The following is a 55160-nucleotide window of genomic DNA, read 5'->3' on the forward strand; positions in this document are numbered from 1 at the left end:
GCAAGAATCAAATCTTTACCAGTTGTTCCGGCTGGCATATCGCCATTTACACGAACTTCCATGGTCTTGGATTTTGCTTGTTGCAAACATTGGGTGGCTAGTACATGCTCGACCTCGCTGGTGCCAATACCGAAAGCTAAAGCTCCAAAAGCACCATGTGTAGACGTGTGGCTGTCTCCGCACACGATGGTTTTTCCCGGTTGGGTAAGACCAAGATCCGGACCAATGATGTGCACGATACCTTGATCAGGGCTATGAAGATCGGCTAAAGGAATACCGAATTCCTTACAGTTCTCAACAAGTGTTTCAATTTGTTGCTTGGAAATCGGATCAACCACGTTGAATCGGTCCTCTGTGGTAGTAGGGACGTTGTGATCCATCGTTCCAAAGGTCAGGTCAGGCCGGCGGACTTTTCTCCCAGCTAGTCGAAGACCTTCAAAAGCCTGAGGCGTCGTTACTTCGTGGATAAGATGAAGATCGATAAAGATAAGAGCGGGTTTGCCAGGTTCTAGGTGAATGACGTGTTTTTCCCAGATTTTTTCGTACAGCGTTTTTGGTGTCATCTTTTTATTCCCCTTTCTGATGTCGAACTAATTAATTTATTTTTAACATTTTAATCGCCTTAGGTCTAAGATATAATATCTATAAATACTATAGGTTTTACCTATAACTAGGGAGTGGAACAGGAGTGGAACTACGGCAACTTGAATATGCCCTGATGTTGGCAGAGGAGCGTAATTTCTCCAGAGCCGCGGAGAAGCTGCATCTTGCCCAGCCCTCGCTTAGTCAGCAAATGATCAAATTGGAAAAAGAGCTGGGAGTTCAGCTTTTTGAACGCCGACCAGGCGATATCCAATTAACCTATGCGGGAAAAAGATTTGTAGATCAAGCATCTCGAATCTTAGACCAAGTAGAGCAGCTCAAGCAGGAAATGGAGGATCTGACGGATAATGCCCGTGGTGAAATTGTCATTGGTACGCTACCCATAACAGGTTCTCATTTGCTTCCTGCGGCTCTCCCTTTATTTCAAAAGGAATTTCCAGGGATAGAACTGGTCCTTGTCGAGGAGCCGACCAATCAATTGGAGCAATTAACGCTTAAAGGACAGACTGATATTAGTTTACTGTCTTTGCCGCTAAGTGAAAAGGGTTTGGAAATCATTCCCTTGTTAGATGAGCCTATTTTACTAGCGGTTCCTCCGCATCATCCCTTTTCTCTGAAAAAAGAGATTGCCTTGCGGGATTGCAAGGAAGAGTCTTTTATTTTGCTGAAAAAAGGACAAGGCTTCCGAGAAATTTCCCTGCGTTTATGCCAGGAGGCAGGCTTTGAGCCCCATGTGGTGTTTGAGAGCACGAACATTGAAACCGTTCAATCTTTGGTTGCATCCGGATTAGGGGTGGGGTTCATCCCTAAGATGGTGACGAGAACAAGACGCTCCGCGCATGTCCCCATTTTCTTGCCGATCAGCGACCTCAACCCTACTCGGACTCTTGTAATCGGTTATAAGAAGGGAAGGTACCTGTCCAAAGCTGCAGAATCCTTTATTCATATCATGCGCAAGGTTGTAGAGTCAGGGAACTATTAGCACATCGTATGTTTTTTTCAGGCGTTATTCTATGCTATAAATGGAGAGAAGACAAACTGTTAAGGAGGATGCTGTATGAAGATGAAGGTGCAAATCGAATATTGCAACATGTGAAACTTCTTACCGAAAGCCATCAGGTTGATGGAGGAGCTTATGGACGATAGTAACTTCAGATACGATATAGAAGAAATCAACCTCTTGCCTAAAGGCGGGGGGATCTTTGAGGTAACAGTCAACAACCAATTAATCTATTCCAAAAAGGAAAAGGGACGTTTTCCGGAAAATGAGGAAGTTCCGACACTGATTCGTCAGCTGGGTTAAAAGAAAGGGTGTGCTCCAAGAGCCACCCTTTATGAATTTACATATTCCGATTGAAATGAATTAGCCCCTGCATGAACGGAGAGAAGTGTATCCGCATAGCCCACGAGTCGATTAACGAGTTCATCTGCCAAGGCATAGACGAGGGGGTAAGCTTCCGGTTGATGAAGGGCAGGATCATCTAAGATGACTGTTGTATGAATAAAGATTTCTTTGTTACCATATAAGTCATAATGAACAATGGCTTTTCCCGCTGCACCCTGGGTTTGGGGATCATGGTAGTTGGGAAGAAAAACATACCATTCCTCTGCGGAAGCAGAACGGAAGTTTTTGGTAAAGCTCATATGCTGGAGTTCGGCTTCAATCTTTTGTTTGATTTCAGGGGTCATCAGCTCGACGACTTTATCGTTCATTGTCATCCCTCCTAGGAGGAATTTTGTCCAAAAGGAGCGATTATGAAACCAGTTAAACCTTTTGAGGCTTTCATCTTTGATATGGATAATACCTTACTGCAATCCAAGATTGATTTCTTTAAGATGAAGAAAGTAGTCTATGATTTTCTTGTGCGTGAGAAGCTTCTACCGAGTGAATTTTCCTGGATGGATAAAACGCCCTCACAAATTATCGAATGTGGTAGAACCCATGATGGATTTCAGCAGGTGGAGAAAGAGGTTTGGCAGCTAGTGGCAGAAGTAGAGGCCGAAGGGATGAAGAATGTGGTTCTCGAGCCTTATGCCATGGAGTTACTGGCTCATTTAAAGGAGCGAAATAAAGTAATCGCCCTTCTCACTAATAACGCCTATGGTGCTGCTGCAAAAGCCCTAACGGACTTGTCTGTTCTCCATTTGTTTGATTTTGTCGCTGGCCGGGAGCAGATGGAGGAACTCAAGCCCTCCCCATCCGGCATTTTTCATATTCTTGCACATGACCCGACTAGACCTAAAGAGGAATGGGTCATGATTGGAGATTCCTGGATAGACGGGATGGCAGCCTCTCAAGCAGGAATTCCATTTATCGCTTACCAGGCTAGTGTCTCTGAGCTTGAAAAAAAAGGGGTTAGCCCGCTCAGAGCAATTGACAGCCTGAAAGAGTTGCATCATTGGATCTGATAGTACATAAGCGAGGCTAGGGTTGCTCATAATACCACCAAGAATCGGGTTATCCCTGAGAAAAGAAAGGAAAACGAGCGATGGATGTGGAAAAAGAATTAGAGCGTTTATTAATAGAAGGAGAACTCCCTCCGCAAGACGAGCAAAAAGAGGCCATTAAAAAATTGCCTCCTAGGTGGGTCGCTATATCTCCGAGCAGCTTTAATCAAGTCGAAGAAGAAACCAAAATCATTCGCAAGTATGTCCCAAAAGAAGAGGACGAAGCGAGACGAAAGGTGAAAAAGAATGATCGAAGTTACAAGTCTAGAACAGTGGAATGAACAAATTCATAAATCAGAAATAACGGTAGCCAAGTTTTATACGACTTGGTGCCCAGATTGTCATCGTATCGATCCTTTCATGCCAGAAGTGGAAGAACAATTTTCGAATCAGATCCAGTTCGTTTCATTGGATCGCGATAGATTTCCAGAGTTGGCGCAAGAACTCGATATTTTTGGTATTCCGAGCTTCGTTGCTTTTCGCGAGGGTAAGGAGCTTATTCGCTTTGTCAGTCGGTTAGGCAAGTCTCGGGAAGAAATTGAGCAATTCTTAAATCGCGTAGTTCAGGTCAGCCAGGCCTTGGAAACATAAGAGGTGTTTGTATGTCTAAACTTACTTTGGGGATCGATATTGATGGAACGCTAACGGAATTCGATTCATTCCTTCCCTATTTGAATCAGCTTTTGAATACTCAGGTCAAACCAGAGCAAATCATTCAGTATGACTTGCACGAGATTTTTGGGATGGAGTATCAAGCGTTTTCGGACTTGTTTGATAAGCACAGTATTCCCATGTATGAGAAATCGGTACCAAGACCCTGTGCAAAGGATCAATTGCGCTGGATGGATCAGCGGTTTGACATCGTGTATATTACGGCCAGGTATAAAGAGTTTGAAAAGCTAACACAGGAATGGCTGCGTGAGCATGGGTTTCCAAGCCGTCATATCGTGTGCACAGGTTCACATGATAAGGTGGAAGCCATTCGGAATCACCAAGTCAAACTGATGGTTGAGGACCGTCTGGAAAATGCCCTGCAGATCTGGGATGATCTTCGTGTTCCGGTATATCTGCTGGATACGCCTTACAATCAGGCAAAACTTCCTTCTGGAGTCATTCGGGTCAACAACTGGCATGATATCCAGAAGGACCTCCTTCAAAAAGGGTATTAATATGTAACAATTTCTTAAAACTCTTGAACTAGCATAATATGGTATAGTCAACATAGCTGTGAGTTCAAGGGGGTAGTTGAAATGGAGATGCAAAAAGAATTAACCTATGATGAGATTCAGATCGGCAATCGGACTCATTTTACAAAGACGATTGCCGATTATGATATTTACCAGTTCGCTGGCATTACGGGAGACTTTAATCCTATGCATATTGATGCGGAGTTTGCCCAAAAAACGTTTTTCAAGGGTAGAATCGCCCATGGAATGCTCAGCGCCAGCTTTATATCAACTGTGTTGGGGATGAAGCTTCCTGGACCTAACACGATCTATCTTGCCCAGAATCTCCGTTTTCTGGCTCCGGTCTATATCGGAGACACGATTAAGGCTGAGGTTGAGGTTATTGAGAAAATCGATGAAAAAAAGCAGATCAAGTTAAGAACAACCGTCTACAAACAAGATGGAACAAAGGTGGTTGACGGCGAAGCCTTAGTCATGAAAAAATCGCTAACGTAAGTAAAATCCGAACATTTTATCAGTTTGGAATAAAGTAAGCCTTTTTTAGTTGATAAATGTTCGGATTCCGCATAAAATGGTTATGGGAAACCACATATGTCATGTAAAGGTAGGGGTACGCCCATGGCCGATTTATCTGGACTTCGACAGTTAACACAATTGATTCGACATTTTGAGAAAAAAGTAGAGGGTGCCCAGTTAAGAATCCTGACTCATGAGCATCGTGAAGAGATCGCGCGCTTCATGGCAGAGGGGCTTCTCGCAGCAGACCAGACTCAAAAAATCAGAATTGAAACCAGCTCGGGTGAATATTTGAATCATCTCGCCATTCTTGAAGTGGGCGGGAACAAATATACGTTTTCTAAGGATCATCAGGGAGTGTTCATAAGTGAGATTAACTACTACACCTGCAGGATCACACCCGATTCACATGGTATTCTTGTTTACCATCAAGATTATCCCGGAGTGATTCATGATGTTTCTCGGGTACTTGCTGAAAACAAGATCAACATATTCAGCATGAACGTGTCGCGGGAGCAGAAAGGAAAGTCTGCCCTTCTCGTATCGCTTACGGATGAGGAAATTTCATCTGCTATCATCAGCAGACTGCAGCAATTGCCACAAGTCCATCAGGTCTTATCTTTGCAATAATCCTAAAAGTTGGGTGTACGCCTGGCGACCGCCAAGCGTACACCTTTGTTTTTTTATGTTATGATTAGAGAAAAATCAATGATGCAGGTGTTAATGATGAATATTTTATCGATGGAGTCCGTATCCAAATCATATGGCATAAAGCCTCTTCTAGAGGATATTACTTTCGGTATTGAAGCGGGACAAAAGATTGGGCTGATTGGGGTAAACGGAACAGGAAAGTCTACGTTCCTCAAAATCGTAGCAGGTATCCTTCCGCCTGACCAAGGAAGAGTCGCTGTCGGGAACCAAGTGCGGATTCAGTATTTGTCCCAGGAACCTGTTTTTGAGCAAGATATGACCGTGTTGGATTATGTATTTAAAGGGGATTCCCCGATCATGAAGCTTGTCCACCGATACGAGCAGGTGCTAGAAAGTCTGAATCAAAGCCCGGAAGACTTGCGCCTGCAAAAACAGCTTCATGATTTGATTCCGCAGATGGATACGCTTGACGCTTGGGAGCTTGAAACCCATGCCAAGTCCATCTTAACCCAATTAGGCATAATGCAGTTCTCTCAGCAAGTCCAGGCGCTATCCGGCGGCCAGAAAAAAAGAGTAGCGATGGCTCGGGCTCTTATTCACCCAGCTGACCTCCTCATTTTAGATGAGCCTACCAACCATATCGACCATGAAACGGTGGAGTGGCTAGAAGACTATTTGGCTAAATATCGAGGAGCCTTGATGCTGATTACCCATGATCGTTATTTCCTAGATCGTGTCGTCGGCCAGATCATTGAACTCGAACAAGGGAAGCTCTACCGATATGAAGGGAATTATTCGGCATTTCTGGAACAGAAAGCGCTGCGGCTCGAGCAGCTGGCAGCATCTGAAGCCAAGCGGCAAAATATCCTTCGACGGGAAGTGGCTTGGCTCCGACGCGGGGCCAAGGCTCGAACCACGAAACAAAAAGCGAGAATTGATCGCATAGAGGATTTACAACAAGCGGGTTATGAACAAAAAAACGAATCGATCGATCTGGCTGCGTTAAGCACGAGTCGTCTGGGGAAGAAGGTGTTAGAGCTTGAGCATGTCACGAAACGCATAGATGGACGAACCCTGATCCAAGATTTTAGCTATATCGTCCTACCTGGTGACCGAGTAGGGATCATTGGCAAGAATGGCTCTGGAAAATCTACCTTGCTCAACATGATTGCGGGCCGTATTTCTCCGGATGAGGGACAGATTGAACAGGGAGAAACCGTGCGACTTTCCTACTACGATCAGGAAAGCATGAACCTAGATCCTTCCATGAAGGTGATCGATTATATTAAGGAAGCTGCTGAAGTGATCTATGCGACGGATGGATCCGTGCTTACCGCATCGCAAATGCTCGAACGTTTTCTGTTTCCGCCTAGCATCCAGTGGAATCCGATTGCTCGTCTCTCGGGAGGAGAGAAGAGACGCTTGTATCTCCTGCGCACGCTAATGGAACAACCGAATGTTCTTTTGCTCGATGAGCCGACGAACGATCTAGACATACAGACGCTTACCATCTTGGAAGACTACCTTGACCAGTTCCCAGGAGCCGTTGTGATTGTGTCCCATGATCGGTTTTTCTTGGATCGCACAATCGACCATCTATTCTACTTCGATGACCATGGCATCTTGCAGCCTTTCTTCGGAAACTACAGCGACTATTTAGAAAAGAAAAAATCAGAAGAAGTAGTTCAAAAGCAAGAAAAGAAAGAAGTGAAGCAGCAAGAAATGTTGGCTGCCGCCGCTCCTTCAGCCAAGCCTAAAAAGATGACGTTTAAAGAACAAAAGGAATTCGAACAGATTGAAGGGAAAATTGCGGAGCTTGAAGAACGTAATGCCCAGCTGCTTGCTCAGATCAACGAAGTTGGAGGAGACTATCAGGCACTAGCCGCCCTATCTTCTGAACAGGAAGCTGTTTCGATTGCTCTGGATGAAGCGATGGAACGCTGGGCTGAGCTTTCCGAGCTGGCGGAGGGAACTTCCTAGATGCATGAAGTAGGCTCCAAAAGGAAAGGGTAAAGAGAACAGGAAGCGATAAGGAGGAGGCGTGAAGGTGGACATTCAAGAGAAGCTGCAGTTGATGTTAGATCAACAAATCTTCGGTGCCATTGAACTCAAGGATCAAAGGCAAATTATTGGTACGGTCGATGCCATCGATCTAAGTCAAATTACCTTTTTAGATCACTCCCCCAATGAAATCCAGCCGTTAATTACGGCTGCAATGGAGGACATTGCGGCTGTTCATATCCCAGAGATGAGCTGTCAAGAAGAGGCTGACCCAAAAGTTTAGGCCGGGGGGCGCAATAAGCGGATAGTATTCTGGTTATTTTACTGAGCTCCTGCTAAATGGCCAAATAACCGGAGTCCTATCCGGTAATTTGGATTTAGAGCCCCCAGATGACCATCCAAATGTCAAAATAGTCGGAGTCACGTCCGACTATTTTGGCATTTTTAAACACTTTTCCCCAACATAATCGGAATCTGCTTCGATTAATTGCCTGAGGGCTTCAGTTGGAGAAACCAAATCCTATCGAAAGTTTTCACGTAGAACTCAAGGCTTTTAAACGCTTATGGAGGTAAGGGTGATCGAGCAGGGCTTCCCGTAATCTCCCTTTTTCCTTTTTTACTAACCAGTAGTAATAAAATTGCTTAACCTGAGGGAGGAACGGAAGATTTTCAAAAACTTCTTGTTTGGCTCTCAGATCAATTTTGGATAGCGCGCGTTTCATGATGTCAGGCGAGGTCGCCTGTGCACCGTACTGATCAGCTGTATACTCATCCTTACGGGTAAAGTAGTTTTCGATAGCGAGATGAGCAATCCGGTAGAGGAGAGTTAAGGAGAGCAGCTTTAAATAGGAGATATTGTGGGAGATCAGAGACATAAGCAGAAGGAAGTATCCGGCTTTGTGGACCGGCAGCATGGTATAAAGCAGCTCATCCCCCATCCGGTTGACGAGACGCAAGGGAACCCAGGCATCCGTTCCCATCTTCTGATGCCCTAATTCATGGCCGATGATGGCTCGAAGCTCTTCTTCCTCTAAGAAATCTCGCCATTGAGCGGGAAGATAGATTCTTCGGAAAACATAACCCGCATTCATTCGGTTCCACATGAGGACGCGAACTTCCCCTAGCTTAAAGTCTACGCATACTTCTTTCACCAGGCGATGAGCATCCTCGTCTGGACCTAATTCCTTTTGGATGTGTTGGACGACTTGCTGGGATTTAAGTTGATTAAGCTGTTGGTGCTTCACTTGTCGAAGCCACTGAAAAACTGGGTCGGCAAAAATAAGAACATTGTACCATCCTGCATAAGCGAATCCCTGGGCTGCTAATATGACGTCTTCAATAATCAATTTGGCATAGGTCGCTGACAACACATAGCGAAATGGTAGCTGCAGCATCACATGACACCCCCTATGCCTTCATTTTATGATTGCTTATGTAAACAAAGAAGTGTTTTTGAATAAGATGAAAGCAGCACGAAGTGCAAGGAATAGGGGATGGTGTGGTGAATTTCATTTATGTTTTTCGCTACAAAACATTTTTCCGAAAAATGGAGCTTGCTCTTACAGTGGAAGAGCTAAAAAAAGGTCTGCTGGGGAGAACGACAGCAGGGCAGGGAATGTTTTTGATGGGGGCGGATGCAATCCATACCTTCAACATGAAATTCCCCATTGACGTCGTTTATCTGAATGCAACAGGTCTAGTCATCGGACTCGAGGAAAAGCTCGGACCCAATCGGCAAGGACGGCGGATACAAGATGCTCGGCATGTAGCAGAATTTAATCCGGGGACCATTCGCCAGTACCAAATTAAAGTGGGAGAACAATGGTATTGGCAAATAGCTTCAACGAGTAACGAATAGAGAGGAGTTGTCCCTCTCTATTTTTGCATGACAAGTGTGGCTTCATTGCCAAACAGGGTGAGATGGTTTCCTTCGAACAAAGCAACGACATCTTCACCATCCATTGGAAAATCCATTAGAATTTCCATGGTTTCTTCATCGTTAGGGGATTGAAAGGTGAAGCTGCCATCGAGGCCTTGCACGTCATTTTTGGACATGCTACTTCGAAGCAGTATGGCTTCAAACTCGGTTTGGCTTTCATCCGCGTCCAGGTCCTCATCCTCCCATTGAGTATATTTTACTTTTAGCAAGGCTCCAGTCCATTCTGCCTGGAGCTTAGCAGGCAATTCACTCGGTTTTGTCCATTCCATTGCATTCATTCCTCCATTTCCTAGAGTAAATTATACCATGAATTGCTAGAATAAAAGGGATATGAGAAAATAAAGTGTGTTAATGATATCTTAATCAGGGGGATCCGCAATGAATCCTAATCCAAGAGAAACCAAATGGGTGATTTGGACCTTTATCGGTTTTATTCTAGTTAGTGTGGTTTCAATAGCCTTATTTATGTACTTTTATCTTAGTAAGTTGTAAAAACAAAATGTTCTTACCCTAGAAAATGACATACAAATAGTGTAAAGTCTAAAGTAAATTCCCATTTTTGAAATGGAGCAATCGAATGGAATCGACGGGAAGAATACTGGGATTGCTATTGGCTATAGCTTTATCCATTGGTGTGAACGGGTATTTCTATCTACGATTGAATCACTTTGATTTAGGATTGTTTTTTATGTTGCCAATACTCCTGTTTCTCGGTTGGTTTTTAGGGAGACAATATGATCGTGTGCGATACTTATCGGAAAAAGATGTCCTCACGGAGACTTATAATCGAAGGTTTATTCACGAGATGTTTCCCAAGCTGATCGCACTGACCGAGCGGAAGAATGAGACGATGGCGGTAACCCTTATCGATGTCGATAATTTTAAATGCATTAACGATACCTACGGTCACCAGACTGGAGACCTTGTATTGCAAAGGATATCACAGCTGTTAAGCAAACAAGTCAGGTCAAGTGATACGATAGCCCGATGGGGAGGAGACGAATTTCTCGTCATTGCCCCTTTCACGGATCGTACGGGAAGCGCTTCTCTTCTTCAACGCATTAGTGAGAGTATAGGAGAACTCTCTTCTGAACTCAAGGTTCCCATCACGCTGTCAATGGGAACATCGATCTTCCCCCTCGAAGGAAAAGAGCTAACAGACTTGATTGAAGTTGCAGATCAGAGAATGTATAAGCATAAGCAAAAAGGAGTCGAACAAGATGAGTGAAGAAAAAGGCTGGAAAGAAGTTTCACCACAAGAAGTGGAAAAATGGATCAAAGAAAAGAAAGATATACAATTTGTCGATGTTAGAGAAGTAGAGGAATTTGAGGCAGGTCATATCGAAGGGGTTACTTTAATTCCCTTAAGCGAATTCGGAGAAAGAATGAAGGAGATTGATCTTGATAAGGAGACAGTTTTTATCTGCAGGAGCGGAGCGCGAAGCGGAAGGGTTTGTGAATACCTTTCTTCGCTGGGAAACGATAAGACGTACAATATGGTTGGCGGCATGCTAAACTGGACAGGCGACGTGAAGAGAGGATTATAATCTCATGTGGCAGCCTATACTAAGGTCATCGATACCGTAAAGGAGGATATTCCATGGTTATGGGCCCCCAAGATTTTGGAGGGGTGTATCAGACTCTCTGGGATCAGATCCAGGAAGGTGATCTAGAAGGCAGCCGCAGCCTGATCCGGACGCTTAAGGCTTTAGCGCAGTCGGAGACGGAAACGGATCAGCTTGGTGCCAAAGAAGTTCTGACTCAGTTGTCAGAGCAAATGCATGATATGGTGAAAACACAGGATTTAGAACCTTTGCAGTACCTTGAACGACATGAATATGAAGAACTTCTCCATATGCTTGATCCTTATGAAGAATAAAGAGTCCAATAGAAGGACTCTTTGTTTGTCGTTCACCAAATCGTAAAGACTTTCTATCGTTTCTTCTGATACGAGCGTATAAATTATGCTAAAGTAGATTTGTAGAAGAAATCGTGTAGAAAGAGGTAGATATCCATGGCTAATTTGCAGACCAATCAGACAGAGAACAACTACTTCAACGGACTGCCGACAATGGTATTCATTCTATTTGCTGTTGTTACTTCACCGATCCTTTATTTTGTCCTTCAGATGATACTGGGTAACGACGCTTTATTCAGTGTGAATGGAGCAAAGTAACAAATACGAAAAACCTCCCCGAATTGCAGGGAGGTTTTTTCTTTTGATTTTCAAATAAGGGAAGCATGCAGTATTTTTAGGTCTGAAGGCCATGGGATGTCCACTGAGAGGGCTTCCCGGGTGAAAGGGTGTACGAGCTCAATTCGGCCGGCATGGAGAGCTTGCCTGTCAAACCGGCGCGTTTGTCCGCCATAAAGGGAATCGCCTACTATGGGATGGCCAATATGACTCAGATGAACACGTATTTGATGGGTTCGACCCGTTTCTAATTGAAGCTCAAGCAAGGACAAGTCATGCTTAGGAAACGTTTCGATTACCTTATAATGGGTGATGGCATGATCGCCGCGATCTGATACTCGCCGTCTCGTAGGATGATGGCGATCTCGACCGATAGGCTCATGGATTGTCCCTTTTTTTTGCTTCGGTAGACCCTGTACAAAAGCGTGGTAGGTCCGTTTAATTTCACGTGCAGCAAGCATTCGATCAAGGATCGCTCCGCTTAAAGCATGTTTGGCAAAAACGACGCCTCCCGTTGTATCCCGATCTAATCGATGGATATGTCGGACTTTAGTACTTAGTCCATGGACTTGCCAGTGAAAAGCAACTCCATTGGCTAATGTGCCCCCTTGACCCGGCTGGTTAGGATGGGTATCCATGGCAAAGGGCTTATTTACAATCAAGAGATGCTCATCTTCAAAAATCGGTTCAATAGAAAGAAATTCAGGCTCCACTCCATACTCTTCATGACGAAACAGATGCAACTGAAGCTTTTGGCCCTCTTGAAACTCTGTATTCCAGGGCACAGACTCGTTTTGCAGCTTAACCCCTTTGTCCATTCTCCATTGATGAAGCAAGCCTTTAGGAGCTTGCCAAACCTCTTGCAAGAGCTTCTGGATGGTTAGCCCTGTCCATATCGCAGGGATCATGAGCTCCATCCATTCTCCTTTTTTTTGCGTTATCATACCGGTCACCTGCATTCTTTCAGCTTAGTTGTCGTATGTTTATCATATACACAACAAGCTAATCATGCAAAACGGCACCTAAATGAACTATAAACTTTTATAGGTATGCTGAATCAGTTTGATGTCAACGGAGCGCTCAATGGACTCATCGAAGATTAGATCTTCTAGCTTCTTTTTAAGACGAGCCTGTTTTTCTTTATGCTCTACCAGCAATTCATCGAATTTTTCTTTCATCTCGGCTAAGCTGACCTGCTTGTATCGCTTCCCGCCTGCGACTAGAAATTCACTTACTCGAGCATGCCCACGACGAAGCGTTTCGTAATATTCGCCCATGCGCTTCACCACATCTTCTTGGATTAGGTATGCTTCTAAAGCTTCTTTTTCATCTTCCGTTCCAAAAAGCTGGATCCCATCTATAAAAAATTGCTTTTCTTTTTCTTGTTGTTTTAAGTTAGACATCTCTGAAATCCTCCTCTGGTAGGTAGATAGATTTTTAATTTTAGTATATTGTATACCAAAAACAAAGATTAAGCCACCACAAAATAAAAGCCTAAGAGCATGAGCTCTTAGGCCATATTCTTGGTACGCTTGAACCAAACCAAAAGGGGTAAAAAAGAAACGGACATCCAGAGAAATAACAAGTTCTCTAAGGTAGGGCTCATCTTGGTCTGGGTTAATCCGTGGAAAAGCGAAAAAAGCAAAGCTGAACCTAACAGGATACTGTGCAATAAAATGAATTTATCTTTTCTTCCTAATTTGAACGTTAAAAGTAGAGTGGCAAATAAACCGGTAACTAGATAAATAGGATCAATCATCATCTTTTCTCCTTTGCTTCGCATACATAATTGTCCTTAATCATATCTTTGTCTAGAGGAAAAAGAAACCAACTAAGGATAATGTTCAGACAATGGTCAAATCTTTCCAACACTTCTGTGAGTTTGCCAATGATTCATTGACCAATTCCTGCAAAAATTGATACGTAGACGCAGGCTACCATATAACGGGCGTGGATTTACCGAAGGAGATGATCGGCGAATAACCCTAAGCGGGTTACTCGCCGATGTTATTTTCATACCATTCTTGCAGCTCATCGAGGGACAAGAAGCTAAAAATTTCCTCCCCATTCTGACCATTGTCTAGGCCCTCTGCGTGTTCTCGAAGAGTCACTTGCCCGTCTTCCCCTGAAGCAAGGATCACGTAGGGGTGATGGGGATGAATAAACCTCCAATCGTGATCATGATCAAGCCAGTGCTTGCTTATTAGGAATTCACGTACTTGTCTTGAATCCACCTTGATCAACTCCATTCCTGATCTTGTTTTTACCGCATATGAAAAGCTTCCTCCAAAGATGGATACTACACCTCCGAGAGGGCTTCAATATAAGCTTTTCTTATACTTACCTATACTGCGAAAAAAATGACTTGACCTTCATGAAGTTAGATGATATATTTATAAACATCTCTTCATTGCGCTCGTAGCTCAGCTGGATAGAGCGGTGGTTTCCGGTACCACGTCTGCCGGGGGTTCGAATCCCTCCGAGCGCGCCATCAGAGTATTCCAATATCCAATCAATGTGGCGGTGTAGCTCAGCTGGCTAGAGCGTACGGTTCATACCCGTAAGGTCGGGGGTTCGATTCCCTCCGCCGCTACCATCGTACATATCATTCAGGCCCTCTCGGTATAGAGAGGGCCTTTTGTTTGCCGATAAATGTGTCTTTTCTCTATAACCTCTCAGCAGCACGAGCATATGCTATACCATTACTAGATTCATAGGGAGTGGTCAATGGTGGATGCTCGCACATTGCTTGCGTTTTTTAATAATATCCAGAGTCTTGGTGCAAAGATAGATGATAAAAAGTTAAGAAAGCTGATCAAGAAGGCAGGTAAGGAAGTAGGAAAGAAGCTAACGGACGACGAACTGGATCGAGCCGTTCATGAAACTCGAAAAGTACTCAAGGGTGGATCACCCATGAAGATCATTTCTAAGATGATGGAATACGGGGTGACTGAGAAGCACTTAAGAGACATTAAGAAAAAGTTTGAAAAAGAAATGGATTAAGTGGGGGGAGGAAATAGGCATCTGTGGAATTTAGTGCCTTATAGGCGTCCGCTTATACAACTAAAGGATCTCAGCCATAAAGTATTATTAGATTATAAACAAAAGGAGGAATCATGATGAGTGCAGTAGTTGGTGGATACGGAACAGGGATTGGGTTCATTTTGGTATTGTTCATTCTGTTGGTGATTGTTGCACAACCTGGGTTCATCTACTAAGTGAATGAAGGTCCCGCGGGAGCGGGACCTTTTATTTTTTATTCCAGGTCATTAGCCCATACATAGACATAGGCAAACGCATAGGATACAAAGAGATGTTGATGGGGGGATCTGTGTGAGCACAAGTGCAAAAGGGGCAAAATACGCCAGCACGATAGAAGGATTAGGATTAATCTTGGTGTTATTTATTTTATTTGTGGTCCTCATGAAAGGAGGAAGGATTCGTTACTGGTAAAGTGCATAAATCCATCCAATCCTGGTCATGATAATGGGCAAGGATGGCCCGTAGCCAAGTGGTAAGGCAACGGACTTTGACTCCGTCATGCCCTGGTTCGAATCCAGGCGGGCCAGCCACCCCCTCCATAATTTTTCACTTCTTCTTCTTTTTGATAATTAAATCCTTAGCCAATTGATCCGCTAAATTGTTGAAGGGATTTTCTCGATGTCCTTTCACTTTTATAAAGTGGATATCTATATGTTTTTGCATGTCTTGTATGCTGCGCTGATACTCACGGTAAATCGGTGTATGAATATGAACTTGTCCATAGGCGGCCAAGCCTAAAGTAGATAAGTCATGAAAGATCATGATTTTTTTATACTGATGTTTGATTCCATACATAATGGATGCTTCCACCGCATGGATCTCAGCCTGCAAGGACATACATTTTTGAGGGTAGATTTTTTTTATTCCAGATAGCTGCTCTAGGACCTGATTATGTTGAACGAACACAACACCATAGGCTGCATAATCTCTGTAAGCTGACCCATCGGTATAGGCAACAAGGATGTCCGGTTCTTTAGAATATTTTTCGGTGTATTCTAACTCTTCGGTAAGGGAAAGCTCTTCGGAGGACACTTTATCTTTATAGAACTTCTTGTTTTTCTCCCGAATGAGCCAGTCATAGTCAATGTTACATACGGAGTCCCTTAGATAGCGCTCAGCTTCCTCTAACGTAACAAACCGAACCCACTCGCCTCTCGAGAAATCCCTAATCTGTTCTAGTGCCTGTTTCTGTCTCCGGTAAATGCCAGGTTCTCGCCCGACCTTCACTGCATAAAATAATTTGCCCATCGTTAACCTCACTAACGGAAGTATAGTGCCCTTCATATTATACCATTCTCATGACCTATCTTAATCCTAAAGTTTTTTCCTAAGGGAGGAGATGCCCGCAACCACTTGGTGCTTGACTCCTTCTCCTTACTTAGTCAATACTAAGTATGACAACGATAAAAAGAGGAGATCATCATGATTGGATTAATCGGTGCCGTGGCACTCGGGGCAGGAGTTTTGCATGTGATAAAAAAGTATGTCCTGCGGGTCAAGGATCCAACTTTAGAAGAGGTTTGGGGAGAGCTTGACCAGCAAGAGTGGTATCAGGAATTCGTTCAAGATGATCGGATGGCTCGTGCCATTGTCTTCCAGAAAGAACAGGGCCTACTTACCGACTGGTATTATGTCAAAAAGATCATCAAGGATAAGGGAGCTAGAGATGGTTTTATCGAGTTTGTAAGGAAGAACGCTTAAAGCACTCCGCTTCATGATCATCAACCATGCCTGCGGCTTGCATGAAGGCATAGCAGGTAGTAGCACCTACAAATTTGAATCCTTTCTTCTTTAAGGCTTTGCTCATGGCGGCTGCTGGTTCATCCACTCCATTGAAGGACCAAAGAAACTCCGAAAAGTCCTCACCCTCATCATGCATTTGAAGATAAGCCTTGGCATTGGCAATGAAGGCTTCAATTTTCCCTCGATGCCTAATGATGCCGTCATTTTCAAGAAGCTCGGTGATTATTGTTTCATCAAAATCAGCCATCTGCCAAGGATCGAAACCACGAAAAGCAACACGGTAGTTTTCTCGCTTTTTAAGTACGGTAATCCAGGAGAGTCCCGCTTGAGCCCCCTCCAAACATAGCATCTCAAAAAGCTTCCGGTTGTCATGAACCGGAATTCCCCATTCTTGGTCATGATATTGCTGATAGAGTGGATCCGAGGTGACCCAGCTGCATCGTTTTGGTTCCATGATATCACCCTTTCTGTTATTCCTTCTATTTTATAGGAAAAAGTAAGGAAGGTAACGGATTTCGTTTAGAGTCGCAAGCAAGGGCATTCACACCTGATTTTAACATCAAACTTCGCAGTTAAAATCACAAAAACAGAACCCCTCCCAACTGGTATGTTGGTCGAATTCCAATAGTGTAATAATATCCAAGCTAAACATACCCCCTACAGGGTATATTTAAAGACAAAATCAGCAAAAGTCCACTGATAACAAACAACAAAAATGGAAGCAAGAATAAATAGACGGCAATTTTCCACCTACTGATGAAAATAGAGTAGGATTTGATTTTGTAGGTGGAAAAAATCCATCTATTTGCTCTGGAAGCCAAATTTACAAGCTGTATTCAAGATTTAGTTGTCGATTCTCCACTTATTTTTCTCTTTTTCCACTAATTTTTTCAGATAAATGGATTTTTACCACTTATATTTACAACCCTACTCGAGGCCCTCTGTTTCTTTGGGAATTACCATATGAAATACAAGCAATGGAAGACGGATGTACATCGTAGTTTTAGCCGTTTCTCCCTCAGAGGCCTTTGCTTTGCCGATAATCTCCTCAAGTGGGATACACACACCAAAAAGAGAAAGAGGGTATTCCCATGGTGTCGGTTTTACCGACTTTTGGGACACCCTCTGACTTTGTTTTAGCATTTGACCTCAGCGCCTTTTCTAGAATACCAGTACCAGCAAACCACAAGGCTGGACACGTAGTACCCAATAAAGAGATAAAGAGCAAGGTTTGCAGAACCTGTTGTTTCAATAGACCACCCAAAGATTTTAGGAATAAAGAAAGCTCCATAGGCACCAAATGCTGCGGTAAAGCCTAGTACAGGACCGGCTTGCTTTCCATCGAAGATGAAAGGAACCATACGGAAGGTGGAGCCGTTGGCGACACCCGTTCCAGCGAATAAGATAAGGAACATGATGAGGAAGCCCATGAAGTTATGCATGTTTAAGAAGTAAACGACGCCACCGGTAGCCAAGATCATGACAATTATTGTCCAATGTGTAACCATTGCTCCACTATTCACTTTATCCGAGATCCATCCACCGAGCGGGCGCAGGGTGGCTCCCACAAACGGTCCAAGAAAAGCGAGCTGAACAGCGTTAATCTCAGGGAACTCCGAACGAATCAAAAGCGGGAATGCAGCGGAATATCCGATAAAAGAGCCAAAGCACATTACATACAGCCAGGTCATAATCCACATATGCTTATGCTTGAGGACGACAATCTGTTCTTTAAAGCTTTGCTTGGCATTCGGTAAGTTATCCATACCGAATGCAGCTAGTAAGATGGCCGCTACGATAGGAACCACCCAAATAAAGGCTGCATTTTGAATGAAAACTTCAGACCCGTTTGCCAATACCTGCGGACCGCCGGTCATCATCCCGATAAATCCAATCCCAATAGCGATAGGGGTTACGAATTGAACCACACTGACGCCAAGGTTTCCGATTCCTACGTTAATGCCATTAGCGGTTCCTTTGGCGTGTTTAGGGAAAAAAGCGTTGATATTAGCGGTAGAGGAAGAGAGATTACCTCCGCCAAGTCCACACAGCGCTGCGAGTATCACAAGTACGTAATAAGGAGTTTCTGGGTTTTGAACTGCGAATCCAATTCCGATCGTAGGGATCAAAAGGACAGTGGTACTGATGACGGTCCAGTTCTTTCCCCCGATTAAGCCAGGCATGAACGTGTAAACTAGGCGCAGCGTAGCCCCAGTCAAACCAGGCAGCGCAGCCAGGGTAAATAGCTCGTTTTTAGAAAGATTAAATCCTACATCATTTAAACGAACGGCGACAACAGACCAGATCTGCCATACGATGAAGGCTAATATGAGTGCAAATACAGAGATTAATAGATTTTTCCTAGCAATTTTTTTTCCTGTGGCTTCCCAAAACTGAGGAACCTCTGGAGTCCATTCAGCGATCTTGCTCATGGTACTTCCTCCTAATTAATCAATATCATCGATGTAAGTCCATTTTAGCAAGGAGAAGTTGCAGTGTAAGTGTAAAAAGTCACAAGAGAATGGAATTGGGGACACGTCTTCCTGATTCTATGAATATAGTAATTAGTAACGAGGTGATAATAAAAATGAGTAGAAGAATAAAAACAAAGAAGGTGAGATACCACTATCCCCATAGGAACTTTAATGACTTCCGACCGGGAGATATACTTGTTGCAAGTGACAATAACTCGGCTCTTCCGCCGGGATTAATGGGACATGCGGCTATTGTTATCAATGAAACCACCATCATTGAATCCGTCATGTTTAAACCCTATATCCGAACCTATCCGATTGCATCCTTTTTGAGGGAACATCCGCTTCATGCTCATTTTCGGCCGAGAAGTGAAAAGGTAGGGATGAAGGCGAAGGAAATAGCGGAGCGTTATTTGCAGGATTATAATCGGAATGCGCGCACGGGGAATCACAAACCCTCATTCTCCTTTGCTCCCAATATTCCTCTCGATGATCCTTGGAAGTCCGTCTACTGTTCAAAGCTTGTATGGCTCTGCTATAAATATGGTCCGAAAATTAAAATGAAGAATGATCACTTTCTGTTTACCCCGCAAGATCTCGACCAGGTACTATCCAAGGATAAGCGGTTTGAGCTCCTTTATAAGCATCCTAACTTCATCTTCTATATCGATACCTAATAAGAAATAGCGGGGTCTTAATTAAGACGCCCGCTATTAGCTAATCTGCTGGTGCCGCTTCCACTGCAATTTCATAAGCGCTTAGAATAGCATCCTTTTCTTCTTCATCCGTAATTCCTACAAGATAACGATCTTCATCGTCGCCTTCTACACGCATAAGAATGGTCTCCTCTTCGGAAGACAATAGCGCATAAGATTGATCCTCCATGTCAAAAAGAGCTTCAACAGCGTATTGTCTTTCGTGTCCCTCTTGGTCTTCGATGGTAATGTAGTCACGGAAGTCTGCATCTGACATTTATTTTCACCTCTTTCTCCTTTTCTTCCAATAATGTGTCCTGGATAAACACCAGGCATTCGAGTAATATCATTCTTAATAGTGAACGGATTGTTCTGTTTATGTTACAATAAGAATTAGGAAAAGGGAGGTGAAGGATGCACGCACATATTCAAAAATGGATTGAAGCCAAACAAAAAGTCCCCAGTCACATTTATCGAAATGCTTGGAGGGAAATCTTCCCATCCTTTCTGCACTATCAGAATGTGGTGTTCCTCTGTATTGGCACAAACCGATGCACAGGAGACGCTTACGCTCCATTAGTTGGCACCTATCTCAAAGATAGGGGGTACAAAAATATTTTTGGAACCATCGATCAGCCGGTGCATCATCTTAACCTGCAAGAAACGGTAGAGCAAATCCCCTCCGACAAAACCATAATTGCCCTTGATGCTGCCTTAGGACGGATCCATCACGTGGGCTATTTATTCTTGGAAGAAGGTCCGATTAGCCCAGGAAGCGGAGTCGGAAAAAACATTCCTCCTGTAGGGAATTACCATATCAAGGGTATTGTAAACATTAACGCAGGGATGCAAAATCAGCTGCTGCTGATGTCCACCCAATTGGATCTCGTGATGGACATGGCGAAGCAAACGGCCTTTCTCCTTGGTTGGCTGTTTCCGAAGCGAATATATTCTACTCCCACTTAAATCACCTCGATAGAGGTGATTTTTTTGTTGGTTTATATTGGAATGCATGTTATACTTTTCATATTGTTAACCAATTAGAAAATTTTAGTTTACATATAGGAGGGGACCATGAAGACTGCTGTAACCAGCCAAGGGCTAACCTATGAAGAGCTAGCACAAAAAAACAAACAATATCTCTGGCATCCATTTACCCAGATGAAAGATTACCTAGAGGATGAACCCGTTATTATTGCGAGTGGAAATGGCAGAAAGTTAACCGATGTAAGAGGCAAGGAATATTGGGATGGCGTTTCTTCCATCTGGTTGAATGTCCATGGTCACCGCGTTCCAGAACTTGATCAAGCTATAAGAGACCAACTGGACCAGATTGCGCATTCCACGCTTCTAGGGATGGCTAATGTGCCTGCCATTCTATTGGCCGAGAAGCTAATCGGCCTAATGCCGCCGGGGCTTACGAAAGTGTTCTACTCCGATTCGGGAGCGACCTCGGTTGAGATAGCTATCAAAATGGCTTTCCAGTATTGGCAGCACAAGGGACAGCCGCAGAAAGCCCGCTTCATTACCATGAAAGAGGCTTACCACGGTGACACGATCGGTGCCGTATCCGTAGGTGCTATTGATATTTATCACAAGGCTTACTCTAGTCTTCTTTTTGAATCTTATAAGGTTCCTTACCCTCATCGCTATCGATCTCCCATCGGTGGAAATGATCGGGAACAGACGCAGTATTTCCTTGCACAGCTAGAAGAAACTCTTGAGGCTTATCATAAGGAAGTGGCTGCGCTTATCGTGGAGCCCATGGTGCAAGGGGCAAGCGGGATTGTGGTTATGCCAGAGGGGTATCTCAAAGGGGTACGAGATCTTTGCACCAAATACGATGTGCTGCTGATTGCCGATGAAGTGGCAACAGGCTTCGGGCGTACGGGGCAATGGTTTGCTTGTAACCATGAAGACGTAACCCCCGATATCCTCACTGCTGGTAAGGGGTTAACAGGGGGTTATCTACCCGTTGCTATTACGGTAGCAACAGAGGAAATCTACCAAGCGTTTCTGGGAGATTACGTAGAGATGAAAACCTTCTTTCATGGACATAGCTACACCGGAAACCAGCTTGGTTGTGCGGTAGCGATTGCGAATCTAGAGCTAATGGAGAGAGAAAACCTAGTTTCCCAAGTAGAAGAAAAGTCCCGTTGGTTAGCTGGTCAGCTAGAAATATTCCAATCCCTTAGCCATGTGGGGGATATCCGACAGAAAGGATTCATGATTGGTCTCGAGCTCGTCCTGGATCCAGAGACGAAGGAGCCTTATCGATGGGAAGAGCGTATGGGTGTTCAAGTATGCAGGCGCGCACGCGAATTAGGGATGCTGATTCGTCCTCTGGGGAATGTGGTGGTCTTCATGCCTCCTCTTGCCTCTACCAGGGATGAGTTGGAAGCGATGCTTGGTATCCTCTATCAATCCATTGAAGAGGTAACCGGAGAATGATCTGGAAGCAAAAGCTAGAACTAATGAAAGAGAAGGGTCTGTATCGGCAACTGCGAACCGTGGAATCCTTTCACGAAGGTGGGTTGGCTTTAGTTAATGGACAAAAGATGCGGATGTTTGCCTCCAATAACTATCTTGGATTGGCTCATGATCAACGGCTTATACAAGCCTCGATAGAAGCGACTGAGCGCTTAGGCACGGGGTCTACTGGTTCTAGATTAACCACAGGCAATACTTCTCTCCATGAGCAGCTTGAAGCAGAGCTGGCAGCGTTCAAGAAAACGGAAGCGGCTCTTGTGTTTAATACAGGGTATATGGCGAATGTAGCGGCTTTGACCACCCTAGTAGATAAAGAAGATGTAATCTTGTCCGATGCCATGAATCACGCGAGCATTATTGATGGCTGCCGACTCTCTCGTGCCAAAACACTAGTATACCAGCATCGGAATTTAGAAGATTTAGAAGCTAAGCTTCGTGAGAGCGCCTCTTTCCAGAGACGGCTGATTGTCACGGATGGCGTATTTTCGATGGATGGTGTTATCGCACCCTTGCCTGGCATTGTGGAGCTGGCTAAACGGTACGATGCACAAGTGATGGTTGATGATGCCCATGCAGTCGGAGTGTTAGGGAAAAACGGCCGCGGGACAGCAGAGCATTTTGGCTTGAAGGGACAGATTGACATTCAAATGGGCACCCTTTCCAAAGCGGTGGGAGCGGAGGGGGGCTATATTGCTGGCAGCTTTACATTGATTGACTACTTGCTTAACCATGCCAGACCTTTTATTTTTTCTACTTCGCTGCCTCCAGGGGTCATCGCTAGTGCAAGAGCCGCTCTAAGCGTTATTCCGGATGCTGAGGAACGTAGATCGCACCTCAGGAAGATGACTCGGCTCTTATATCAAGAGTTAACCCAGATGGGCTATGAGGTATGGGGTGGGGAAACTCCGATATTGGCTGTGGTATGTGGGGAAGTAGATGAGGCGATGAGATGCTCGCAGGCCCTGCAAGCTCAAGGAATCTTCGCGCCGGCCATTCGCCCGCCCACCGTTCCTTCCGGCACCTCACGAATCCGTTTGACTGTCATGGCTGCACACCAAGAGGAGGATATTGCGGAGGTTATTCAGGCTTTCAGAAAGCTAAAAGAGGGGGAGGTACACTCCATATGAAAGGCTTCTTTATCACGGCAACAGATACAGGAGTAGGCAAGACCATGGTTACGGGTGGTATGGCGGGTGCCTTACGAAGGATGGGATGTAATGTAGGAGTTTACAAACCGGTGCAAAGCGGTCATCTTGCCGATCATCCGGATGGGGATGCTGCCAGACTAAAGAATCTCTCCGGCGTCGATGATCCTGTGGAAGAGATTTGCCCCTATGCACTAGAAGAGCCCCTGGCCCCCTTACTTGCTTTAAGAAGAGCAGGGAAACGGGTAACGTTAGATGATCTTGAGCGAGGGTACCTTCAATTGCAAAGCAAGCATGATTTTCTTTTGGTAGAGGGAGCTGGCGGGATTGCTGTCCCTTATGTAGAAGATGGGATGGTCGTGGATGCGGCACGAAGATTTGCTCTTCCCATCCTCATCGTAGCCAGACCGAATCTGGGAACCATTAATCATACCTTGCTGACGATCGAGTATGTGCGGAGTTATGGGCTTGAGGTGGCAGGTGTTGTGATCTCTGGACTTCAAGTACGAGAAGCAGGTGTAGTCGAAGAGACCAACCCAAGCTTCATAGAGTCCTATAGCGGTGTCCCGATCTTAGGAGTCATCCCATGGGTGGAAGATTGGAAATCCTCGCAACATGTGGTTCGTGCAATGGTAGAGACGATGAAATGGGATCTGCTGAAAAAACATATTGATATTTAAGGGAGAGGGATCATGATGGAATTGGTTGTAAAGAAAAGCTGGAAAGCCTTAGCGGAGGAAGTGATTCAAGGTCACGCGCTTACGGCCGAAGAGGCCCTATCCATTGTACAAGCGCCAGACTGTGAGCTTCTAGAGATTCTTAATGGCTCCTATTTAATACGTCATCATTATTATGGAAACAAGGTCAAGCTGAACATGATCATTAATACCAAGTCAGGATTATGTCCCGAGGATTGCGGCTATTGCTCTCAATCCATTGTTTCGGAGGCCCCTATCGAAAAGTATGCGTGGCTGACCAAAGAAAAGATTGTAGAAGGAGCGCAGGAATCCATCCGCCGAAAAGCAGGAACTTATTGCATTGTAGCCTCTGGCCGAAGACCTACTGACAAGGAGATTGACCATGTTATTGAAGCAGTTAAAGAAATTCGCTCCACAACGGATCTTAAGATCTGCTGCTGTTTAGGCTTCCTCAATGAAACTCATGCAGGAAAGCTTGCAGAGGCTGGAGTTCATCGTTATAACCATAACTTAAATACCTCCCAAGAAAACTATAAAAATATTACCACGACACATACCTATGAAGACCGTGAAGATACCGTGATGAAAGTCAAAGAATCGGGAATGTCTCCCTGTTCCGGTGCGATTTTCGGAATGGGTGAAAGTGATGCAGAAGCGGTTGAGATTGCCATGTCGCTTCGTCGATTAGATGCAGACTCCATCCCATGCAACTTCTTAAACTCTATAGATGGGACGCCATTGGAGGGACGTCAGGATTTAGACCCTCGCAAATGCTTGAAACTGATTGCTATGATGAGATTTGTTAATCCATCGAAGGAAATTCGCATTGCAGGGGGACGCGAAATCAATCTTCGCTCTTTACAGCCAATGAGTCTGTACGCCGCCAACTCTATTTTTGTGGGGGATTATCTCACGACAGCCGGGCAAGAGCCGAAAGCGGATTGGGGCATAATTGAAGATCTTGGCTTTGAAATTGAAGAGTGTGCGTTATAAATGGATGAAATCTATAGCGTTCGAATGAGGGCCGCTGAGGGAGGGCCCCACGAAAAAGGAGGATTTCATATTTCCGGCGGTGAAACCCTGGTTCTAAAACAGTCACTGGAAGAAGCAGCTAGGCAACTTTTGAAGAAGGCCATTTCTCATAGCCGGGGGGAAGCTGATTATATCCAATTAGTCGTAGAGAAAATAGAGGTGAAGAAGCTTGTACGGCTTACTCCGCTTTCCGTATCCACGGATGTAGTCCAAAGTGTGGAGGAAGGGCGACAACAGGCAGTCATACATCTTCGTTCATTAGGCGTCTCCGAATCAGCGATAAGGAATGGTCTAGAATTGCTACTAAGCTCTACCAATCTGCGTGGAGCCGCTGTTCTAAGCGCATCGACTGGCCAGCGTTTGGACCTTTATAAGGACAGGGGAATACGAGCGACTCGCATGGGATGGGATGAGGATCGCTTCATACAGTGGTCCGCACAGCATCCAGGTTTAGGTACTCCACGCATAGCAGAAGCGATAGCCTTAGCTACGAAGGTTGCTCATGCTCCTTTTATGGTAGCAGAGCTTTGCTGGTCGGATGATCCTGAGTATATTACAGGATATATTGCATCACGTAAAACTGGGTACGTAAGAATTACCCAACTGAAGGAAAAGGGCAGCTTATGTGGAGGGCGCATCTTCTATGTGATGGATCAGGTCGACTTGGCTAGCTTACAAACCTATTTAGAGGAAATTCCAGTATGGATTGGATGAAGGAGCCCTGTATGGGCTCTTTTTGCATATTCAAGGAAAATGTGGATAATGGAATGTGTTATCATGGTAGATAGGTGAAAGGAGTGGAATCGATTGCTAGATTTCATATTAAACATGCCAACCAAAATTCACTTTGGAAAGGGTGAAGTTCAAAAGACGGGGGATATCGTCAAAGGCTATGCGAAGAAGGTGCTTGTGGTAACGGGGCGCAGCTCGGCCCAAAAGACAGGAACGTTAGAGAAAGTCTTGACATCATTAAAGAAGGCAGATGTGGATGCCCTTGTCTTTGACCGGATTGAACCAAACCCGCGCGCGACTACAATCGATGAAGCGGCTAGGCTGGCTAGAGAAGAACAATGTGAGCTGATTATAGGCCTTGGCGGAGGCTCAGCGATGGATGCAGCAAAAGCAATCGCAACCGTTGCTCTATCTAAGAGGCCAATTCATGAATATATTCGCGGAAACCATACTGGATTATGGAAGTCTTTGTTGCCAATTCAGGAAGCTCTTCCGATTATCGCTATTCCTACTCTTGCAGCAACGGGTTCAGAAGCCAATTCCGGAGCCGTAATCACCAATTGGGAGACGAAGGAAAAATCGAGCATCTCAGGGCCAGGCCTTTTCCCTAAGGCGGCTATTCTAGATCCTGAGCTGACTTTCTCCGTTCCGGCCAACTATACGGCTGACGGAGCTGTAGACATCTTTACGCATTTGTATGAAGGGTATCTTACTGGAGATGAAGAGGCGCATGTTCAAGACGAAATTACAGAGGGGTTAATGAGAACGGTTATCAAATATGCTCGCCAAGCCATTGATTCTCCTCAGGATTATGAGGCTCGTGCACAATTGCTCTGGACCAGTACACTAGCCCTTATAGGCGTAGCGGGTGCAGGCCGTGGGGGTCCTTTCCCCGTTCATCAGATTGAACATACGATATCTGCTCATTTTGATATTTCTCATGGGCGAGGGTTAGCCATTTTGACGCCTGCGTATTTCAAGCATATTGTTAAGCCAGACCGGCCGCAGCGACTTGCTCGATTAGGCCGACAGGTGTTTGGTCTGACTCACAAGAACCTTGATGAAGCTGCTGAAGCGGCTATTGCCGCTGTTGAGGATTGGATGAAGTCGATTGGAGCTTATGATACGCTTCAGAATGTAGGTATACCTAAGGAATCCTTCCAACAGATGGCGGAAGACACAGTACGAGTAAGTGGAATGGGCCAAGGGTTTGTTGCAGCCACACGCCCGTTGCAGGCTAATGATATTGTAAAGATCTTGAATGCCGCTTATACTGGAGAGTAATGATGAAAAGTGTCCCAAGAGCCATACCGGGACACTTTTTCTATTTTTTGCATGAAACTTAGTTATAAATAGTATTTTTTGGTATAATGAATTGTACAATACTTTCAGTGAGTATAAATTCGCCTAATCTTGCTAAAATGAAAGGATACGGCGTCCTTTCTTCTTATTGATCCTCCCCCGCAGTGCCCTCATCGTCTTTTGAACTTCGAATGGGAACGTGAAGCAACTTATAAGGAGATGATGAAACTTGTCTAATTATAAACTTGTCCTTCGTGTACAGGGTGAGCCTTATCATATTTTCTCTCATTATTTAGAGGAAGAACAGTTTGTATACAGCGATTTTATGGTGACCAAAGAAACTACCCCGTTTTTTCTGTACCAGCTTGGGGTGACAAAAATGGCCTTGCAGATCTACAACTATCGCAAGACATTCAATCCTTCGGAATGGCTCTTTGAACGCGGAGTCCATATCGTTCGGGAAATGATTGAACAAGGAGAATCTCGCCCTTCTGGCATCATCACAAGCTGGGAGATGAGCCAGCAGCAATATGACTGGAGAAAGTTAGAAAACATTGATCTTACAAAGTCCTATACACAATAGATGAGGTGATCTTGTTGTCAGAGTCCGTTATCTCAATTTTTGCCCTAGGTGGTTTGGGGGAGATTGGGAAAAATATGTATGTCATTCAGTACGGGGATGAAATTGTCGTCGTTGACAGCGGCGGTAAGTTCCCAGATGAGGAGTTGCCGGGAGTCGATCTTGTGATTCCTGATATCTCTTATCTTGAAGACAACCAAGAAAAGATTAAAGGCATTTTCCTTACTCACGGTCATGAAGACCATATCGGGGCCCTGCCCTATGTGCTTAAAAAGCTAAAAGTCCCAGTTTACGGAGCCCCTCTTACGATTGGCTTAGTAGAGGCTAAATTGAAGGAGCATCATCTGCTGCGCGATAGTGTCCTGCATGTGATCAACCCAAACGATACCCTCGAATTTGGACTTATCAAGCTAAGCTTTTTCACAACTAATCATACGATCCCAGACTCTCTAGGGATAGCCGTACATACACCGGAAGGAGCCATCGTTCATACTGGTGATTTTAAATTTGACTTAACCCCAATGGGTAATCCGTCAGATTTTAGGAAAATGGCACAGCTCGGAGAAAGTGGACGCGTATTAGCCTTATTGTCCGATAGTACGAATAGTCAAAGGGAAGGCGGAACACCTTCCGAAAGAATCGTCGGCGAATCCATTAATCATATATTCCATCATGCACAGGGGCGGATTCTTTTCTCCACCTTCGCTTCGAATGTATATCGACTGCAACAAGTTGTCCAAGCAGCCATCTCTTATGGAAGGAAGATTGCCCTTATCGGGCGCAGCATGGAGAAGGTGTTTGAGATTGCACAACGTCTAGGCTATATTAGGGCACCAAAAGAAATATTAATTGAAACCAAGCAGATTGATAACTATAAGCCTGAACAAGTCGTCGTTCTCTGTACGGGAAGTCAAGGAGAACCGATGGCCGCGCTTACTCGTATTGCTCAAGGCTCTCATCGGCAAATCAAGATTATCCCTGGGGATACCGTTGTGTTTTCCTCTTCCCCCATCCCCGGAAATGATGTTGCGATCAATCGAACCATTAACCTACTTTTCCGCGCGGGGGCAGATGTAATCTACGGAAATCAGTTAGAGATCCACGCCTCCGGTCACGGCAGTCAAGAAGACTTGAAGATGATGCTCAACCTCATGAAGCCGAAGTATTTTATTCCGATCCATGGGGAGTACCGGATGCTGGTTCAGCACGGGAAGCTGGCACAAGAAATTGGGATCCCATCGGAAAATACATTTATTATGGAGATTGGTGATGTCTTCCGCTATACGAAGTCCTACGCTGCAGCTACCGTTGCTGTAGAGCGGAAAGCGGTGAGTGCAGGAGTGGTGTTGGTTGATGGAAGTGGAGTCGGTGACGTAGGGAATATTGTACTGCGCGATCGTAAGCGATTCTCTCAAGACGGTGTAATGATCGTGGTTCTAACCGTGGATATGCAAAATAAGAAGTTGATGTCTGGTCCCGATTTAGTCACCCGTGGATTCGTCTACGTTCGAGAGTCAGAGGACATGCTGAGGGAAGCGTCGCAGCTAACGAGAGGAACCATCTTGCGGTTGTTGGATAAAGGCGTAACGTCGTGGTCAGAATGGAAGGGGCAAATTTCCAATACACTGTCTCCCTACTTCTTATCCAAGACCAATCGCAGTCCCATGATTATTCCCATTATCATGGAGCCTAAAGATGAGGCTCAACCTCTAGAAGAAGAGAGGGTTCCTAAAGCTTAAAGCCCCACTTTCTAAAAGGCTGTTCCCTAAGCATCGGTTTTTGCCGACCTTTAGAGACAGCCTTTTCTTCATCATCGGATTCGCTGTTTCCATTTGACAAAGAATGAAGGAGGAAGAGGAAAAATGAATCAACCAAAGGTTGTGGTTACCAGAAGAATACCGCTGCAAGCAATGGAATTGATAAGGCCGCATGCAACCATATTCCTATGGGACAAGGAGGAAGAGCCGATTCCACAAAACGTATTGCTTCAGGAAGCAAGAGATGCCGTGGCCATCTATACCAATGTAGCGGATAAAATTGACCGGGAGATAATCGAGGCTGCCCCTCAATTAAAGGTAGTCAGTACCATGGCTGTCGGATACGACAACATTGATATTGCGGCCGCTACAGCAAGAGGGATAGCAGTAGGCCATACACCAGGCGTTTTAACGGAAACCACGGCAGACCTTACTTTCGCTTTACTCATGGCAACGGCGCGCCGAGTCGCAGAAGGTCATGACTTTGTCAAAGCAGGCAAATGGGCCAGCTGGGCACCCATGCTTTTAACGGGTCAGGATATTTATGGAGCCACAATCGGAATTATTGGTCTAGGCAGAATTGGAGAAGCGGTTGCCAGGAGAGCGGCCGGATTTGGCATGAACATTCTTTATTACAATCGTAATCCACGCCCGGAAGTAGAAGCTGAGCTAGGGGCAAGATATGTTGAGTTAGAAGCTCTTCTCCGGCAATCCGACTATGTGGTGCTGCTTGCGCCGGGCGGCGGAGGAACCTATCGGTTAATGGGGGCAAGAGAGTTTGGTTTAATGAAGCCGAATGCCATCTTTATCAATACATCAAGAGGAACGAATGTGGATGAAACCGCTCTGTACGATGCGTTAAAGAATGGATCCATTTGGGCTGCGGGATTGGATGTATTTGATGTAGAGCCGGTGCCACTCCATCATCCGCTGCTTAGTCTGCCGAATGTTACCGTTCTCCCCCACATTGGGAGCGCCAGCATTGCAACAAGGACAAGAATGGCCGTCATGGCTGCACAAAATTTGGTAGCGGGGCTTATGGATGAAGTCCTGCCTCATGTTGTGAATCCGCAAGTCTATGAAAAGTAAAGGTTCATATAATAAGGGTGTGGAGGAGAAGAGTCCATGAGTGAACAGCTTAGATGGTTATTGAAGAAAGTGGCGGAAGGTCAGTTGGATCCCGGCGAAGCCTACGATGAATTAAAGCGATTCGAAGATTTAGGGTTCGTGAAGATTGATCAGCATCGGAAGGAGAGAAAGGGTTTTCCTGAAGTGATCTATGGCGAAAGCAAAACAGCGGTTCAAATCACAAGGATTTTTGAATCGATGATGAATGTATATGAAGTCGTTCTCGCTACTAGGGTTTCACCGGAAAAAGCAGAAGAGATCCTTTGTCGTTTACCTCGCTTGAAGTATTGCAAAGAATCAAAAACCCTTCTACATGCGAGGAAACCGCTTGAGCCGCAATATCAAGGGACAGTTGGGATTCTCTGTGCAGGCACCTCAGATCTTCCGGTAGCGAAGGAAGCCGTCGTTACCGCTCAGGCCATGGGAAACCCTGTGAAGGAATTCTACGACATTGGTGTTGCGGGAATCCATCGCCTATTTCATCATTTAGATGACATTAAAACCTGCCGTGTACTTATCTGTATCGCAGGTATGGAGGCTGCTTTACCCAGCGTGGTAGGAGGATTGTGTCACCAGCCGATTATTGCGGTACCCACTAGTGTGGGATACGGAAGTCATTTTGGAGGCGTCACGGCTTTGCTGTCCATGCTTAATTCCTGCTCTTCTGGCATTACGGTCGTCAATATTGATAACGGATTTGGAGCAGCTTATGCAGCTACTTTAATTAATCGCTTGGGTGAGGGGGTGAGCGTTTGATTCACCAAGAAAAACTAATAAAGTTAAACCAAATCCTTGGGGAGATGGAGAACGTCGTGGTTGCTTTTTCAGGTGGCGTAGATAGTACGTTTCTTTTAAAAGCAGCGCTCGATTGCTTGGGCCCTCAGCATGTACTGGCCGTTACCGCGGATTCAGAGACCTATCCCTCCAGTGAACTGATGGAAGCGAAGCGGATCGCTGAAGAATTGGGGGCCCGACATCAAGTCATCGAAACATCGGAGCTGTCCATCCCAGGATATTCAGAAAATACGAAGAATCGTTGCTATTTTTGTAAAAAGAATCTCTTTGAACATTTAGTTCCAATCATGAAGGAACAAGGATACCAAAATATCGTTTTTGGCTTAATTGCCGATGATTTAAGCGAGCATAGACCTGGAACCCTTGCGGCAAAAGAAATGGGAGTAAGAGGGCCTCTACAGGAAGCCCTCTTATTAAAAGAAGAGATTCGGGAGCTATCAAGAGAACGAGGATTATCTACCTGGAATAAGCCTTCTTTTGCCTGCCTTTCGTCCCGCATTGCCTATGGAGAGCCTATTACGTTAGAGAAGTTGTCCAAAGTTGATCAATCCGAGCAATTTCTAAGAGGGTTGGGTATTCGACAGGTACGTGTCCGAACCCATGGGGATATTGCACGAATTGAAGTGGAGGGGAAGGATATGCCTATTCTCTTGGAACGGTATAAGGAAGTCGCACAGACCATCCAAGGTTATGGCTATACCTATGTCACGCTCGATCTCTTCGGCTATCAGAGTGGCAGCATGAACAAAGTACTTAATAACTAACCCGGCTCGATTTTTAAGAGCCGGGTTTTTTCTTTTTACGGAAGAAAGTTATTCATGATCTGTTCATATAAGAATGTTACTATTAGTCTAGAATGTTAGTAGAAAGAAGAGGTGGAGATGTGAAGAACTATCTGGTAAAAACCATTACAGCCTTATCGGGCTTATCTTTTCTTGTCTTGCTGTTTGGGTTCGGCTGGACGATCCAAAGTCATTTTTTCGGTACGGTAGCCGCAACGGTCACTCAAACAGAAGCGACGACATCCCAAAAGATAACGGATGGAACCACCATTGTTGCTTTAGGGGATTCGCTTACTCGAGGTACAGGGGATTCCAATGGCAAGGGTTATGTTGGCTATCTCGTAGATCTACTGGAAGAGAAAACGGGGGAAAAAGTGGTCCTTCATAACTTTGGCGTGAAAGGCTACCGTTCTGACCAACTATTAGAGCTAGTCAAGCAAGCCGAAATTCAGAGACAGGTAAAAGAAGCGGACTACATTGTGATGACGATCGGGGGAAATGACCTTTTCCGTGGCGGGCGCACGTTAATTGATCTGGATCCGACAAAGATTGATGAGCTTCGAACCGAGTATATGGAGAATTTTAAACTGGTCATGACGGAGCTAAGAGCGGTAAACCCTGAAGCCACGATCTATTATCTTGGCTTGTACAATCCCTTTATTGAGTTAGGAGATTCGGACATCACGACAAAAGCCGTTCGTCAATGGAACTATGAAACCAATGAATGGCTCGATCAAGATCGGCGTACTGTGTTTGTGCCAACCTTTGATTTATTTCAATTAGAGGTGGACGACTTTTTATTCTCTGATAAATTTCACCCTAATACCAGAGGGTACGAGATGATGGCGGAGCGTCTTGCCTCATTGATCATGAAATAGGAGGAGAGAAAGAGATGAGCGAAATCACATTAGCGGTGAGAGGATTACGCAAGGTCATTGGTAAAAAGGAAATTATTAAAGGAATCGACTTCGAGCTGAAGAGAGGAGAAGTGTTTGGGTTCTTAGGTCCGAACGGCGCCGGTAAAACCACCACCATTCGGATGCTGGTCAGTTTAATCAAGCCGACTTCGGGATCCATCGAAATATGCGGGTATGATGTAGAGACCGACTTTATCCAAGCGATGAGTCAATTAGGCTGTATCGTAGAAAACCCGGAATTATACCCTTATTTGACAGGCTGGGAAAATCTTGAGCATTTTGCTAGAATGCTACCTGAGTCCGATATACAGCATATGAATGATGTGGTCAAGCTGGTGCGCTTGCAGGAACGGATTCATGATCCGGTAAAAACCTATTCTTTGGGCATGAGGCAGCGGCTAGGGATTGCGCAAGCCCTTCTCGGAAAGCCGAGGGTACTGATCCTCGACGAACCGACAAATGGTCTCGATCCCGCAGGAATTCGGGAGATGCGTAGTTTTATCCGTTACCTGGCTGAGGAGGAAGGCTTAAGCGTGTTGGTTTCTAGCCACTTGTTAAGTGAAATTCAGCTTATGTGTGATCGGGTGGCGATCATTTCAAGAGGAGAGGTTATTAAGGTGGATACGGTGGATTCCCTTCTTTCCTTGCAAGAACGATTAATTTGGAGAGTCGGCCCGTTGGAAAAGGCCAAAGCGATTCTTGAACAATGGACACCTGTCACGGAAGGAGCCGATGGGACTTTAATTACTTTATATGATGAGGAACAAGCTGCAGGGTGGAATAGAAGCCTCGTGGAGCATGGGATCGCAGTGAAAGAAATGCAAAGGAAGCTCCCTGCTCTAGAGGATCTGTTCCTGGAGTTGACAGGAGGCGAAACGGTTGATTAAGCTGGTTCAAAATGAAATGTTAAAGCTTGTGCGAAAGAAAAAATTGCTCGTTATTGCGCTTATCATAGGAGTGCTCGTTTCACTGTTTACGTATGCCCAGTTTAAGATCGTGGAAAGAACGGTGGAGAGGTTAGGAGAGGTAGATTGGCGAACGACGCTTCAGCAGCAAATCATAGATACGCAAAACCGTCTCACCAGCAGCCGAATTTCTGACGAGTGGCGAAGCCAGCTTCAGCTGCGCATACAACAGCAGCAATACTATCTAGATCAAGATATTAACCCCATGGAACCAGGTGCCCCTACCTTTATGCGTATGTTTGCGGAAAACTCCATTAACTTGTTTATCCCGTTAATGGTCATGGTGGTGGCGGCAGATTTAGTATCCTCTGAACGCAGTGCAGGGACGGTGAAGCTTCTGCTCACTAGACCGGTAAAGCGCTGGAAGATCTTGATGAGCAAGTACATCTCCCTGGTGCTGTCCGTTTCGTTTATCGTAGCAATATTCGGTGTCCTATCGTACCTGATTTCGGGTATCGTCTTTGGCTATGGTGGCTGGAAGGCCCCTGTGATCACTGGATTTACCGTGGAGGGAGGGGAGCTCAATACAGCTGGAGTCCATTTAATTCCGCAATGGCAGTATTTGTTTATGGTGTTTGGCTTGGTCTGGTTCGTCGCCCTGGTGGTAGGGACGCTTACCTTTATGCTATCCGTCCTCATGAGAAGCACGGCTGCGGGAATGGGCGTCATGCTAGCTGCTTTAATTGCCGGTGCCATCCTCAATAACATGGTCGCTTCATGGGAATCGGCGAAGTACTTGTTCATGATCAATTTAAAAATAACAGATTACTTGGCAGGAAATACCCCGCCTATTGAAGGGATGACGCTAGGGTTTTCCTTGGTTGTGTTAGCGGCATGGGGACTGGCCGCCCTGGCTGTCTCGTTTAGCGTGTTTACTAGACAGGATGTGTATTAATTAACCGAGCAAAAAGGCTATCCTCACTCGTCTTCTGACGGTGGGATAGCCTTTTTCACTTTGCTAATGGCAGTGTAAACCGGAACGAAGTCCCTTTACCCAGCTCACTCTCAACCCCAATTGGGCTTTCGTGCTTTTCTAGGATTTGTTTTACAATAGACAGACCGATACCGGTACCGAGCTTTTTGCTTCTGGCTTTATCCACTTTGTAAAAGCGGTCCCAAATAAACTGAATATCTTCTTCTTTAATTCCCATTCCGTAATCCCGGATTTCGAGAGAGGCTCTATCCCCTTTGGTGAGGGTAACATCAATTTGTCCTCCTGGTTTAGAAAAGTTAATGGCATTTTGCAGGAGATTGACTAGGACTTGCTCAATTCGGTCAGGGTCGGCGAAGACCTCAATATCTTCTTCTTCATCCGTGATTAGCCCAATTTCCACCTGGTGATCTGCCATGTAGGGCTCCATTTTGGCAATCACCCTTCTAACCAGTTCCGAAAAATTAAAAGGAATGGACTGGAGTTCATAATGCCCGGACTCCAGTTTCGAAATATCGAGCAGGTCGTTGACGAGTTTAATCAAGCGATTGGTTTCGTTTTTAATAATCGTTAGGTAATGATCCTGGCGTTGCTTCGGGATCGTTCCATCGATGAGAGCTTGGGCAAATCCATGTATGGAGGTTAATGGAGACCGCAGATCATGGGATACATTGGCTACGAAATCCTTTCGCATTTGATCTAGGCTTGCTAATTCTTTTGCCATATAGTTAAGGGACATACCTAATTGTCCGATCTCATCCTTGGATTCAATTTGAACTCGCTGATTAAAATTTCCTTTAGCGAAAGCCAACGCAATTTTACTCATTTCGGTTAGTGATGAAGTTAATCGTTTAGAAATAAAGAATAGAGAAGCAGCGGTTACGAGTATTGTAATGACTAATCCCAAAAGAAAGTTCAGCTTTCTTTGCAAGATCTCTTTTTCAAATCCATAAGAAATCATTACCAGGACTTTTTCCGTTCTTGCATGAGGAATGGGTACAGCAGCAAGAAGGGCGTACTGGTTCATTTCTTTCAATTTGACTTTTTGGATGATCTGCTTGCCTTGGAAAGCGGAATTGTAATATTCATGGTCAAGCGATAAGGATACTGGGGGTTGTCCCGCGTGATAGAGGACTTCTCCGTTTTTCCCTATGAGATAAAATACCTTGTCCTGTCGGGCAATACTCATCTCCAGGGATTCAATAATGACTTCATGCTCCCACCCTTGCTCGTGGGCATGCCGAATATATTCGGCTACCGTCTGCGCTTGCTCTGAGAGCTCGTGGCGGTGGCTTGCTGTGAGCCTATTTTCGATCAACAAGTAGGAAACAAAAGAAAATACGGAAAAAGAAAGAAACAAGATAAGCAGATAGGTTAGAAACAGCTTCATAAAGATACTTTTCTTAAAAATCATTTGGGGACCTCAAATTTATACCCGATTCCGCGAATGGTGCGCAGCGACCATCCTTTGTGATCTTCACCTAATTTTTCCCGGATTCGCTTAATGTGGACATCTACGGTCCGCGCATCACCGACATAGTCGTAGCCCCATATCTGGTCCAGTATCTGCTGGCGGGTAAAAACTTGGTTCGAATGTGAAGCTAAAAAATGGAGTAACTCCATTTCCTTAGGTGCCATAATCACTTCTTTTCCATTGGTCAGGACTTTATTTTCCCGGTTACTCAGAATGAAGGAGGGCAGGACAACGATCTCCTCGCTCATGATATGAGGATTGCTTCGCTTCAGGACAGCTTTGACGCGGGCCATTAACTCTTTTGGATCAAAGGGCTTCACTAAGTAGTCGTCGGTTCCTAGATCAAACCCTTTGATCTTATCGTAGCTCTCGCCTTTACCCGTAAGCATGATAATGGGTGTTTTGTAATCTTTGCGGATTTCCTGACAGATCTCCCAGCCATCGAGCTCTGGGAGCATGATATCTAAAATGACGAGATCGGGGAGAAGCTCGTAGTACCGGTCTAACCCTTTAATTCCGCTGTGCTCGGCATATATCGTATAGCCTTGTTTCTCACCGTATAGGGTTACTAACTCACAAATATGCGGATCGTCATCAATGATTAGGATTTTGATTTCCATTGATCTCATTCCCCCTTAGTGAGAATATACCATGCGAATATGAACGGAGAATGAATAATGTATTCTTCTCGCGATTATGGCGGGGCGTTTCGCGATTTTAGCTGAATGTCTCGAGGTTGTTAAAGAGACTTTCGCGGCACCAGATGCTGAAAAAAAACCGATATCTTATGATATCGGCTCATACAGCTCCCAAGCAAGCTTAATGGATTCCACAATCTCATCAGCTGCAGCGTTGGGATCATGCCCCTCTGGAGTGAATTTGGAGTTGTTAATGGAGTATACCTCCTTGCGCTTAAGAAAAAGCTCCTCAATTTCTTCCAAAGACTTGCTCTTTAGGACGGGGCGGTTCCCAATGATGAGCGGAAGCCGGTCCTTCCAAGACTCCCAGGAAAGATCGAGGAAGAACACGATGCATTTAGAAAGACAAACCTCCCGAACTTCTTCCTGCATGTATGCACCGCCGCCAAGAGAGATAATCTTGAGGCGAGTATTCGTACAGATATTGACGATAAAATCGCGTTCTAGCTGCCTAAAATGTTTCTCTCCGTGTTTTTCAAAGATTTCTGGAATCGTCATGCTATGTGTTTGTTCTATAGCTTGATCTACGTCGATAAAGTCCCGGTATAGTTTCTTGGCCACAAGCTGGCCAATCGTCGTTTTCCCAACACCCATAAAACCAATTAACACAATGTTCCGTTGTCGAATGGGTATTTCGAATGTGTCATTCATGTCTGATCAACCTCACCCTCTACAATACTCTTATCATACCCTATTTTCCTATACACGGTAAAGTTCTAAAGTAGGGAACAAACTCGATATTTTAGACAATTTAAAAAAGTTATTGCTTTGCTTTATAAGTTGGAGTAGTATAAGGATTAGAAGTACAGAGCATCCTGAAAAAATGGGTTGACATCGTTTACATTCTCAGTTATCTTATAACTAGATCGATCTAACAAGACGATCAGGCAAAGGCAACATAACGGATTTAACCTAAAATCACATTACTAGATCGATCTAACAAAAAGAATGAGTTTTGTTGGATTGCTCTAGTAAACAAATACATTACTAGATCGATCTAACGCAACAAACGAACTTGTTAGATTGCTCTAGTAAACAAATATAGTAGAGAGAATTTAAGGTGGTGAACCATGAAGTGTTAGAGCTCCATTTGAAAAGTCCGAATGAATTAGAACTAAGACTAGTTGATAGTCTACCGTTTCCTCAAGGAGACGAAGTGAAGATTAAACTGTTATATGCAGGAATATGTGGCTCAGACCTTGGAGTTTATAGAGGAAAATTGGCTCATGCAACCTATCCATTACGACCTGGGCATGAATTGCTTGGCACTGTGATTGAAGCGGGAGAACAGGCTACATTTCCACTTGGAACAAGAGTGGTTATATTGCCGAATACCTTCTGTGGAGAATGTGAGTACTGCCAAGCGGGAAAGACCAATATCTGTCCAGAGAAAAAATCGATGGGTGTGAACCAGGATGGGGGTTTTTCTGAGGAATTTATCATTTCTTCTAAATTTGTTTTCGCCATCCCGGATGGATTGACAGATAAAAGAGCTGTACTGATCGAACCTTTTGCGGTCGTTGTCCATGCTTTGAAAAATGTCGCGATTAACAAGGGTACCCGAGTTGCGATTGTCGGGAGTGGGAATGAAGGGATGCTAGCAGCTGCGCTTAGTTATCACTTGGGTGCACAAGTGACAGCAATCGATATTAATCCCAACAAACTAGAATTGGTGAGATCCCTTGGAGGCGATATTCGAGCGGTCTATCCACAAGAGGTAGAAGGCGAGAGCTTTGAAGTCGTCATTGAGGCGGCAGGGACTAAGCAATCGGTAGAACAGGCCTTTCATTTAGCTGGACGCGGTGGTGCTGTTGTGCTTATCGGTTTGACGGCTGAGGCTGCGCTTCCAGTCACACAGATTGTTCGCAACGAAGTGACGATCTATGGATCGATTATTTATAACTTCCCAGAAGACTATCAAAAAACAGTAGATTATCTCAGCAACCCAGCGTTCAACATTGAACCTATTATCTCTAGAGTTCTACCGCTCTCCGACTATCAGGAGGCCTATAATACAGCCTTATCTGGGGATTATGGCAAAGTGATTTTTAAATTTTAGGGAGGTACTTTAAATGAAAGATTTGATTTCACATCAGTTAGTTAAGTACTTAGAAGACCGTGGGGTAGAGCATCTATTCGGACTATGTGGACACACCAACATCGCGGTATTGACTGCTCTTGAAAATAGCAAAATCAAATTCATCAACACCCGCCACGAGCAAATTGCTGCTCACATCGCGGATGGATATGCGAGAGCGAAAAAAGAGACGGCTGTGGTCTTGAGCCACTTGGGACCTGGATTGACGAACGCAGCAACAGGGGTTGCCAATGCAGCGCTAGATTCCATTCCGATGGTTGTAATTGCTGGAGACGTACCCAGTCACTATTACGGAAAGCATCCACACCAAGAAATCAACCTGCATCAAGATGCAGCCCAATATGAAATCTATCGTCCCTTCGTAAAACGCGCTTGGCGTGTGGATCGTCCGGATTTATTCCCACAAATTTTGGAGAAAGCGTTCCAATTAGCGGAAAGTGGAAGACCAGGTCCCGTTCTTGTCTCTGTGCCGATGGATATCTTCTCCATGGAAGTGGAAGTGGAGTTGTTCGACCGTGTGAAGCAGCACACTCGTAAGCTTCACAAGCCTTCCATCGATGACTTGACGGCTACGAAGATCGTAGAAAAGCTGATCCAAGCCAAGGATCCAGTCATCTATGCAGGCGGAGGTGTAATGCTAGCGGATGCCGCTCAAGAGCTAAAAGAGCTTGCGGATCACTTGAGTCTGCCTGTCGCTTACAGTCTCATGGGTAAGGGCGCAATTGCCGACGATCATCCTTTCGCTTTAGGGATGACAGGCTTCTGGGGAACGAAGTTCATTAACGATACGACCCGTAACGCAGATGTATTGTTAGCTATTGGCACGCGATTTGCGGAAGCAGATGCAAGTTCTTGGGAAGACGAATACACCTTCGACATTCCAAAAACGAAGCTGATTCATATCGATATTGACCCGAACGAAATCGGAAGAAACTACCCAGCAGAAATTGGCGTTGTAGCGGATTTGAAACAAGCTTTAATCGTGATCAACCGCGTAGCGAAGCAGTTGCTGCCAAACGGAAGACAGAATGAAGTGTTGAAGCAAAAAATCGCGGCGAACCGCGCCGAGTTCCAGGCCAGCAACCAAGAACACGTAAACTCTAATGCCTTCCCCATGACACCACAACGCATCTTGCGTGATGTGCGTGACGTATTGCCACGAGACGCCTTCATCACCACGGATGTAGGCTGGAACAAAAACGGGGTGGGACAGCAGTTCCCTGTCTATGAGCCAGGTACGGTATTAACGCCAGGCGGTCTTGCGACCATGGGCTTTGGGGCACCAGCAGCCTTGGGGGCGAAGATAGCGCAGCCGAATCGCGTGGTCATCTCCCTTGTAGGAGACGGCGGCTTCGGCCAAAACCCAGCAGTACTCGCAACAGCAGCAGAAGAAAATATTCCAGTAATTTGGGTTATCATGAACAACTATGCTTTCGGAACCATTGCTGGGTTACAAAAAGCTCACTACGGAACGACCGTAGGAACCTTGTTCCAACGAGATGGCCAGCCGTATTCCCCTGACTATGCAGCGATTGCTCGTGCCTACGGATTGGAAGGGATCAAGATTGAATCGGCGGAGCAATTCAAATCCGCCTTGGAGCAAGCGATTGCGTCCAACAAGCCTTGCGTGATTGATGTACAGATGCAAAACATCCCTACGCCGACGGCAGGACACTGGAACATCATGGATATTTACTCACCTGACAAAAAGGTTCACCACGTAGCAGTAGAAGCGTAAACAGATAAAACATATGGAGGGAACACAAATGGCAGAGGTTAAAGTACGAGCAACGGAATTGACAGAAGAACAGCAACAAGAATTAGATCTTGCGTTCGAGAAAGCAAGAAAAGCATTGGCTATCATTGAAACTTACGATCAAGAGCGTGTGGATCGTCTATGCCAAGCGGTGGCGTGGGCCGTGTCCAATAAAAAAACATTTGAACGTTTAGTAGATATGGGGATCGAAGAAAGCCGCCTGGGTGACCCGGTGAGCCGTATGAACAAGCGCTTCAAAATCCGCGGAATCCTTCGCGATGCTCTTCGTCAGAAGAGTGTGGGAATCATTGAAGAACTTCCGGAAAAAGGTATCGTAAAATATGCAAAGCCAGTTGGAATCATTGCGTCTATCGTACCGACCACGAACCCGGACTTAACGCCAGCAGGAACAGCTATCTATGCGATTAAAGCACGTGATGTGGCGATCTTCTCCCCACATCCGCGTTCTAAGAAGACTTCTTTTGAGACGGTTCGTTTAATGAGAGAAGCACTAGAGCGTGAAGGGGCGCCTGCTGACATCCTTCAATGCTTAACGAATGTGAACATTCCAATGACTAAAGCGTTGATGGAGCGTGCCGATTTAGCCTTGGCTACGGGCGGAAAAGACATGGTAAAGAGTGCGTACAGTTCAGGAACACCTGCGTATGGCGTAGGGGCTGGAAACTCTACCATGATTATCGATGACACAGCGGACACTGCAGATGCAGCAAAAAACACGATGCTGAGCAAAACGTCTGACTTCGGATCCGGATGTTCTGCAGACGGAAACTTGATCATCAGCGACAAGGTTTTCGATGACATGTTAATACAATTACAAAACGTGGGCGGATACCTTGCTAATGAAGAAGAAAAAGCGAAGCTTCGCGCCGTGATGTGGGATGCAAATGGACGCCGCTTGCCGGATACAGTAGCCTTAGCACCACAAGCGCTAGCTCAAGCCGCAGGCTTCGAGATCCCAGCGGATCGCAAATTCATTATTGTATACGGGGATAAGATCGGTAAAGAATACCCGTTCTCTGGCGAGAAGTTAACCACCTTGCTTGCGGTTTACAAGTATGAAGGAGAATTCGAAAACGGATTGGATATGATGCGCGCTATCTATGAAGTAGGCGGAAAAGGTCACTCTTGCGGAATCTACTCCTTTAACGATGAGCACATCCACCGTCTAGGATTAGCTGCTCCAGTCAGCCGTATCATGGTTCGCCAGCCGCAATCCAAAGCCAATGCAGGAGCGTTCAACAACGGTATGCCAATGACATCCAGCTTAGGGTGCGGAACATGGGGAGGGAACATTGTTTCTGAGAATGTCCACTTGAAGCACTATATGAATACGACATGGGTATCCAAGCCCATCCCTGAAGATAAGCCCTCTGACGAAGAACTATTCGGAGAGTTCTTCGATGCAGAGCTAGAGAAATAATGATAGCTTTATGAGAGGGGGCTCGCCCCCTCCTTAAATAAAAAATAAACGAAAAGAGAAGGGGTCGTCTAATAATGAAAAAGTTAATGTTTGCCTCTATTCTTGCTAGTGTAGTTGCTTTAACTGGTTGTGGCGGCGGAAATCAAGCTACTGAAGCTCCAAAAAAAGATTCAGCGGCTCCAGCTGCTTCATCAGCTGAGGCGAAAATCATGAAACTGGCTGTTGCAACAAATAAAGACCGTTCTCTTACTAAAGGATTATATAAATTTGCTGAAATCGTGGAAAAAGAGTCTGGCGGAACGCTAAAAGCCCAAGTGTTTCCAGATGGCCAGCTTGGAGGAGACGTACAAGTTTTTGAAGCGATGAAAATGGGATCGATCCAGGGCAGTACTATGTCATCCGGCCCAATTGCTTCCTTTGTTCCTCGTTTCAGTGCACTAGACTTACCGTTTTTATTTAAGGACGAGGCAACCGCTTACAATATCTTGGATGGAGAAATCGGGCAGCAACTGTTAGATGAGCTTCCGGCAGCAGGGATTGTAGGGTTAAACTATTGGGAAAATGGATTCAGACATTTAACCAATAATATAAAAGAAGTAAAGACTGTTGAAGACATTAAAGGCTTAAAAATTAGAACCCTAGAAAACCCGCTACACCTAGATATGTGGAAGGAACTAGGTGCTACTCCTACACCGATGGCTTACACGGAATTGTTTACTGCTCTTGAACAAAAGGTGGTTGATGGGCAAGAAAACCCTGCAGGGAACATTACCACGGCAAAGTTCTATGAAGTTCAAAAATACGTAACGAAAACGGGCCACATCTATAATGCTTCCGTATTTATGATAAGCAAATCCTTCTGGGATACGTTAACGGATGCAGAAAAGGAAATCGTAACGAAAGCTGCTGCAGAAGCTCAACAATATCAACGTGAGTTGAATCAACAAGAAAGTGTGGAAGCTTTTGATTTCTTAACAAAAGAAGGAATGACCGTAACCGAACTATCTGATGAAGAAAAGAAAAAGTTTGTTGAAGCGGTTCAGCCTGTATACCAAAAGTACGCTGCACAGCTTGGTGAGGAATTCGTAAACAAGTTAATCGAAAGCAACAAATAGTGAAATAGGAAATCTTAAGGAGGATTGTTTCTCCTTAAGATTTTCCTGTATACGTTGAAGGGAGGCGACCTTAAGGTTGAGAGAAAAGAAGAATTGGTTGATGAGTTTCAATAACGCGATTATGGCCTCCTGCTTAGCCCTAATGTCCATTTTTGTCTTTACCAATGTAGTTTTACGATATGCCTTTAATTCGGGTATCACCTGGTCAGAAGAATTGTCGAGGTATTTATTTGTATGGATGACGTTCCTGGGCGCGATAGCTGCGTTAAAGGATAAAAAGCATTTGGAAGTTGATATGTTCGTATCGAGACTACCTGGACCGTTGAAAAAGGTGGTCATGCTGGTTGGGCAATTGATCATGCTGGGTGTTCTCTGGCTCTTGCTCGAGGGAAGCTGGAAAATGACGCTCATGAGCATGAATAGTAAAGCTCCTGCCACGGGTCTGCCCTTATCCTATGTCTACGGAGTAGGGATTATCGCCAGTGTAGGGATGGGTTTAGTTGTGTTGGTGAATTTATACCGGCTCCTTTTCGATAAAGAATCACTCACCCCTTCATCCGATGAGCCGAAGGATTCAAAGGATTCTTTCCACGCAAAGGCTGCAGGAGGTGAAAAATAGATGGCGTTGACGATCTTTGTTGCCTCATTGTTTGGGATTATGGCGTTAGGGGTTCCCATTGCATTTGCTCTTTTGGTCAGCGGTATTGCTTTGATGGCTTTTTTGGGCATGTTTGATCCTCAGATCATCGCACAGAACCTGATTAAGGGTGCAGACAGCTTTCCTATGCTTGCCGTGCCTTTCTTTATCTTAGCTGGTGAATTGATGAATGCCGGAGGGATCTCGAAACGGATCGTAAACTTTGCGATGGCGATGTTTGGCCATGTCCGCGGAGGACTTGGGTATGTTGCCATATTCGCAAGTATCTTATTCGCGGGACTATCAGGATCTGCGGTTGCAGATACCGCTGCTCTTGGCGCCATTCTGATCCCCATGATGGTAAAAGCCGGCTATGATCGCAACCGCTCGACGGGTTTGATCGCAGCGGGAGGAATCATTGCTCCGGTCATCCCACCAAGTATTCCGATGATTCTCTTTGGAGTCACGAGCGGTGTATCCATTACGAAGCTCTTTATGGGTGGAATCATTCCTGGATTGTTGATTGGTGTAGGTTTGGTCGTAACTTGGTATCTCTTAGCACGAAAAGGGAACTTTGAGGTTCAGCCTCGGAAATCCACTAAGGAAATGCTAGTGGCTACACGTGACGCCTTTTGGGCTCTGATGTTGCCTGTCATTATTGTTGGCGGGCTGCGCGGTGGAATCTTTACCCCAACAGAAGCAGCAGTCGTGGCTGCGTTTTATGCCTTATTTGTTGGTTTGTTCATTTATCGTGAACTCAAGATGGGAGATCTCTATAAAGTACTCGTCGATTCTGCAAAAACCACAAGTATCGTCATTTTCTTGGTTGCGGCAGCGATGGTTTCGGCTTGGATGATTACCATTGCAAACATCCCTATGCTCTTAACCGAGTTGCTTGAACCGTTTGTGGCAAACCAATTGCTGTTAATGCTAGCCATTGTTGCGTTGGTGCTCATTATTGGAACTTCGATGGACCTAACACCTACCGTACTGATCCTGACACCGATTCTTATGCCGATTGTAAAGGTAGCCGGTATTGATCCAGTGTACTTTGGGATTGTATTCATTCTTGCCTGCTGTATTGGGTTATTGACTCCACCTGTCGGCACCGTCTTGAATGTGGCATGTGGTGTAGGAAACATAAGCATTCAAAACATCCTGAGAGGAATATGGCCATTCCTTCTGGTCGAAGTGGTCGTATTACTCTTGCTTATCTTGTTCCCGGATATCGTACTTGTACCATTGCAATGGTTTACCTGATAAACAGTCGAAACCGATTAACCTGATGGGGTCTAATCGGTTTTTTCTTTAGAGATTGACATCGTTTTCATATGAAGCTTATACTTTTAGGTAAGACAAATATGCTATTGTGGTGGTATTTTTGATGAAAAAACGTTCGCGTGTAACTCTACAGCAAGTCGCTCAACATGCAGGTGTCTCACGTGCGACAGCCTCGCTCATTGTGCGAGGAAGCGAGAGCATCTCGAAAGAGACAAAAGAAAAAGTATTACAATCCATGAAAGAGCTTGGATACGTTTATGATCGTATAGCAGCCAATCTACGGTCCCAGCATTCCTCGACGGTTGGCTTTATCATCTCCGAAATCGGGAACCCCTTTTTCTCTGAGGTGCTTGTGGGGGTTCATAAGGCATTAGACAAAGAAGGCTATACCGTCATTCTGGGAACGACTTTTGACCTGATGGCGAAACAGCAGGCCCTCCTGTCGACGATGCTGGAGTACCGGGTAGGAGGAGTAATCATTAGTCCGATCCCAGGGACTTCACACGAAGATATCGAACGCCTTGAACAATTAGGTATGCCTGTCGTTATCGCTACGCGAGAAACGACTTTTCCTGAAAAATTTGATTATGTTGGGGTAGATAATGTACTGGGAGGCAAATTAGCGATCCAGCATCTAATTGAAAAGGGACATCGGAGAATTGCCTTCCTGGGTGGAACGAATGACTCTAGCGTTTGGCGTGACCGTATGAGAGGATATATGGATGCCTTAGTGGAAGCGGGCTTTGAAGTGGATCCAGCCCTTCTCGTGGAGACTCCCGTTTCTCGAAAAGGGGGAATGGATGCGATTAAACAGGTACTCTCCCTTCCTCAGCCTCCAACTGCCGCTTTTTGCTACAACGATATTGTTGCTCTAGGCGTGATGTCTGGACTAAAGGATGCAGGTATTCATATTGGGCAAGAATTTAACCTAGTAGGCTTTGATAATATTCAGGAAGCCTCGATGGTTACACCCTCCCTTACCACGGTTGATGCTTTTCCTCATGCGATAGGAGAGTATGCGTCTGATCTACTTCATCAGCGAATGATGGGATTGTCAGAGGGGCCCAAACGAATTATTTTAAAGCCTGAGCTGATCGTTCGAGAATCGTAAGGTGGGGCAAACAGTAAAACCGGAAGCATAGCTTTCCGGTTTTACTGCGTTAATGCACGAGTTAGGGTCTTGTGTTATACTCTATCATATACAAGCTTCGGAGCGTAGAAGGGATTGAGGAAATGACACAGGTGAAAAGCATGGTAACCGTAAGAGGAACAGTAATTGGCAAGGAGAAACCCTTAATTTGTACCCCATTAATCGGCAAAGACCGTTTATCGATTATATCTGAGCTAGAGAAAATAATGAGCAAGAACCCGGATATAATTGAATGGCGTGCTGATTTTTTTGAATCCTTGGATAATACGGAACATGTATTGCGCACGATTGCAGAAATGAGAGAATTGGCCGGCGAAACCCCTATTCTTTTTACTATTCGTTCGCATCATGAGGGTGGGCAGCCGATATCTTTATCTGAGCAGGACAAAGTGGGTCTGCTTGCAGAGCTATGCATGAAAAAGGTTGTTGATTTAATTGACTATGAACTCTCTAATGATGCACCATTTGTTGAACAGCTTAGAGCGGTTTCAAGGGAAAATGGAGTGGCTATGGTCATGTCCTACCATAACTTTGAAAGTACACCGCCAGCCTCCTCTATCGTGGACAAGTTGCTACAGATGGAGAAATACGGCGCTGATATAGCCAAGGTTGCTGTGATGCCAAAATCAAAGACCGATGCCTTAGTTTTATTATTGGCCACTGAACAAGCTCAGAACGAGCTTAGGATTCCTTTAATTTCAATCTCCATGGGAGAGTTTGGCGCATTGTCCAGAATGGTAGGGTATGTCTTTGGTTCCGATATTACCTTTGCAATCGGGGAACAGAGCTCAGCGCCTGGACAGATTCCCATTGAGGATTTAAGAGCCGCCTTGCAGATTGTCCAAAAATATATATAAAAATAGGGGGTATATCTCAATGGAATCAACGAGGTCAAAGGATGCCGAGTCTCTGCGTACCGTGCAGAGGGCACTCGACATCCTGGACTGCTTCACCACACAAGAACCGGAGTTGTCGCTAACTGATATTTCTAATAAAATCCAACTAGCCAAATCGACTACAACGCGATTACTGGCGACGCTAGAACAGAATGAATATCTCATTAAGAACAGCGATACCTTGAGGTATCGATTGGGAACGAAGCTTTTTTTCCTTGGCCATATCGTGGGGGAGTCCATGGAGATTCGTAATATTGCAAGACCCTATATGACGAAGCTGAGGGATCTTACGAAAGAAACCGTGAATCTCTATGTGCTAGAGGACAGATCTCGCATCTGTGTAGAGCAGTGTGAGGGACTGCACACGATTCGTCACATGGTTAATCTAGGGGAAAAGCTTCCTTTGCATGTGGGGGCTGGTGCGAAGGTTCTACTGGCTTATCAGAGCCATGGTATTCAAGAAGAAGTCCTAGCTGAGGTCCCTGCAGGAAGGAGAAATCAGCTGCGGGAAGAGCTTCAGGAAATTAGAAATGTCGGGGTTGCTTATAGCCAAGGGGAGCGTGAAGTTGGATCTTCTGCAGTTGCTGCTCCTATTTTTGATATAAAGGGACGAGTGACGGCTTGCTTGTCGATTTCCGGACCAACTTCTAGATTCCCGGAAGAGACGGTAAGTTTTTTGAAGGTTATTGTGAAAGCGGAAGCGCTTCAAATTTCAAAGGATATTGGATTTGCAGTTGATAGATAGCAAAGAGGGCTGACCCGATAAGACATGTATTGTGTCCTGCGGGTTTCAGCCCCTTTTTTGCTGTTTCAGAAAGATTACTACCATGCGAATACCAAACATCGTTCCTCTTTTTAGGGGCGGATTAATCACGAAACTACCATTTTGCTCCCAAACCGGTAATGATTCCAAGACCTCGCGAAGGTTTTTCGAGGTTTGGAGTGATTTTGGACTACTTTTTCTAAGAGCATCTAAAACTTCGGGTTAGAGTCTCTGATTTTAAGCTTCTTTTTTAACTAATTACGTTTTTTTTTTTTTGATTCTTGTCCGTTCTCGAACCCCATAACTGGCGTCCGGGTCCGTTTGGTCACGATAATTTGCTTTTGCTCACGGAAAGGTGGCCGATGCTCACGAAAGGATGCCGTTTGCTCACATACCTGGTACAATTCCAAATAACCAGCCTACTTTGATCACGAAACCGACCGTTTTGCTCCCAAACCGATAATGATTCCAATTAACTGGAGGACCTCTTATGTTTTTTCAAGGTTGGGAGTGATTTCACTCTACTTTTTCTAAGAGCAATCTAACTTTGGTGTAGAGCTTTCAATTTCAAGCTGCTTTCTTAAGTAGTTCTACTTTTTTCTACCATCCCATGCCCATACCGTTGTTCGGATGCCATCCAGGGCACCGTCTCCAATGAGAATTTCCTGCTTTTACTTTCCTCTCTAAGGGGATATTCATATAAACCGGTAAAGGTATTGATTCCAAGAATGGTGGGGTAACTGAGGTACCGCAAGCCCGTGATTCGTGCCCTGAACTTGGGTGTTCGCTCGAATGAGGTACCGCAAGCCCGCCGTTCGTACCCTGAACCTGGCGAATCGCTCGAGTGAGGGACCGCAAGCCCGTGATTCGTGCCCTGAACCGGCAGGATCGCTCGAATGAGGTACCACCTAGCTCATGTTTTTTTCACGGTTTTCGGTAATTTTAGTCTCGTTCTCTATAAGCGAGTCGCCTATAAAATAAAAACCTGAAAATCCAATAAGGCTCGAAATCATGCCCTCGTCCCGACTTCCGCTTAAAGCAGAAAAAGAGACTGATCCCTAGAGATCAATCTCTTCTTATAGTTTTAAACTAAAACTTCTTCCTTGTTCGCTAGCTGAGCCACTCCTGAATCAATCGCAGCCTGTGATACATATGCTGCTACTCGTGGCGCTACGCGTTGATCCAATGCATGTGGGATTACATAGCTTGCAGTTAACTCCTTCTCATCTACCAACTCAGCAATGGCTCGGATGGCTGCTAGCTTCATTGCCATGTTAATCTCCGTTGCACGGACATCCAATGCTCCTCTGAAGATCCCTGGGAATGCCAAGACATTATTGACTTGGTTAGGGAAGTCGGAACGGCCAGTCCCTACCACAGCAGCTCCTGCAGCAATCGCTTCTTCCGGCATGATCTCTGGAACAGGGTTGGCCATGGCGAAAATAATGGAGTTTGGATTCATGGATTTAACCATGTCAGGTGTAACTGCACCCGCAACAGAAACGCCAATGAAGACATCTGCCCCTTGAAGAGCATCAGCTAAAGTGCCGCGCTTGCCTTCGCAATTTGTAATATTTGCCAGCTCGCTCTTAATTTTATTCATTCCTTCGGGGCGTCCCTTATAGAGGATTCCCTTGGTATCACACAATAGAATGTCTTTGACGCCGATGGTGTGTAAAAGCTTCGTGATAGCGACGCCCGCAGCACCTGCTCCATTGATAACGACCTTTAGGTCATCCATCTTCTTATTTACGATTTTTATTGCATTATATAATCCTGCCAGCGTAACGATCGCTGTTCCATGCTGATCGTCATGAAACACAGGAATGCTTAGCTCTTGATTTAATCTTTCTTCTATTTCAAAGCAGCGAGGAGCTGAGATATCCTCAAGATTAATCCCGCCGAAAGTAGGTTCGAGTGCTTTGATGGTAGTGATGAGCTGCTCGGTATCTGTTTGATTCAAGCAGATAGGGAAAGCATCTACGCCTGCAAAGGCTTTGAATAAAGCAGCTTTTCCTTCCATGACTGGCATAGCCGCTTGCGGGCCGATATCGCCTAAACCTAGTACTGCTGTACCATCAGTGACAACGGCTACTAGATTTCCTTTTATCGTATATTCATAGGCTTGCTTGCTATCTTGATGAATCTCTATACAAGGCTGGGCTACACCTGGGGAATAGACCAAGCTAAGATCTGTGGAACTTTCGACGGGAATCTTACAATCAACACTAAGCTTTCCCTTATGTTGTTTATGTAGCTGCAAAGCCCTTGTATAAACGTCTGACATCTGTGCACTCTCCTCAAAGTGGAATCTAATTACGTATATTGGAACTACATACTGAATATTATCAAATTTCCCACATAATGTCTAATGAATTTATTGAATATTTTTCGAACAGGCATTTGGAAGTAAATTGAGTAAAGGAACAGATAAACATAAAGCCATTTCAAGACAAGACGATGTTTCCGCCTTGTCTTTCATATTTTTGGTATAATAATTACATCCGTTAAATGGGTATATTCCAAGTGGATAGAAGTGAAGCGGACAACAGGTACCTTATTTGGTGAGTATCTGGCTTTCTTCTGCCTTTTTCTTACAAATAACGTACTCCATGTCCGAAAGCATCTCTGATTTGCTGTTCTAAGAGGAAATAAGGAACTATATGTCCGCTAATCCCGAAGAGAAGGAGGTAACGATGAAAGACCAAGTAATGCCACATCTAAATGATTTACTCGCACAGTGGAAAAAAATGCAAAGTGCAGATATATTGGAGGACGCTGAGGATTCGGCTACACTATTTGAATACAAGTTTTACCAGTTTATTGAAGTTTTCCGCAAGTGGTTTCACTCTTTAGATGACATGGCCACTTTAGATGAAGCTTTGGCCCATGCAGAAATTAACCGAATTGTAGAACTCCTCCCGCCGCCGCTCTATATACCTTTCGAGAATGAACTAGATTTGATGGTTTCAGGCGACTCTCAGGAAAATGACGAAAAGTATGATTGAGCTGAACTTTTCTCATAGTTGTCTACTAGGGATAATTGAATTAAAATATTGGATATGAAAGATAAACATGATGGAGGAGAATCTATGATTCAGAAGGAAATTACGGTTAACCTAAAGCAAGGTCTACATGCAAGGCCGGCGACTCGCTTTGTGAAGCAAGCGGCAGCTTTCGGTAGTCAAATTCAGATTATTAAGAAAGACCAAAAGGCCGATGCAAAAAGTATCCTTGGCATTATGTCGATGGCAGTAAGCAGAGGCGAGACCATTACGCTGACTGCTGATGGGGAAGATGAACAGGAAGCAATCAAGGCGCTCGAACAAATTTTGTTAGAAGAAGAATAGAATAAAAGAAAAGGATGGTCGTATCATGAGTTTCCTAAGAACAGTAACGGGTATCTGGCGAACTTCAGAGGAAACAAAGGAAGATCACCAAGATCCAAACCTAAAAACACCCTATTATACGATTCGTTTCGAACAGATGATGGATACCGTGATTGAAACGATCAATAGAGACTTAAATGGTTGGCAGGTTATACATAAGGATCGAGAACGCGGAGAGATCATGGCTGAGAAAAAGCTCATGGTGGGTAGAAGCGATTTGATGATTACGGTTTACCCGATTCCTCCGGGTAAATCAGCCGTTGATGTGGTTGCGTCGATTAACGGGGTTCCAGGGGATCTGGGCCTTAGCTATCGACAGATCGTTGAGTTCAAAAAAGCACTGAAAAAAAGGGTAGGACCAGAACGTACAGAGTAACATGCCGAGAGACTATTGTGTATCGATAGTCTCTTTTTTCAATTGACAAAAATTAAGGAAAATATGTATAATAGCGTTATTATCATTATTAGATCGATCTAATAACTTGGAGGGATCACCAAATGGAAATTGGAAAGATGACTTGGCCGGACAAAGTAACGATCTGTGAAGTGGGCTTGCGCGACGGACTTCAGAATGAAAAGAAAATCCTAAGTGTGGAAGAAAAACTTGAGCTCTTAGATATGGTCGTCGACTCTGGGGTTAAGGTGATTGAGATCGGCTCTTTCGTTCATCCTCGTGCAATCCCTCAAATGGCGGATACAGATAAAGTAGTTGAGCGCATGAAACGAGTGGAGGGAGTGGAGTATCGAGCTCTTATTCCTAATCTTAAAGGTTTGGAACGGGCACATGCTGCGGGCTTAACGAAAGCGAAGCTGACGGTTTCCGTTAGTGAATCTCACTGCATTAATAACTTTAATCAAACTCCTTTAGAAATGATGGCTGGCTTTGGTCCTTGCGTGGAGTATGCTGCCAAGCATAATATTAACGTTTCGGGGGCATTGTCCTCAGCATGGGGCTGTGCGTTTGAGGGTAAGATTCCGGTTGAGCAACTAGAAAAAATTGTTCGTGAGTTTTTAAGACTAGGGATTAAGGAGTTGTCCCTATCAGATGCTACGGGTATGGCCAACCCTCGTCAGATCTACGAAGTAAGCCGCCATATGATCGAAACCTTCCCAGAGGTAAGCTGGGTGCTGCATTTCCACAACACGAGGGGGATGGCTTTAAGTAATATCGTAGCGGGGCTACAAGCGGGCATCACTACGTTTGATGGTGCGTTTGGCGGATTGGGAGGATGCCCTTATATTCCTGGAGCGGCGGGGAATGTGCCCACCGAGGATGTGATCAACATGCTTCACGACATGGGCATCGATACTGGAGTAGATTTGTCCAAAGCTATGGCGACAGCGAGAAGAGCACAAGAGCTAGTTGAGCGTGAAGTACCAAGCTTTGTGCTAAAGGCAGGACGTTGTTCGGATCTGACAACTGAAAAAGCAAAACGCCAGAACAATAAAGTAACTAACTAAGCTGATAACTGATGCCCTCCGATTGGAGGGCATTTCGAATACAAGGGGGGATACAAACATGGAGTGGCAGCAGCTTGAATACTTTCAAACCTTGGCAAAGATCAAAAACTTTACCAAAGCAGCTGAAGAATTGGCGCTTACTCAGTCTGCTCTCAGCCGGTCCATAGCCAAGCTAGAAGACGAGCTAGGCGTGCCCTTATTTGAACGGAAGACGCGCGGAGTGACCCTGAACCAGTATGGGGAAGTGTTTCTGCAATACGTTAATCGGGCTATGGAAGAAATTACGTTAGCCAAGCAAGAACTCAAAGACCTAATTGATCCTCTCAACGGGGTGATATCTCTGGCCTTTATTCATACGCTTGGTTCCAGCTACGTGCCTGAGTTAATCAGCGCCTTTCGGGTACAGTATCCAGGCATCCAATTTCAGTTAGTCCAGGATTCTACGAAGAAAATTATGGCTCAGCTCGAATCCGGAGAGATCGACCTTGGATTTTGTTCTCCCAATAAGCCTTATGAAAATATGGAGTCTGTTCCCATTGTGGATGAAGAGTTGTTTATGATTGTGCCAAAAGATCACCGATTAGCCAATGAAGAACAAGTAGAGCTACAAGAAGTTGCACGAGAGCCTTTCGTCGCCTATAAGCGTGAAAGCGGTCTTCGCGATGTCATTGACCATTTGTGTCAAGAAGCTGGATTTGAGCCTCATGTAGCTTTTGAAGGGGTGGGAGATGCGACGATCGCCGGTTTTGTTGCAGCTGGTTTTGGTGTAGCTTTGATTCCATTTATTCCCGGGCTTGATATGAATAAAATCTCCCTTCTCCATGTTTCAGAGCCTCAATGTAGACGCAGGATTGATATGACTTGGAGAAGCGACCGATATATGTCACCTGCCGTATCGCACTTTAAAAAATTTATTGAAAATAGATTTGAGTAAACCAAAGATTCATTCCCTTTATGCATTACTCCAATGACTTATCCTCATTTCAAATCGTGGAAGAGAGGAGCTATACTTATAGTAATAGATCGATCTAATTCGGTGAACGGGGGAATGAATATGACCAGATTATTTTCTTTAGCAAACCTTACGGTGCTTGGATGTCCGCCCGATGAGCAAACCTATATTGCTGCAAGAACTGGTTATGATTTTGTAAGTTTGCGCCCTATTTATATGGGCCTGCCAGGTGAGCCGAATTTTTCATTGTCTGACAATAAGGTACTCATGCGCAAAACCAAAACAGCCCTTGCTGAAACCGGTGTAAAGCTGCTGGATATTGAGTTGGCGCGGATCACAGATAGCATCGATCCCAAGCAGTATGAGCCGTCCTTTGAGGTAGCTGCAGAACTCGGTGGCCGACATGTATTGAGCAGCATTTGGACGGATGATCGTACGTGTTACATGGAGCGTTTTGCCCAGCTTTGCGATCTGGCTAAGCCTTATGGCTTGACGGTCGAACTTGAATTCGTACCGATTGCAAGCGTATATAATCTGGAAGGGGCCTTAGATGTCCTTCGTACAGTGAAAAAGGAAAATGCCGGTTTAATGATTGATGTTCATCATTTTGACCGCTCAAGAGATAAAGAGGAAGCTTTGGATCAGGTTCCACGCGAATGGTTCCGCTTTCTTCACCTTTGTGATGCTCCTGCCGCAATTCCTGCTTCCAAGGAGGAAATGACCCGTATTCTAAGGGAAGAGCGCTTGTATTTAGGAGAAAAGGAGGGGATTGATGTGGCGTCCATCATCAACCGCATCCCAGAGGTTCCATGTTCAATCGAGCTTCCTCATCTTAAGCGAGTTCAAGCATTAGGGTACGAGGAATTTGCTAGACGCTGTTTACAATCCGCAAAGGATTATATAGATGCACATACGTTGAGTGTTTGTGCTAGTTAATGAATAGAAAGACGTAGTGAAAGGAAATCCTTCACTACGTCTTATTATTTATCCGACCATGATATGAATACCATACGCCAAGCTAATGCTTGGTGACCTGTTTTTGTTTTTACCACAGAAAAATAAGGAAATAAATAACCATCACCAGTAGACCTAACGGCACCCCAAATTGGGCCCATTCTTTGCTGCTAATCTTTAATTTACCTGCGACGATGATATTGGGGATATTGCCTGGGATTAACATCCCGCCGCTAATGAGCAGACCAATGAGAATGGATTGGATCGTCTTATGATCCAATACAGGGCTAATTTCCGCTGCAGCTAAGGTCGCATTGTCCAGTACCGCCGAAATCATATTAATCCAGT

At 44.9% G+C, this 55160-nt stretch carries 65 protein-coding genes, 3 tRNA genes and 1 pseudogene (2 of these 69 running past the window's edge); 52 read left to right on the forward strand and 17 right to left on the reverse strand.

From position 1 onward, the window contains the following. Positions 1-563: the 5' portion of a 3-isopropylmalate dehydratase large subunit gene (gene leuC, locus EIZ58_RS03655; RefSeq protein WP_134699153.1), read on the reverse strand. It extends 850 nt beyond the left edge of the window; only the first 563 of its 1413 coding nucleotides appear in the window; its start codon is at positions 561-563; the stop codon falls past the left edge of the window. Positions 564-688: 125 nt separating this feature from the next. Here leuC and EIZ58_RS03660 point away from each other — a divergent pair, with 125 nt between their 5' ends. Together EIZ58_RS03660 and EIZ58_RS03665 are read left to right on the forward strand one after the other, a co-directional pair. Then, positions 689-1585 (forward strand): LysR family transcriptional regulator, encoded by an 897-nt coding sequence (locus EIZ58_RS03660; RefSeq protein ID WP_134699154.1) that lies wholly within the window; start codon positions 689-691, stop codon positions 1583-1585. Positions 1586-1714: 129 nt separating this feature from the next. Beyond that, positions 1715-1906 (forward strand): annotated as a pseudogene (locus EIZ58_RS03665) (Rdx family protein); the annotation flags it as partial. A gap of 29 nt (positions 1907-1935) precedes the next feature. Here the strand turns inward: EIZ58_RS03665 and EIZ58_RS03670 are convergent. Beyond that, the gene (locus EIZ58_RS03670) at positions 1936-2316 is read right to left on the reverse strand and encodes a hypothetical protein (protein ID WP_134699156.1); all 381 of its coding nucleotides are present in this window, start codon (positions 2314-2316) and stop codon (positions 1936-1938) included. A 42-nt stretch (positions 2317-2358) separates the two neighbouring features. Between EIZ58_RS03670 and EIZ58_RS03675 the strand changes: the two genes are divergently transcribed. The 8 genes from EIZ58_RS03675 (at position 2359) to EIZ58_RS03710 (ending at position 7689) form a co-directional block, all read left to right on the forward strand. Then, positions 2359-3012 carry an HAD family hydrolase gene (locus tag EIZ58_RS03675; RefSeq protein ID WP_134699157.1) on the forward strand — a complete coding sequence of 218 codons (654 nt, stop codon included), beginning with the start codon at positions 2359-2361 and terminating at the stop codon, positions 3010-3012. A gap of 80 nt (positions 3013-3092) precedes the next feature. After that, positions 3093-3332: a VirB4 family type IV secretion/conjugal transfer ATPase gene (locus tag EIZ58_RS03680; protein ID WP_134699158.1), complete on the forward strand. Its 240-nt coding sequence runs from the start codon at positions 3093-3095 to the stop codon at positions 3330-3332. Beyond that, on the forward strand, positions 3298-3642 hold the full coding sequence (locus EIZ58_RS03685; protein WP_134699159.1) for a thioredoxin family protein: 345 nt from the start codon (positions 3298-3300) through the stop codon (positions 3640-3642). Before EIZ58_RS03680 ends, EIZ58_RS03685 begins: the two co-directional genes overlap by 35 nt. An 11-nt stretch (positions 3643-3653) precedes the next feature. Continuing rightward, positions 3654-4220 carry a 5' nucleotidase, NT5C type gene (locus EIZ58_RS03690; protein WP_134699160.1) on the forward strand — a complete coding sequence of 189 codons (567 nt, stop codon included), beginning with the start codon at positions 3654-3656 and terminating at the stop codon, positions 4218-4220. Between the two features lie 81 nt (positions 4221-4301). Continuing rightward, the gene (locus tag EIZ58_RS03695) at positions 4302-4733 is read left to right on the forward strand and encodes a MaoC family dehydratase (protein ID WP_205672104.1); all 432 of its coding nucleotides are present in this window, start codon (positions 4302-4304) and stop codon (positions 4731-4733) included. 123 nt (positions 4734-4856) lie between these two features. After that, the gene (locus EIZ58_RS03700) at positions 4857-5384 is read left to right on the forward strand and encodes an ACT domain-containing protein (protein WP_134699161.1); all 528 of its coding nucleotides are present in this window, start codon (positions 4857-4859) and stop codon (positions 5382-5384) included. A 96-nt stretch (positions 5385-5480) separates the two neighbouring features. Next, positions 5481-7385, forward strand: a complete 1905-nt coding sequence (locus tag EIZ58_RS03705) for an ABC-F family ATP-binding cassette domain-containing protein (RefSeq protein WP_134699623.1) — start codon at positions 5481-5483, stop codon at positions 7383-7385. A gap of 67 nt (positions 7386-7452) precedes the next feature. After that, on the forward strand, positions 7453-7689 hold the full coding sequence (locus EIZ58_RS03710) for a hypothetical protein (protein ID WP_134699162.1): 237 nt from the start codon (positions 7453-7455) through the stop codon (positions 7687-7689). 250 nt (positions 7690-7939) lie between these two features. On the opposite strand, the gene EIZ58_RS03715 is transcribed toward EIZ58_RS03710, so the two are convergent. Further along, a complete protein-coding gene (locus EIZ58_RS03715; protein WP_134699163.1) occupies positions 7940-8800 on the reverse strand; it encodes a M48 family metallopeptidase in 861 nt (286 codons plus the stop codon). A gap of 107 nt (positions 8801-8907) precedes the next feature. Between EIZ58_RS03715 and EIZ58_RS03720 the strand changes: the two genes are divergently transcribed. Then, on the forward strand, positions 8908-9264 hold the full coding sequence (locus EIZ58_RS03720) for a DUF192 domain-containing protein (protein WP_134699164.1): 357 nt from the start codon (positions 8908-8910) through the stop codon (positions 9262-9264). Positions 9265-9281: 17 nt separating this feature from the next. Here EIZ58_RS03720 and EIZ58_RS03725 read toward each other — a convergent pair whose 3' ends face one another. Continuing rightward, the gene (locus tag EIZ58_RS03725; RefSeq protein WP_134699165.1) at positions 9282-9614 is read right to left on the reverse strand and encodes a hypothetical protein; all 333 of its coding nucleotides are present in this window, start codon (positions 9612-9614) and stop codon (positions 9282-9284) included. A 308-nt stretch (positions 9615-9922) separates the two neighbouring features. On the opposite strand from EIZ58_RS03725, the gene EIZ58_RS03730 reads away from it, so the two are divergent. The 4 genes from EIZ58_RS03730 to EIZ58_RS33045 all read left to right on the forward strand — a co-directional run bounded on the left by EIZ58_RS03730 (position 9923) and on the right by EIZ58_RS33045 (position 11521). Next, entirely contained in the window at positions 9923-10573 is a 651-nt protein-coding gene (locus EIZ58_RS03730) for a GGDEF domain-containing protein (RefSeq protein ID WP_134699166.1), read from the forward strand. Then, on the forward strand, positions 10566-10892 hold the full coding sequence (locus EIZ58_RS03735) for a rhodanese-like domain-containing protein (protein ID WP_134699167.1): 327 nt from the start codon (positions 10566-10568) through the stop codon (positions 10890-10892). Before EIZ58_RS03730 ends, EIZ58_RS03735 begins: the two co-directional genes overlap by 8 nt. A gap of 53 nt (positions 10893-10945) precedes the next feature. Further along, entirely contained in the window at positions 10946-11224 is a 279-nt protein-coding gene (locus EIZ58_RS03740) for a hypothetical protein (RefSeq protein ID WP_134699168.1), read from the forward strand. 135 nt (positions 11225-11359) lie between these two features. After that, positions 11360-11521, forward strand: a complete 162-nt coding sequence (locus EIZ58_RS33045; protein ID WP_167577472.1) for a hypothetical protein — start codon at positions 11360-11362, stop codon at positions 11519-11521. A gap of 50 nt (positions 11522-11571) precedes the next feature. On the opposite strand, the gene EIZ58_RS03745 is transcribed toward EIZ58_RS33045, so the two are convergent. The 4 genes from EIZ58_RS03745 to EIZ58_RS03760 all read right to left on the reverse strand — a co-directional run bounded on the left by EIZ58_RS03745 (position 11572) and on the right by EIZ58_RS03760 (position 13788). Beyond that, positions 11572-12483, reverse strand: a complete 912-nt coding sequence (locus EIZ58_RS03745) for an RluA family pseudouridine synthase (RefSeq protein WP_134699169.1) — start codon at positions 12481-12483, stop codon at positions 11572-11574. Positions 12484-12570: 87 nt separating this feature from the next. After that, complete coding sequence (locus EIZ58_RS03750; protein WP_134699170.1) at positions 12571-12942, reverse strand: hypothetical protein; 372 nt, start codon at positions 12940-12942, stop codon at positions 12571-12573. A gap of 107 nt (positions 12943-13049) precedes the next feature. Next, positions 13050-13298 (reverse strand): hypothetical protein, encoded by a 249-nt coding sequence (locus EIZ58_RS03755; RefSeq protein ID WP_134699171.1) that lies wholly within the window; start codon positions 13296-13298, stop codon positions 13050-13052. A 235-nt stretch (positions 13299-13533) separates the two neighbouring features. Next, positions 13534-13788 (reverse strand): hypothetical protein, encoded by a 255-nt coding sequence (locus EIZ58_RS03760; RefSeq protein ID WP_167577473.1) that lies wholly within the window; start codon positions 13786-13788, stop codon positions 13534-13536. A 163-nt stretch (positions 13789-13951) separates the two neighbouring features. Between EIZ58_RS03760 and EIZ58_RS03765 the strand changes: the two genes are divergently transcribed. From EIZ58_RS03765 to EIZ58_RS03780, 5 genes are all read left to right on the forward strand, one after another. Continuing rightward, a tRNA-Arg gene (locus EIZ58_RS03765) sits at positions 13952-14030 on the forward strand. 28 nt (positions 14031-14058) lie between these two features. Further along, positions 14059-14135, forward strand: a tRNA-Met gene (locus EIZ58_RS03770). 134 nt (positions 14136-14269) lie between these two features. Then, complete coding sequence (locus EIZ58_RS03775) at positions 14270-14542, forward strand: hypothetical protein (RefSeq protein ID WP_167577474.1); 273 nt, start codon at positions 14270-14272, stop codon at positions 14540-14542. 116 nt (positions 14543-14658) lie between these two features. Continuing rightward, positions 14659-14757: a sporulation protein YjcZ gene (locus EIZ58_RS35105; RefSeq protein ID WP_370297601.1), complete on the forward strand. Its 99-nt coding sequence runs from the start codon at positions 14659-14661 to the stop codon at positions 14755-14757. Positions 14758-15036: 279 nt separating this feature from the next. After that, a tRNA-Gln gene (locus EIZ58_RS03780) sits at positions 15037-15111 on the forward strand. A 16-nt stretch (positions 15112-15127) separates the two neighbouring features. On the opposite strand, the gene EIZ58_RS03785 is transcribed toward EIZ58_RS03780, so the two are convergent. Further along, positions 15128-15829: a ribonuclease H family protein gene (locus tag EIZ58_RS03785; protein ID WP_167577475.1), complete on the reverse strand. Its 702-nt coding sequence runs from the start codon at positions 15827-15829 to the stop codon at positions 15128-15130. 174 nt (positions 15830-16003) lie between these two features. Here EIZ58_RS03785 and EIZ58_RS03790 point away from each other — a divergent pair, with 174 nt between their 5' ends. Next, a complete protein-coding gene (locus EIZ58_RS03790; RefSeq protein WP_134699175.1) occupies positions 16004-16282 on the forward strand; it encodes a hypothetical protein in 279 nt (92 codons plus the stop codon). Here the strand turns inward: EIZ58_RS03790 and EIZ58_RS03795 are convergent. Both EIZ58_RS03795 and EIZ58_RS03800 read right to left on the reverse strand, forming a co-directional pair. Further along, the gene (locus EIZ58_RS03795; RefSeq protein ID WP_134699176.1) at positions 16254-16778 is read right to left on the reverse strand and encodes a DNA-3-methyladenine glycosylase I; all 525 of its coding nucleotides are present in this window, start codon (positions 16776-16778) and stop codon (positions 16254-16256) included. The two genes, EIZ58_RS03790 and EIZ58_RS03795, sit on opposite strands and share 29 nt — an antisense overlap. 682 nt (positions 16779-17460) lie before the next feature. Continuing rightward, positions 17461-18756 (reverse strand): MFS transporter, encoded by a 1296-nt coding sequence (locus tag EIZ58_RS03800; protein ID WP_134699177.1) that lies wholly within the window; start codon positions 18754-18756, stop codon positions 17461-17463. A 155-nt stretch (positions 18757-18911) separates the two neighbouring features. On the opposite strand from EIZ58_RS03800, the gene EIZ58_RS03805 reads away from it, so the two are divergent. Continuing rightward, positions 18912-19475, forward strand: a complete 564-nt coding sequence (locus EIZ58_RS03805) for a C40 family peptidase (protein ID WP_240688929.1) — start codon at positions 18912-18914, stop codon at positions 19473-19475. 40 nt (positions 19476-19515) lie between these two features. Here EIZ58_RS03805 and EIZ58_RS03810 read toward each other — a convergent pair whose 3' ends face one another. Beyond that, positions 19516-19770: a DUF1292 domain-containing protein gene (locus EIZ58_RS03810; RefSeq protein ID WP_134699178.1), complete on the reverse strand. Its 255-nt coding sequence runs from the start codon at positions 19768-19770 to the stop codon at positions 19516-19518. A gap of 137 nt (positions 19771-19907) precedes the next feature. On the opposite strand from EIZ58_RS03810, the gene yyaC reads away from it, so the two are divergent. From yyaC to EIZ58_RS03885, 15 genes are all read left to right on the forward strand, one after another. Further along, positions 19908-20459: a spore protease YyaC gene (gene yyaC, locus EIZ58_RS03815; protein ID WP_134699179.1), complete on the forward strand. Its 552-nt coding sequence runs from the start codon at positions 19908-19910 to the stop codon at positions 20457-20459. A gap of 108 nt (positions 20460-20567) precedes the next feature. Further along, positions 20568-21944 (forward strand): adenosylmethionine--8-amino-7-oxononanoate transaminase, encoded by a 1377-nt coding sequence (gene bioA / locus EIZ58_RS03820; protein ID WP_134699180.1) that lies wholly within the window; start codon positions 20568-20570, stop codon positions 21942-21944. Next, on the forward strand, positions 21941-23110 hold the full coding sequence (bioF, locus tag EIZ58_RS03825) for an 8-amino-7-oxononanoate synthase (protein WP_240688930.1): 1170 nt from the start codon (positions 21941-21943) through the stop codon (positions 23108-23110). The genes bioA and bioF overlap by 4 nt, the downstream gene beginning before the upstream one ends. Further along, positions 23107-23808: a dethiobiotin synthase gene (gene bioD, locus EIZ58_RS03830; protein WP_134699181.1), complete on the forward strand. Its 702-nt coding sequence runs from the start codon at positions 23107-23109 to the stop codon at positions 23806-23808. The genes bioF and bioD overlap by 4 nt, the downstream gene beginning before the upstream one ends. Positions 23809-23820: 12 nt before the next feature. Further along, a complete protein-coding gene (gene bioB / locus EIZ58_RS03835; RefSeq protein WP_134699182.1) occupies positions 23821-24819 on the forward strand; it encodes a biotin synthase BioB in 999 nt (332 codons plus the stop codon). Beyond that, positions 24820-25572, forward strand: a complete 753-nt coding sequence (locus tag EIZ58_RS03840) for a 6-carboxyhexanoate--CoA ligase (protein ID WP_134699183.1) — start codon at positions 24820-24822, stop codon at positions 25570-25572. It abuts the gene before it with no gap. Positions 25573-25686: 114 nt separating this feature from the next. Continuing rightward, positions 25687-26874 carry an iron-containing alcohol dehydrogenase gene (locus EIZ58_RS03845; protein WP_240688931.1) on the forward strand — a complete coding sequence of 396 codons (1188 nt, stop codon included), beginning with the start codon at positions 25687-25689 and terminating at the stop codon, positions 26872-26874. Positions 26875-27121: 247 nt separating this feature from the next. Continuing rightward, positions 27122-27475 (forward strand): hypothetical protein, encoded by a 354-nt coding sequence (locus EIZ58_RS03850; protein WP_134699185.1) that lies wholly within the window; start codon positions 27122-27124, stop codon positions 27473-27475. Positions 27476-27489: 14 nt separating this feature from the next. Further along, a complete protein-coding gene (gene rnjA, locus EIZ58_RS03855; RefSeq protein WP_255438176.1) occupies positions 27490-29211 on the forward strand; it encodes a ribonuclease J1 in 1722 nt (573 codons plus the stop codon). A 123-nt stretch (positions 29212-29334) separates the two neighbouring features. Next, positions 29335-30318, forward strand: coding sequence for a 2-hydroxyacid dehydrogenase (locus EIZ58_RS03860; protein WP_134699186.1), 984 nt, complete (start codon positions 29335-29337; stop codon positions 30316-30318). Positions 30319-30354: 36 nt separating this feature from the next. Continuing rightward, positions 30355-31113: a nickel pincer cofactor biosynthesis protein LarB gene (gene larB / locus EIZ58_RS03865; RefSeq protein ID WP_134699187.1), complete on the forward strand. Its 759-nt coding sequence runs from the start codon at positions 30355-30357 to the stop codon at positions 31111-31113. After that, positions 31113-31916, forward strand: coding sequence for an ATP-dependent sacrificial sulfur transferase LarE (gene larE, locus EIZ58_RS03870; RefSeq protein WP_134699627.1), 804 nt, complete (start codon positions 31113-31115; stop codon positions 31914-31916). Before larB ends, larE begins: the two co-directional genes overlap by 1 nt. Positions 31917-32035: 119 nt before the next feature. Further along, a complete protein-coding gene (locus tag EIZ58_RS03875; RefSeq protein ID WP_167577476.1) occupies positions 32036-32812 on the forward strand; it encodes a GDSL-type esterase/lipase family protein in 777 nt (258 codons plus the stop codon). A gap of 14 nt (positions 32813-32826) precedes the next feature. Next, entirely contained in the window at positions 32827-33738 is a 912-nt protein-coding gene (locus EIZ58_RS03880; protein WP_134699189.1) for an ABC transporter ATP-binding protein, read from the forward strand. Further along, a complete protein-coding gene (locus EIZ58_RS03885; RefSeq protein ID WP_134699190.1) occupies positions 33731-34711 on the forward strand; it encodes an ABC transporter permease in 981 nt (326 codons plus the stop codon). The genes EIZ58_RS03880 and EIZ58_RS03885 overlap by 8 nt, the downstream gene beginning before the upstream one ends. 55 nt (positions 34712-34766) lie before the next feature. Here EIZ58_RS03885 and EIZ58_RS03890 read toward each other — a convergent pair whose 3' ends face one another. The 3 genes from EIZ58_RS03890 to EIZ58_RS03900 form a co-directional block, all read right to left on the reverse strand. After that, entirely contained in the window at positions 34767-36161 is a 1395-nt protein-coding gene (locus EIZ58_RS03890; protein WP_134699191.1) for a sensor histidine kinase, read from the reverse strand. Next, positions 36158-36841 carry a response regulator transcription factor gene (locus tag EIZ58_RS03895; protein WP_205672105.1) on the reverse strand — a complete coding sequence of 228 codons (684 nt, stop codon included), beginning with the start codon at positions 36839-36841 and terminating at the stop codon, positions 36158-36160. The genes EIZ58_RS03890 and EIZ58_RS03895 overlap by 4 nt, the downstream gene beginning before the upstream one ends. 165 nt (positions 36842-37006) lie before the next feature. Then, complete coding sequence (locus tag EIZ58_RS03900) at positions 37007-37570, reverse strand: shikimate kinase (RefSeq protein WP_134699192.1); 564 nt, start codon at positions 37568-37570, stop codon at positions 37007-37009. Between the two features lie 424 nt (positions 37571-37994). Between EIZ58_RS03900 and EIZ58_RS03905 the strand changes: the two genes are divergently transcribed. The 9 genes from EIZ58_RS03905 to EIZ58_RS03945 all read left to right on the forward strand — a co-directional run bounded on the left by EIZ58_RS03905 (position 37995) and on the right by EIZ58_RS03945 (position 48038). Then, positions 37995-38978, forward strand: a complete 984-nt coding sequence (locus tag EIZ58_RS03905; protein WP_134699193.1) for a zinc-dependent alcohol dehydrogenase — start codon at positions 37995-37997, stop codon at positions 38976-38978. A 13-nt stretch (positions 38979-38991) separates the two neighbouring features. Next, entirely contained in the window at positions 38992-40755 is a 1764-nt protein-coding gene (locus EIZ58_RS03910; RefSeq protein ID WP_134699194.1) for a thiamine pyrophosphate-binding protein, read from the forward strand. Between the two features lie 28 nt (positions 40756-40783). Continuing rightward, entirely contained in the window at positions 40784-42214 is a 1431-nt protein-coding gene (locus EIZ58_RS03915) for an aldehyde dehydrogenase family protein (RefSeq protein WP_134699195.1), read from the forward strand. Between the two features lie 74 nt (positions 42215-42288). Continuing rightward, the gene (locus EIZ58_RS03920; protein ID WP_134699196.1) at positions 42289-43329 is read left to right on the forward strand and encodes a TRAP transporter substrate-binding protein; all 1041 of its coding nucleotides are present in this window, start codon (positions 42289-42291) and stop codon (positions 43327-43329) included. 100 nt (positions 43330-43429) lie between these two features. After that, a complete protein-coding gene (locus tag EIZ58_RS03925) occupies positions 43430-43948 on the forward strand; it encodes a TRAP transporter small permease (protein WP_240688932.1) in 519 nt (172 codons plus the stop codon). Continuing rightward, a complete protein-coding gene (locus tag EIZ58_RS03930; protein ID WP_134699197.1) occupies positions 43949-45226 on the forward strand; it encodes a TRAP transporter large permease in 1278 nt (425 codons plus the stop codon). Between the two features lie 124 nt (positions 45227-45350). Continuing rightward, on the forward strand, positions 45351-46358 hold the full coding sequence (locus EIZ58_RS03935) for a LacI family DNA-binding transcriptional regulator (RefSeq protein WP_134699198.1): 1008 nt from the start codon (positions 45351-45353) through the stop codon (positions 46356-46358). A gap of 122 nt (positions 46359-46480) precedes the next feature. Next, positions 46481-47254, forward strand: coding sequence for a type I 3-dehydroquinate dehydratase (gene aroD, locus EIZ58_RS03940; RefSeq protein WP_134699199.1), 774 nt, complete (start codon positions 46481-46483; stop codon positions 47252-47254). 19 nt (positions 47255-47273) lie between these two features. After that, positions 47274-48038 carry an IclR family transcriptional regulator gene (locus EIZ58_RS03945; RefSeq protein ID WP_134699200.1) on the forward strand — a complete coding sequence of 255 codons (765 nt, stop codon included), beginning with the start codon at positions 47274-47276 and terminating at the stop codon, positions 48036-48038. Between the two features lie 1102 nt (positions 48039-49140). On the opposite strand, the gene EIZ58_RS03950 is transcribed toward EIZ58_RS03945, so the two are convergent. Then, entirely contained in the window at positions 49141-50343 is a 1203-nt protein-coding gene (locus EIZ58_RS03950; RefSeq protein WP_134699201.1) for an NAD(P)-dependent malic enzyme, read from the reverse strand. 409 nt (positions 50344-50752) lie between these two features. On the opposite strand from EIZ58_RS03950, the gene EIZ58_RS03955 reads away from it, so the two are divergent. From EIZ58_RS03955 to EIZ58_RS03980, 6 genes are all read left to right on the forward strand, one after another. Beyond that, on the forward strand, positions 50753-51064 hold the full coding sequence (locus EIZ58_RS03955; protein WP_134699202.1) for a hypothetical protein: 312 nt from the start codon (positions 50753-50755) through the stop codon (positions 51062-51064). 84 nt (positions 51065-51148) lie between these two features. Further along, positions 51149-51406: an HPr family phosphocarrier protein gene (locus EIZ58_RS03960; protein ID WP_134699203.1), complete on the forward strand. Its 258-nt coding sequence runs from the start codon at positions 51149-51151 to the stop codon at positions 51404-51406. Between the two features lie 25 nt (positions 51407-51431). Continuing rightward, entirely contained in the window at positions 51432-51821 is a 390-nt protein-coding gene (locus EIZ58_RS03965; protein ID WP_134699204.1) for a hypothetical protein, read from the forward strand. A 122-nt stretch (positions 51822-51943) separates the two neighbouring features. Continuing rightward, positions 51944-52906, forward strand: coding sequence for a hydroxymethylglutaryl-CoA lyase (locus tag EIZ58_RS03970; RefSeq protein ID WP_205672106.1), 963 nt, complete (start codon positions 51944-51946; stop codon positions 52904-52906). A gap of 58 nt (positions 52907-52964) precedes the next feature. Beyond that, a complete protein-coding gene (locus EIZ58_RS03975; protein WP_134699205.1) occupies positions 52965-53840 on the forward strand; it encodes a LysR family transcriptional regulator in 876 nt (291 codons plus the stop codon). A 120-nt stretch (positions 53841-53960) separates the two neighbouring features. Continuing rightward, entirely contained in the window at positions 53961-54794 is an 834-nt protein-coding gene (locus tag EIZ58_RS03980) for a sugar phosphate isomerase/epimerase family protein (protein WP_134699206.1), read from the forward strand. Between the two features lie 109 nt (positions 54795-54903). On the opposite strand, the gene EIZ58_RS03985 is transcribed toward EIZ58_RS03980, so the two are convergent. Beyond that, positions 54904-55160, reverse strand: partial view of a DUF1646 family protein gene (locus EIZ58_RS03985; RefSeq protein ID WP_134699207.1) — the 3' end only. 757 nt of this gene lie beyond the right edge of the window; 257 of the gene's 1014 nt are visible here — the last part of the coding sequence; its start codon lies beyond the right edge, outside the window — the gene reads right to left on this strand; its stop codon occupies positions 54904-54906.

This window comes from Ammoniphilus sp. YIM 78166 (assembly GCF_004522215.1).
Taxonomy (GTDB): domain Bacteria; phylum Bacillota; class Bacilli; order Aneurinibacillales; family RAOX-1; genus YIM-78166.

Excerpts from the sequence above, each read along its gene's own strand:
- EIZ58_RS03845 (WP_240688931.1), top strand. The coding sequence starts at position 25,687 with ATGCCAACCAAAATTCACTTTGGAAAGGGTGAAGTTCAAAAGACGGGG.
- EIZ58_RS03900 (WP_134699192.1), bottom strand. The coding sequence starts at position 37,570 with ATGAATGACACATTCGAAATACCCATTCGACAACGGAACATTGTGTTA.
- EIZ58_RS03750 (WP_134699170.1), bottom strand. The coding sequence starts at position 12,942 with ATGTCTAACTTAAAACAACAAGAAAAAGAAAAGCAATTTTTTATAGAT.
- EIZ58_RS03705 (WP_134699623.1), top strand. The coding sequence starts at position 5,481 with ATGAATATTTTATCGATGGAGTCCGTATCCAAATCATATGGCATAAAG.
- EIZ58_RS03790 (WP_134699175.1), top strand. The coding sequence starts at position 16,004 with ATGATTGGATTAATCGGTGCCGTGGCACTCGGGGCAGGAGTTTTGCAT.
- EIZ58_RS03930 (WP_134699197.1), top strand. The coding sequence starts at position 43,949 with ATGGCGTTGACGATCTTTGTTGCCTCATTGTTTGGGATTATGGCGTTA.
- EIZ58_RS03915 (WP_134699195.1), top strand. The coding sequence starts at position 40,784 with ATGGCAGAGGTTAAAGTACGAGCAACGGAATTGACAGAAGAACAGCAA.
- EIZ58_RS03805 (WP_240688929.1), top strand. The coding sequence starts at position 18,912 with ATGAGTAGAAGAATAAAAACAAAGAAGGTGAGATACCACTATCCCCAT.
- EIZ58_RS03880 (WP_134699189.1), top strand. The coding sequence starts at position 32,827 with ATGAGCGAAATCACATTAGCGGTGAGAGGATTACGCAAGGTCATTGGT.
- EIZ58_RS03925 (WP_240688932.1), top strand. The coding sequence starts at position 43,430 with ATGAGTTTCAATAACGCGATTATGGCCTCCTGCTTAGCCCTAATGTCC.
- EIZ58_RS03700 (WP_134699161.1), top strand. The coding sequence starts at position 4,857 with ATGGCCGATTTATCTGGACTTCGACAGTTAACACAATTGATTCGACAT.
- EIZ58_RS03960 (WP_134699203.1), top strand. The coding sequence starts at position 51,149 with ATGATTCAGAAGGAAATTACGGTTAACCTAAAGCAAGGTCTACATGCA.
- EIZ58_RS03955 (WP_134699202.1), top strand. The coding sequence starts at position 50,753 with ATGAAAGACCAAGTAATGCCACATCTAAATGATTTACTCGCACAGTGG.
- EIZ58_RS03745 (WP_134699169.1), bottom strand. The coding sequence starts at position 12,483 with ATGATAACGCAAAAAAAAGGAGAATGGATGGAGCTCATGATCCCTGCG.
- EIZ58_RS03935 (WP_134699198.1), top strand. The coding sequence starts at position 45,351 with ATGAAAAAACGTTCGCGTGTAACTCTACAGCAAGTCGCTCAACATGCA.
- EIZ58_RS03965 (WP_134699204.1), top strand. The coding sequence starts at position 51,432 with ATGAGTTTCCTAAGAACAGTAACGGGTATCTGGCGAACTTCAGAGGAA.
- EIZ58_RS35105 (WP_370297601.1), top strand. The coding sequence starts at position 14,659 with ATGAGTGCAGTAGTTGGTGGATACGGAACAGGGATTGGGTTCATTTTG.
- EIZ58_RS03910 (WP_134699194.1), top strand. The coding sequence starts at position 38,992 with ATGAAAGATTTGATTTCACATCAGTTAGTTAAGTACTTAGAAGACCGT.
- aroD (WP_134699199.1), top strand. The coding sequence starts at position 46,481 with ATGACACAGGTGAAAAGCATGGTAACCGTAAGAGGAACAGTAATTGGC.
- EIZ58_RS03970 (WP_205672106.1), top strand. The coding sequence starts at position 51,944 with ATGGAAATTGGAAAGATGACTTGGCCGGACAAAGTAACGATCTGTGAA.
- EIZ58_RS03860 (WP_134699186.1), top strand. The coding sequence starts at position 29,335 with ATGAATCAACCAAAGGTTGTGGTTACCAGAAGAATACCGCTGCAAGCA.
- EIZ58_RS03715 (WP_134699163.1), bottom strand. The coding sequence starts at position 8,800 with ATGCTGCAGCTACCATTTCGCTATGTGTTGTCAGCGACCTATGCCAAA.
- EIZ58_RS03890 (WP_134699191.1), bottom strand. The coding sequence starts at position 36,161 with ATGATTTTTAAGAAAAGTATCTTTATGAAGCTGTTTCTAACCTATCTG.
- EIZ58_RS03675 (WP_134699157.1), top strand. The coding sequence starts at position 2,359 with ATGAAACCAGTTAAACCTTTTGAGGCTTTCATCTTTGATATGGATAAT.
- EIZ58_RS03975 (WP_134699205.1), top strand. The coding sequence starts at position 52,965 with ATGGAGTGGCAGCAGCTTGAATACTTTCAAACCTTGGCAAAGATCAAA.
- EIZ58_RS03795 (WP_134699176.1), bottom strand. The coding sequence starts at position 16,778 with ATGGAACCAAAACGATGCAGCTGGGTCACCTCGGATCCACTCTATCAG.
- EIZ58_RS03695 (WP_205672104.1), top strand. The coding sequence starts at position 4,302 with ATGGAGATGCAAAAAGAATTAACCTATGATGAGATTCAGATCGGCAAT.
- bioB (WP_134699182.1), top strand. The coding sequence starts at position 23,821 with ATGATGGAATTGGTTGTAAAGAAAAGCTGGAAAGCCTTAGCGGAGGAA.
- EIZ58_RS03690 (WP_134699160.1), top strand. The coding sequence starts at position 3,654 with ATGTCTAAACTTACTTTGGGGATCGATATTGATGGAACGCTAACGGAA.
- EIZ58_RS03895 (WP_205672105.1), bottom strand. The coding sequence starts at position 36,841 with ATGGAAATCAAAATCCTAATCATTGATGACGATCCGCATATTTGTGAG.
- EIZ58_RS03755 (WP_134699171.1), bottom strand. The coding sequence starts at position 13,298 with ATGATTGATCCTATTTATCTAGTTACCGGTTTATTTGCCACTCTACTT.
- EIZ58_RS03670 (WP_134699156.1), bottom strand. The coding sequence starts at position 2,316 with ATGAACGATAAAGTCGTCGAGCTGATGACCCCTGAAATCAAACAAAAG.
- EIZ58_RS03725 (WP_134699165.1), bottom strand. The coding sequence starts at position 9,614 with ATGGAATGGACAAAACCGAGTGAATTGCCTGCTAAGCTCCAGGCAGAA.
- EIZ58_RS03685 (WP_134699159.1), top strand. The coding sequence starts at position 3,298 with ATGATCGAAGTTACAAGTCTAGAACAGTGGAATGAACAAATTCATAAA.
- EIZ58_RS03950 (WP_134699201.1), bottom strand. The coding sequence starts at position 50,343 with ATGTCAGACGTTTATACAAGGGCTTTGCAGCTACATAAACAACATAAG.
- bioA (WP_134699180.1), top strand. The coding sequence starts at position 20,568 with ATGAAGACTGCTGTAACCAGCCAAGGGCTAACCTATGAAGAGCTAGCA.
- yyaC (WP_134699179.1), top strand. The coding sequence starts at position 19,908 with ATGCACGCACATATTCAAAAATGGATTGAAGCCAAACAAAAAGTCCCC.
- EIZ58_RS03735 (WP_134699167.1), top strand. The coding sequence starts at position 10,566 with ATGAGTGAAGAAAAAGGCTGGAAAGAAGTTTCACCACAAGAAGTGGAA.
- bioF (WP_240688930.1), top strand. The coding sequence starts at position 21,941 with ATGATCTGGAAGCAAAAGCTAGAACTAATGAAAGAGAAGGGTCTGTAT.
- EIZ58_RS03730 (WP_134699166.1), top strand. The coding sequence starts at position 9,923 with ATGGAATCGACGGGAAGAATACTGGGATTGCTATTGGCTATAGCTTTA.
- EIZ58_RS03785 (WP_167577475.1), bottom strand. The coding sequence starts at position 15,829 with ATGGGCAAATTATTTTATGCAGTGAAGGTCGGGCGAGAACCTGGCATT.
- EIZ58_RS03800 (WP_134699177.1), bottom strand. The coding sequence starts at position 18,756 with ATGAGCAAGATCGCTGAATGGACTCCAGAGGTTCCTCAGTTTTGGGAA.
- EIZ58_RS03980 (WP_134699206.1), top strand. The coding sequence starts at position 53,961 with ATGACCAGATTATTTTCTTTAGCAAACCTTACGGTGCTTGGATGTCCG.
- EIZ58_RS03920 (WP_134699196.1), top strand. The coding sequence starts at position 42,289 with ATGAAAAAGTTAATGTTTGCCTCTATTCTTGCTAGTGTAGTTGCTTTA.
- larB (WP_134699187.1), top strand. The coding sequence starts at position 30,355 with ATGAGTGAACAGCTTAGATGGTTATTGAAGAAAGTGGCGGAAGGTCAG.
- bioD (WP_134699181.1), top strand. The coding sequence starts at position 23,107 with ATGAAAGGCTTCTTTATCACGGCAACAGATACAGGAGTAGGCAAGACC.
- EIZ58_RS03680 (WP_134699158.1), top strand. The coding sequence starts at position 3,093 with ATGGATGTGGAAAAAGAATTAGAGCGTTTATTAATAGAAGGAGAACTC.
- EIZ58_RS03810 (WP_134699178.1), bottom strand. The coding sequence starts at position 19,770 with ATGTCAGATGCAGACTTCCGTGACTACATTACCATCGAAGACCAAGAG.
- EIZ58_RS03760 (WP_167577473.1), bottom strand. The coding sequence starts at position 13,788 with ATGGAGTTGATCAAGGTGGATTCAAGACAAGTACGTGAATTCCTAATA.
- EIZ58_RS03840 (WP_134699183.1), top strand. The coding sequence starts at position 24,820 with ATGGATGAAATCTATAGCGTTCGAATGAGGGCCGCTGAGGGAGGGCCC.
- EIZ58_RS03740 (WP_134699168.1), top strand. The coding sequence starts at position 10,946 with ATGGTTATGGGCCCCCAAGATTTTGGAGGGGTGTATCAGACTCTCTGG.
- EIZ58_RS33045 (WP_167577472.1), top strand. The coding sequence starts at position 11,360 with ATGGCTAATTTGCAGACCAATCAGACAGAGAACAACTACTTCAACGGA.
- EIZ58_RS03945 (WP_134699200.1), top strand. The coding sequence starts at position 47,274 with ATGGAATCAACGAGGTCAAAGGATGCCGAGTCTCTGCGTACCGTGCAG.